This window comes from Campylobacter sp. CH246, from assembly GCF_004378835.1.
Classification (GTDB): Bacteria; Campylobacterota; Campylobacteria; order Campylobacterales; family Campylobacteraceae; genus Campylobacter_D; species Campylobacter_D jejuni.
This window is the reverse complement of the sequence record NZ_RYYA01000004.1, coordinates 114,429-157,739: the sequence shown is the minus strand read 5'-3', so window position 1 is coordinate 157,739 and position 43,311 is coordinate 114,429. Positions and strand designations below refer to the sequence as shown.

Sequence of the window (43,311 nt, the reverse complement as noted above, 5' to 3'; positions counted from 1 at the left end):
AAACTTTATAATTTAAAAGATTTTAAGTCCTTTTTTCAAAAAAAGGAAATGAAAGTATAACCAATTAAACTTAAAAGGGGATTAAACAAAGGATTAAATAGTATAAATATTTGTGTAAGTATTTATATAAGTATAATGGGGGCTATATTTTAGAGCACTCGTAATTTTTATTTTTTATACTAACAAATTGACTTTTAAGTGTTTTAAAATCTGGAATATAAGCATAACCGCTAAGCGTATCTATAACGATACAAAGAGCATGCTTTTTTGATAACAAACGTATAATGCAATCTGAATTATTCTTTGCTAAAGTTTTTTCATAGGCATAATTGGCATTTTTTAACGGAGAATACACTCTGCCCATTTCATCAAATACTAATCTAGTAAATCCTGAACAAGATCCTTTGAATTCAACCTTTTCTATTCCGAATCTTTTTGTAAGATTAAATCTTTGTGTAGTTTTTTCATCATCTTTACTAATAACTCCACTTTGACCTGAATTCATTAATTTGTTATGATTGATTACATCAACAGCAATTTCTCTATCTATATTGATTTCAGTTTTACCTAAATTAGCATTTCCATCGCCATTTTTATCCAAGAAAATAGTATATGTTTGATCATAACCTGTGGCAGCTGATTTTATAAAATAAATCTGCCATTTACTTTTAAACCACTCTCTTTTTGCAATAGTCAACTCATCAACTCTTATACCTTCTTGCATCATGGCTAAACTTTGGGTATATTGGATATCATTAAGAATTTGTATCGCACCTTCTAGTAGATTGTCTTTTTTTAAGTAAAGACTGCCTAAATTAAAAACTATACCTAAAATGAGAATTATAAACACAAATTCCAACAAACTGAAAGCTTTAATCATAGTTTAAAATCTGATATACTTTTTCATATTTTCCAAGTTTTACTTTAACAATTTTTTTGTCCATATCATGCTTATCGGCTTGTTTTAAAGCTTTTAAATAAAACTTATTGCTATTTTTTATTCCATAAAATCGCAATCTTTTTTGCAAACTTGGGGCTGTTGCAAGCTCTAAAACATCTTGTTTTTTTAATTCTAGTGCCAATTCTTTAGCAAAATGATAATTATTGGCAAAATGACGATTTGGATTGTTTATAAAATAATACAATAATTGATTAGCGACGATTAAAAAGTAACAAAATATCAAAAAAATTATAGAACATTCTATAAAGATTTTATACCTTAATCGAAAAACTGGTAATCTCACCCTATAACTTTGCATTAAAGTTTTTATAAGCAAAGGAGTGCAAATAACACAAAAAGGCAAAAAATCATCTAAAAAAAGTTTTTGTCTTAAAGAAAGCAACAAACAAAATACAAATGTTACGCTCATTAAAAACCATAATAAATTTTTATATTTTTGAAAAGTCAAACGATAAATAGTATAAAAAAAATACACAAAAACCAAAGGAGAAAAACATGCAGCAAAAATTCCTAAGGTATCTAAAAAATAACCTCTTGGACGACCACCTGTATCAAAACCATAAAAACTGATACTCGCTCCAAACAAAACAAGAGATAAGGTAAATAAAATAGCATTTCTTTTATAAATCCCAAAAAAGAAAAAAGTTAAAAATAAAATATTAAAAGATTTATCAACAAATAATACTATAATCAATAATATATAAAAAAGCCATTTTTTTTCATATTCGTAAGCACATAATATAGCAAGGGTTAAAAAAATCACCAAAGATGCGGCATTAACCAGTAAAGCACTTGCAACAGTACCCGGCAATAAAACAAATAACAATAAAGAAAAAAAAGCATCAATTTTAGTTTTAGTATATTTTAAAGCTAGCAAATACAAAAGCAAACAACTTAAAAAATGAAAAAATAAAAAAGGAAGCCTTAAACCAAAATCATTTTGCCCAAAAATAAAAGTTCCAAAATGAGATATATAATAAAGCAAACTATGAGAAAAAATAAGTGATTTACCCTGCTCACCAAAATAAATATCAGCTTCATCAGCACTAATACTCAGTGTTGAAATTCCATAAAGCAAAGCCAACAAATCAAGACTAAGTAAAATGATGATAAGTTTATAATTTTTGATTTTTTCCATAATGAAAATTTTACAAAATTAAACTTAAAATATCAATGCAAATCATATAAATATCAAATATCTTAAAAATTAACATCAAATTGATTTTAGTTTTTATAAGTATAATTTTAAACAAAAAAGGCAAAAATGCAAACTATTGATCAAATTTTTCAAACACAAATCGATATTAAAAAATCTATTTTCTTATCTTTTCTTTGCCCTTTTAAAGATTTTAAATTTTTAATAGAAACGCTAAAAAAAGAACATCCAAAAGCTGTTCATTTTGTCTATGCTTATCGTGTTTTAAATGATTTTAATCAAATTGTAGAAGATAAAAGCGATGATGGAGAGCCTAAAGGAACTTCTGGAATGCCAACTTTAAATGTTCTAAGGGGCTATGATCTTATCAATGCGGCTTTAATCACTGTAAGATATTTTGGTGGTATAAAACTTGGTACAGGGGGACTTGTAAGAGCCTATAGCGATGCGGCAAATGCCGTGATCAATAATTCTTCTTTACTTTCATTTGAATTGAAAAAAAATATAACCATTGCTATTGATTTAAAAAATTTAAATCGTTTTGAACATTTTTTAAAAACTTATTCTTTTAATTTCACAAAAGATTTTAAGGATTGCAAAGCTATATTACATATCAAATTAAATGAAAAAGAGGAGCAAGAATTTGAAATTTTTTGTAAAAATTTTGCACCTTTTGAAATAGAGAAATTATAAATTCTTGCAAGTAAATACAAAAGCTCCAAAATGGAGCTTTTGATTAAATTGCGTTCAATAAATCATTTAACAAAGTATTATTCTTACTTTGTTCATTTGCACCTTGTTGCGCAAGATCATTGTGAACGCTAGCACTTTGAGCTCTCATAGACAACTCGCCTTCATTTTGTCTAAAACGATAAGCGTAAACATTTGACATTTGAGCATAATTACTTAAATTTGAATTTGAGTTTTGCGCATTACTTTGAAAACTACTGCTAGAATTTAAAGCATCTCCGCTTGACTTCTCATCCGCCTTATTTAACATATCCATAAAATCAGAATCTCCAGATGAAGAATAATCTTCAACCTGTTTATCCACCTGTTTATACTGACCACTAATAGCATCGTATTCATACGAGCTAATCGTTCTATAATTTACCTGCATAGTTTTCTCCTTTCAAAATATGCAAAAACTATACAAGCAAAAAGCGTTCCTTTTTATGTAAAAATCAATGTTTTTTAATCATGGTGAGTAGGCAAATGCTCCACATCAAGCTCATTATTGGCTATAAATTCTTCCTTGGCTTTTTTACAGTTTTCATCACGCATTTTGCGGTATTCATTACGAATGGTGATTTCTTTATCGCTTAGAGGTCTATCTTCTAAAAAACTGATATGAAAATAAGTATCATCGCTCTTTGAATAAGTTTTATAAAAATCTATATAGTCAAAATAATCCTTGCCATTATCAAACTCTACGACTTCTTCTATATAAATCGTAGGCCCAAAACCCTTGTGATTTTGTGTATAATGCCCAAAACCTGCGCTGTATTGAATTCTAAATTTAGCCATCATTTTCTCCTAAAAATTCTTGATAAGTTCCACGAAAATCTGTAAGCTTACCATTTTCTAAATGCCAAATTCTATTAGCAAAAGCAGAAACTAACTCCCTATCGTGGCTGATACAAAGCACTACACCTTTGAAATTATACAAAGCTTCACCTAATGCAATAATACTTTCAAGATCTAAATGGTTATCAGGTTCGTCTAAAAGCAAGAAATTCGGACGCTCTAGCATTAAACGAGAAAGCATTAAACGATGTTTTTCACCCCCACTTAAACTTGCTGCCATTTTTTCTTGATCGCTGCCACTAAAAAGCATTCTACCTAAACACTTGCGGATTTCATCTAGATCTTTAAATTTTTCACTCATCAGCCATTCATAAAGTTTCAAATTTTCACAAATTAAATTACTTGTATCTTGAGGAAAATATCCAAGTTCTATAGTTGCCCCAAGATGTATAGATCCACTATCTGGACTTATAGCATGGGCGATGATTTTTGCTAAAGTACTTTTACCCACACCATTTGCTCCAATCAAAGCGATTTTATCATTTTTTTCTATTTTTAGCTCCAAATTTGAAAATAGTTGTTTATCATAAGCCTTGCCTATACCTTTAATTTCTAAAACTTCATTACCTATTTCACGATTGGTTCTAAATACTATACTAGGATCTCTACGGCTTGAAATTTTAATCTCTTCAAGCTCTAGTTTTTCAAGCGCCTTAGCACGGCTTGTGGCTTGTTTTGCTTTAGAAGCATTTGCACTAAAACGGCGAATGAAATTTTCTAATTCTTCTCTTTCTTTTAAGGTTTTATCGCGTTTAAGCTCAGCTTGTTTTGCCAAAAGCGTTGAAGCCATATACCAATCATCATAATTTCCCGCAAAATCACGAATTTGTTTAAAATCCACATCTAAAATTCTTGTGCAAATTTTATTTAAAAAATGCCTATCATGAGAGATGACAACCAAAGTTCCTTCATGTCTTAAAAGTTCATTTTCAAGCCAAGAAATCACCTCTAAATCAAGGTTATTTGTAGGCTCATCTAAAAAAAGTACATCGGCACCTAAAAACAAAACTTGAGCTAACAAAACTTTAAATTTATCCGCACTTTGTAAGGTGCTCATTAAAGCATCGAAATCTTTAATCTTTAAAGAACTTAAAATTTTTTCACAACGTGTTTCACAATCATAATTTGGATCTTCTTCAGCCGTTATTATCTCAAGCTCACCTAAACGCTCATTGATCTCATCAGTAAATTCCTCGCTCATATAAAGCTTTTCTTTTTCTTTTAAGGCCTCATATAAACGCTTATTTGCACACATCACTGCATCTTTGATGGTGTAGTTTTCAAAAGCAAATTGATCCTGTCCTAAAACTGCGATTTTCAAGCCTTCATCAAATACTATTTCACCACTACTTGACTCAATTTCTCCTGAAAGAATTTTTAAAAAAGTTGATTTTCCCGCACCATTAGCACCGATAAGTCCGTATCTTTGTCCTCGAACAAGTTTTAAATTAACATTTTCAAATAAAAGCTGATTTGCAAAACGCATAGTAAGATTTTTTACTTCAACCATGATTTTCCTTAAATTTTTTACTTATAAAAATTTTTAAGAAATTGTATCAAAAAAAGACTTGAAATTAATTGAGTATAAAATATTAGTAAGTCATGAAATTAATTCTATTGACTTACTTTAATAAAAATATTATTGGAAATCTCCATTGATATAAGTTATATCTGTAATTTTCACTTGATTTATGTTAGAAACCTTATAAACAACACTCCAAAGACCTTTTCTCTGTTCCCCTTTTAATGCAGCATTAATCGTAGCCATACAAGAATCAAAATTAAGATCAAAATTTGAAATGGAATTAATTTCGATCATATCAGTGTAATTTACCATTCCATCATGCTTGGCTATTTCCTTGAGGCCTTTTGCATAATCTTCATAATCAATCCCTTGGGCTTTAAGTCCGGATAATTCATAAAGATTTTTAAAAATTTCACTAGGAATTTTTTCTTTAAGATTTGAAACAACTGCCGTATTATCACATTTGTCTAATGAGTTGGCCTGAAGCAAGGCAAACCCCATTAAGAAAAATAAAATTACTTTTTTAAACATATCTAAACTCCTCTAATTTTTAGGTTTTGCTACTAAAATACCATCTTTATATTCTTCTTCTCTTACAATCTCCCCTTTTTTATATTCTCTAAAGACTCCATTTTTAAGTCCATTTTTATAATTTTCTTCGTCTTCTAAGGCGCCATTTTCATCATAACGCTTTTGTACTCCATCAAATTTACCTTTATTATCAAAATTATAATCACACATTAAAGTTCCATTTTCATAATATTCCTTGTAATTACCTTCAAATTCTGGCATACCATCTTCATTATAGCCAAGTAGTTTTCCCTTTGCTCTCATATTTCCATTCTCATAATAGCTTGCAAAATCACCATATCCGCGATTATCTTTAAAATGCACCTCCTCAAGTAATTGCCCATTTCTAGAATATTCCCTGCTAATTCCATCTTTTTTTCCATTTTTATAATTTTCTTCAGCTCTTAGCTGACCATTGTCATAAAAAGCTCTTTTTAACCCATGTATTCTTGAATCTTTATTATAGGGAATTTCTTCTTTTAAATTTCCATTTGGATATTTGTTTTGCTGAACTCTAGCCACATCGCTAGGTTGTCCAGGAAAATCACTTCCACAACCACTTAACAACATCGCAATTAAACTACAAATGCTTAAAAATTTTGTCATTTTTTCTCCTATTTCTCATTTTTTTCTTTAATAATAATAGTTTGCTTAAAACTTCCCGTAAAAGACCATATTAAACAAACAAGCCAAACAATAATAGTCCAACCAAAAAACAAATTTAGCAAAGAAATTATCAGCCAATTAGAATGCTTTCTGCTCAAACCAATAATAGCGGGCAACATGTATAATACAAACAATAATATTGTTACAAAAATAGACCCGCCACTTGCACCTTCCATGTAATTCTCCTTAAATAAAAATTTTATAAAAACTATTATTCCATATTATAACTTAATTAATATTGAAATATTAAATATATTTTATATAAAAGATTGAATATTTCAAGTGTTTTTAATAAAGAAATTTTAATGTAAAATTTTTCAAAGGCTAAATTTTTAAGGTAAAAAATGACAAAAAAGAGCAAGCGTGATATGGCATATGAACTAGACATTGATGTTAGCACTTTATATAATTGGAGAAAATATAAACCCAATTTATATCGTATTGTTATGCTTGGCTTTAAATTTGATGAACTTTTAGAAAACAGTAAAAAAACTCATGAAGAATTGCTTCATATAGAACAAACTATACAAGATGAGATTGCTAAATTTAAATAAAGTCCACTTTTAAGCTTTTTTCTATACAATTATCACTTTTATTAAAATCAAGGATTTGAAATGTTTTTATTAGATTTTTTAATATCATTGAGTTTTATTTTTGAAATTTCAGCACTTGTGCTATCCTTTTACTTTAAAAATTCAAGAATTTTCTTTTTAACTTTAGTGCTATTAGGAGCTAAGTTACCTTATTTTTATACAAGTTTTTTTCAAACTAATTTATTTGTGGCTTTGTTTTTACCTATGATTTTTACTCTATTTTGCCTTGGAAAACACCATGCTTTAATTTTAAGTAAAAAAAATATCACCTCAATTACAACCCTTATTTTTATAGGCGTTTTAAGCATCATTTTACCTAGAAATACTACTTTCAATAGCGCTGGTTTAGAATTCCATTTTATTACATTAAATTTTTTTAAGCCTGTGAGTGAATTAGGATTTTTATTTTTTTTAGTCGGCTTAATACTCATTTTTATCAAAACTTTTAAAACTAAAGAATATTATCTTCTTATCGCATTTTTTGCTGCATATTTTCAGTTTTTATTCCAAGAAGGAGCAGGAATAAGATATTTTGAATTTGCAAGTTTGGTTTTTTGTTTTTATCTTTTAAATCACGCTTATAGGTTAGCTTTTTTTGACACCTTAACAAAGCTACCCAATGAAAAAAGCCTTACACGCTTTACAAAAGGAAAAAACAACTATATCATTGCCTTGCTTCATTTTAATGAACTAAAAGATACCAAAGAAAGCTATACCAAACTCATTTTAAAACAAATTGCAAAAATTTTAAAACGCTTTAGAGCAAAAATTTTTATCGTAGAAAATGATTTTATTTTAATTTTTAATGATAAAAATCAAGCTTTAAATCATCTTGCTTTTTTAGAATCCACCTTGAAAAACACGGAATTTAATTTAGAAAATGAAAATTTTAAACCGGATTTTAAATTGATTTGGCAAGAAAGTGAAGAAAATTTGGATAAAAATTTACAAAGTCTAAGAGCAAGACTCTTAGACTAAAAAATTATTTTTCGTTCGCTTCAACTTCGATATTTAAATTAATATCATCACTTAAAGTAATAGTTGAAGTACTTGTTGCAAATTTAAAATCAGAGCGTTTAATTTTTCCATTTAAAGAAAATCCTATTTTTTCTTTTCCATCTTTGCCTTTAGCTACACCGCCGATTTCAGCATCTAAAACGATATCTTTAGAAACTCCAGCTATAGTTAAAGTTCCTGTCATTTTGCCTTTTTCATTATCGATTTTTTCATATTTTTTCATTGTAAAAGTCATATCAGGATATTTTTTTGCTTTGAAAAAATCATCTTGTTGTAAGTGATTATCTCTTGTTTGATTTTCTGTATTTACAGATGTGATTTTTATCGTTGCATCAAGCTTTTTAAATTCAGCACTCGCAGGATCAAAATCAATCACCGCAGAATAATCCTTGAAATTTCCTTTTACATTGCTAATTTGTAAATGTTTGATTTTAAAACCTACATCTGTATGTGCTTTATCTAAAGTATATTCTTTAGCAAACAAACCTGTGCTTAACAAAGACACCGCAACCAATGAACTCAATAAAACTTTTTTCATTTTTTTCCTTTTTTATAGTAATTTTCAATATAAAAATTTTATTAGATAAAACATAACAAATCATTAATAAAAATCAAAAAATTTTACTATTTAAAAATTTTACAAATTCTTCAAATTTAGGCAAATCAAGCTTTATTGCTTCTCTTTGCTGTTTTCCCCACATACACTCTGGAAAAAACGCATCTTCTTTAAATCTTGCCATAACATGAAAATGCACCCTTGGCACATAATTTGCAAAAGAGGCGATATTGATTTTTGCAGGTTTATAAAATTCTATCATAGCCTTTTCACAAAGTAAAATTTTTTCAAAAAGTTCCTTTTGCAACTCTAAAGGACAATCGCTAAATTCTTTATAAATTTCTTTAGTAAAAATTTTAAGCCAAGGCACTTGAGCCTCCTCTTTCTCTATATAAATCAAATCATTTTCATAAATCATTACATTCCTTTGAAATTGTATTTATGATTATTTTACAAAATTTATCAAATTTTTAAGTCAAAATGCGTTAAAATTCCTAAAATTTAAAAAACAAAAAGGAGGATAAGTGCAAATTAGTTCAAGTTATAACTCTTATGATTACTACTCTAGCAAACCTTCTTTTGATAAAACAAATCAATCTGATTCCAATCAAAAAGATGAAAAAAATCTTAGTGAAAATAAAGATGATAAAGAAAAAAATGGCGAACAAACCCAAATGGTTAATGGCGTAGAGCTAAGCCAAAAAGAAGTAGCTCAAGTTCGCGAACTCCAAAGTATCGATAGAAATGTAAAGGCTCATGAAGCTGCGCATCAAGCAGCGGGCGGCGGCTTAGCAGGTGCTGCAAGTTTTACTTATACAAGAGGCCCCGATAATCAAATGTATGCTACAGCGGGTGAAGTTCCTATCAGCATGCAAAAAGGAAACACACCAGAAGAAACTATAGCCAATGCAAGACAAATCGCAGCAGCAGCTATGGCTCCTGCTGATCCTAGCCCACAAGACTATAAAGTTGCAGCAAATGCTGCAAAAATGGAATTTGAAGCAAGAGCTGAAGCAATGAAGCTTAAAGCCGAAGAAGCCAAAGAAAAAGAAGAAGAAAATAAAGAAAAAGATGACAAAAATTCAGAAAATAGCTTAGAAAAAACAGATAAAGATTCAAAAAACAACGATAAAAATTCAAATTTTGATAAAGACTTTAAAAATTTTGTTGCTAGAACTTATCAACAAAACTCACAAAATAACGACATTAAATTCAATATCGCATCTTAAAATTCTTAATTTAAATAAAAAATTTACTCCAATCTTCCTTATAAATAAAGCTTTGTTTTAAAATTAAACAGATATATCTAAAAAATTTATCTTTTTTATTATCTGCTTTATCCACATTTGTAGTATTACTTTGCTTCTCTTCTTTTTTGGCTTCTAATTTTTTGTATATTCTTGCCATTCCATAAGCTTTAAAGTATCATATATTTGATGAACTTCCTTGGGTATACATTTATGGAAAACGATGACTTGAATTTGCATGTAAAATATTTAACATTTTTTATCCTTTTTATAATTCAATTTTTGCATTTTCAAGCCTTTATATCTATGCCTTGCTTATTCAGTATTTCTAAGATTTCTAAAACATCCATTCCATTTTCTTGTTGAACTTTTAAAAATTGTTGCCAAAAATTTGTTTTTACTTCATCTTTGTAAGTTTCGCTTTTACTTTCTGCTTGTATAGGTTTAAAAGTTTTTGTTTCTTGTTCTTTTTGGTTGTTATATTGTTCTTGTGCAGCTTGCATTTCTTGCTCAATATCTTTTCTGCTTTTCTCTGCAATTTCGCCAAATCTAGCTTCGTGTTTGGCTTGAAGATCTAACCATTTTTGTTTAAATTCTTCTACACTCATACTTGTGTGATAAATTTTTACATATTCTTTTTGTAAGTCTTCATCCAACCAATGCACCGAAGCTTTATTTTTTGCTTTAAAATCTTCAATTTCTTTAAAATCTTCTTGGCTTAATTCACCCTTTAAAATCTGATCTTGTATAGAGCCTTTAGCGATAGGAATTTCTTTTGTAAGTTCATCATAATAATCTTTATAAGATTTTAGAAGTTCATCTAAATTTGCAACATTTGACTTGTTTTTATCATTTGGAATTTGAGCGGTATTTTTATCGCCAAAATTCCAGTTATTTGTTGCGCTTATTCCAAAAATGCTTAAACTCGAATTTATAGTATTCATATTTTTTACCTTTTAATGTCATTTAAATTATGATATCAATTTTTTGTTTTTTCTGCAAGTATTTTATTAATTCTTTTTGCTCTTTTTGCATTATTTCAATTAAAGGTGTAAATTCTATATTTTCATTATTTGTATCGACAATACCCGCACCTTGAACTATACTATTTTTATCTAGCTTTAAATTATAGTTTCTATCATTCCAAGCTTTTTTGACTTCTTCACCACTCATAGAGTTATCAAAACCTTCAGTTTTTCCTTAACGCGTAGCCCATCCTTCTCTAGTATAAATATTCTCATTTATAATAGCTACTAAAAGCCCACCTTTAGTAATAGTGCCATCTTTGTTAGTGTATTTGCCCTGTATTAATATTTTCTTCACCGTCATTATTATTATTAAAAATATCTGTGGCAGAATTTCCTTTCATAAGATTTTCTGTAGTATTAAAAAACAATTTGTTTATTTTTGTATCAGTTGTATTTTCACCTCTAATTTTAGTAAGTGTCTGTAGAGGATTATTTCCAAAATATCTATTAAAAGAACTTAAAGTAATCATCTTGTATACCACCCTCCAAGAGCAGACTACATTTGCCTTTTTGTATAATTGTAGTTTGAATAAGAATTTATACCATTAATCATTTTTGCCTTCCTTGATATTATACTATATCGGCAGAAAATTAAAAATTTATAATCTTGAGAGTTTTCAAAAACTCTCAAGTTATTATCAAGCTAAGCTTTTTCCACTTTTATGATATTTTAAAATACCTTCAGCACAGCGATAAGCCAAAGCTCCCACAGTATCAGTTGGATTATATCCACTATTGTGTTGGAAATTTCCTGCTCCTACAACAAAAAGATTATCCGCATCCCAGTGTTGTAAATAAGTATTAACCACACTAGTTTCTCTATCTGCGCCCATTGTTGTTCCACCTGTGTTATGAGTAGATTGATAAGGCACAACGCTATAATCCTTAAGATAAGCACCTTTTTTGATTGATTTTACTCCTTGCATTCTTTTTGCTACCTCAGCTGTTTTATCTGTGATAAATTTATGCAAAGCTCTATCTTGATCGGTAAAATTATAAGTTAAGCGTAAAAGTGGCATACCAAAAGCATCTTTATAAGTTGGATCAAGACTTAAATAATTATTCTTATGAGGCAAAGAAGCACCTTGCCCTCCTACTGTAATAGCTCTTGTGAAATTATAATTTAATGCTTTTTTAAATTCGGCACCCCAAGTTGGAGCTCCTGCTGGAAGTGGGGCTGATTGTATAGGGCGAGTTCCAAGCTGAACGCTATAAATCATAGCTCCATGAAGGAATTTTTCCTTAGAATGATCAAAATTATCTCCGTTAAAATCATCACTCGTAGTTCCTAAAGCACCTGAACCCATAAAGGTATTAAATTGCTCATCAAAGAAAGCTGTTGTGCCCATGTTCATTTGATAACAATAATTTCTACCTAAAGTTCCTTTACCTGTTTTTGGATCGTATTGCTCACCTATGTTACTTACCATTAAAAGCTTAGCATTGTTAAACATATAACTTGTAAGTACAACTATATCAGCAGGCTGGATATACTCTTTCATCGTTCTAGTATCGACAAATTTTACCCCTGTTACTTTTCCGTCTTTTTTAAGAATTTGCGTTACATTGCTATAAGTGCGTATAGTGTATTTACCTGTGCTCATAGCCTTTGGAATTACTGTGTTTAAAGGACTTGCTTTTGCGCCATACTCACAACCAAAACGCTCACAATACGCACAGTATTGACAAGGAGCTAAATCTTGACCATCAGGGTTTGTATAGCCACCTTTAGAATTTGAAGCTGGCAAACGATAAGTGTGTAAATTTGAACTTTTTGCTGCACTTTCAAATCGTTTAAGCATTTTAGTATTTTCAAGAGGTTCTTGTGGATAAGGACTAGATCTAAAAGCCCCCATTTTTTCTGCTAAAGGATTTGGCTCACCTGATACCCCACAGGTTTTTTCAAATCTATCATAATAAGGCTCCATATCCTTATAAGTCACACCCCAATCTTGCAAGGTATAATCATTGCCTAATTTATTACCATATCTTTGTTTGCTTAGGGTTTGAATTTCAAAATCATAAGGCATAAACCTAAAAGTCCAACCATTCCAATGCACCCCTGCACCGCCAACATTATTACCCAATAAAAACGAACCCATTTTACGATAAGGTAAGGCTAAACCACTAGGATCATGGCGAAAAGTCACAGTGTCTTTTGAGCAATCTTGCATCAAACCATAATTAATCCCATATCTCCACTCATCATGGATATAATTAAAATTTTCAGTACTTTGCATATGTCCGCGTTCTAAACTAAGTACATTCAAACCTGCTTTAGTAAGCTCTGCAGCCACTATACCTCCAGTCCATCCTGCTCCAACTGTTACTACATCTACTTTTTTTAATACTTCAGCCATTTTAACTCTCCATATCTGCTAAACCCATAGGTTCAATGTTAAAAAATTCATCACTTGCAATTTTATCCACATAGCTCATTTGTGCGCCTGGATATTGCATCATTCTCCAACCATTTTTATTATCATTTCCGCCATAAATTGGATCAGCTAAAACTCCAGCTACTGTCATATCTCTTAAAAGTGTGAAAAAATAAGAAGATTTAAAACCTGTAGTTTGAATTTTTCCTTTTTCAAAATCGCTTAAAATTTTATCCTGATCTCCACCTTTAAGCAAAGAAAAAGATTTTTTATAACGCTTTTGAGCATTTTCTTCAAGAGCATGCACGCCTTCTAAAAAAATATCTTTGCGTTGCATAGGAGTTTGATAGCCTTGTTCGGCTTTGCCCTCCATGAAAGGCCCTTGCATATATTCTCTATCATTATAACCATAAGCACTAGCTAGCTGATTATCGATAAAATAAGGCACGCCTAAACCTATAGCTCCTTCTCCTTGCTCATCTTTAGGATAAATTCTTTCACAGGCTGCACTTAAGGTATCAAATTCAGTTTGAGTTTGAAAAAACATTCTACCTCTAATTTTATTTGATTTTCCTTGTGAAGCTTGATGCGAATGCGTAAGTTCTGCTGCCTTTAAAACAGCACCGCCACCTATAGTGCTAGCTGCTACTACAGAACCACCTAGAAGCCCTAGTTTAAAAAAGCTTCTGCGATCAATAATATTGTCTTGCATTACTTCTCCTTGATAATAATTTAAACAAGACTATATTAGTCCTATTAATATAAATTTAACTTTAAAAAGCGATAAATTTTGTGTTATTCTTAATTTTATTTAAGTATATCTTTGAAAGTAATGAAAATAGAACTTTTAATAAAGCTCTATATCTTTAGAATTAAGTTCTTTATAAGCTGCACAAGCTTCTTGATGTTTTTGATCACAAGCCATACCAAAATATCTTTTTGCCTTTGTTAGATCTTGTTTTTCTAGTTGATTATAGCGTCCTAGCAAATAACAAGCCTCACCAAAACCTAAAGTGCAAGATTTAGAATAAAAAGCAAGAGCAGATTTTACACTTGCTTTAACAAGCTCTCCTTTATCATATAAAGATCCTAACTGATAACAAGCTCTTGCATTTTTTAAATCACAAGATCTTTTATAAAAACTTGAGGCCATTTGTCCATCTTTTTCTTTTTCATAAAATAAAGCTATATTATTACAACTTAATGATTCTCCTAAAGTGCAAGCTTTATTAAAAGCCAAAAGAGCTTCATTTTCATAACCTTGATTTTGCAAAAGCAAAGCCATATTAGAACACGCATTTGCTAAACCCAATTTACAAGCTTTATCATAAAATTTATAAGCTTGATTTAAATCCTTACTCACACCCCTAGCACTTTCATGCATAAAAGCTAAAGAAAAACAAGCTTTAGAAATATCTTTTTCACAAAGACTTTTAAAAATTTCATAAGCTTTATCAAATTTATTTGCCTCGTAAAGTTTTAAACCCTCTTCTAGTTCACTTAATGCAAATAATGAATTAAAAAATAAAAATAAAGTTAAAAATATTCTCATTAATCTTCCTTTATACTTTCTCTAACATTTAAAATCTGTGCTCTTCTTTTTTGAAGCTCTGCTTTTTTAAGATCTAAAAATTTATTTTTTTCTTGGATTAAATTTTGACTTTGTTCTAAAAAATTTTTTGCAATTTTTGTCAAAATAGGCTTATTAATAAGCAAAGTTTCAAACTCATAAACATTTAATTCATTTAAAACTCTTTCATAAATTTCACTTTTTTTAGGATAAAAAAGTACAAATTCAGAACTATCAAGCTCATAAAGAACACGACTTTCATTGATTTTACGACTAAAAAATGCAAGGCTTAGTTTCGTAGCATTTTCATAATTTGTAAAAGCCTTAAGATTTAATTTTTCAAAAAATAAATCAAGCTCTAAAATACTTTTAAATAAAAGCTCCTTAAAATCTTTCAAAAAGTACTCATCACTTGCATTGCAAAAAGCTCTTAATTCACTAAAATTTTTATCACTTTGGAAAATGTGATCTTTTTGTATGTTTGAAAATTCTGCTTTAAAAAGCAAAATTTCTCTTTCAAGTATGTTTATAAAATCTTTTAATTTCATCTTGATTTCTTCAAAAGATTTATAAAGTTCATTTTTGATTTTTTTAAACTCTTTACTCATCACATCACTATTATAAAACATCGCCAAAAAAGCATCGTCGCTTGAAATATAAGGCGCTTTATAATCATATCTTGTGTATAAATCTTTCTTTAAAAATCCTTTGCTTTCTTTGTAAAAATAAGCATCTTTTTCCTTAACACTTGCAAAAATTTCACTAGAAATTCTTTCGCTAATGCTTTTAAGCTGTTCTAAAATCTGATGATTTAAAATTTCAATCTCTTTTAAAAAATTTTCATACGCTAAAAGTAAATGCTTTTCATAACTTTGAAATTGATTTAATAAACGATCAAAAATACCTACAAAAAGTTGGTTTTCATCTTCTAAAATTTCGCATAAATTTAAAATTTTTCTTTTAACAAATTTTTCTTTTAAAACTGTTGTATCTAGCTGAGTTAAAAAATCAAGCAAAGATTGAAAATTAGATTTTTCATAGCTTTGCTCATCTTTAGCTTCTTTGCAAGAAATAGCAATAAGCTCATTAAAATATTTTAAAAACACACTTTTTGCATAATTTAAAACATTATCTAGCTCTTCTGCGCTTAATTTATCTTTTTGATTTAATACACAAATGCTATTTTCTCCTAAAAGTTCTAAATTTGCTTTTATGGCATCTTCTTCACTTTTTTTACCTGCATTATCAATTAAACTTAACCAAATCGCCCCATGAATATTTTTAAGTTCATCAAGAGTTGTTAAAGTATCATTTTCATTTGCATTTAAACCTGGAGTATCTACAAGAGTGATTTTTTCAAGTAAAGGAATGGGTGCAAAAATATGCAAACTTTTTGCTTGTTTTACTTCATTTCTTTGATCCGTATAAAAGGCTAATTTTTCTATATTTGTGATAATATCACTTCCATCTTCAAATTCTACTCTTAAAAAATATTCTTTTGCATAGCGTAAAAAAGTAGGTTTAAAAGTAACAGGAACAACACCCGTAGGCAAACAATCACGCCCTAAGATCAAATTTAGCAAACTTGATTTACCACTTGAAAACTGCCCTATAATAGCGATATTAACATTCTTATCCAAAGAAAACACAAGCTCTTTTAATTCATTTTCTAAAGCATAACTTGCGTGCATAAAAGGCTCGTTAAGTTCCTTGCAAAGCTCTTGAATACGCCCTTTAAAACTATCATCAAAACTCACGCTATAGGTATTTTCATAGGCTTTTATAAAATCATTTAAAAGATTAATCTGCATTTAAAAGCCCCATTTCAAGTTGTTTTAATTTTTCAATTTTTTCTAAATTTTCTTCAAAAGAATTTAAAATATTAGCATCTTGATTTTTCAGACTCTGTAAAACTTTTTCAAGACTTTCTAATTTTGATTTTTGATTTTTTTCATAATGTTTTAATTTATCATTTAAAAACTCAAAAAATGCTCCATTGATATTTAAAGAGTTTAAAATTTCGCTCATTTTAAATTCTTTAAAAGTATCAAAAATAACCGTATCTAAATTCGTTTCAAGCTCATATAAATCTGATTTTAGATTGCTTAATTTTTCAATTTTCAATCTTAAAAGTGCAAATTTTTCGCTTTGAAAAATACTATCTATATTTTTTGAAATTCCATCTTTAAAACCTTCAAAACCATTATCAAAATCATCTTTTAAAAAATCATATTTTAAAGATAAATTTGTTTTAAGCTCCTCGATTTTTTTAATATTTTCAAATTTAATTTCTCTTAAAATATCATTAATCCCATCTTTTGTGGTAATATCAACTATATTTAAAATACGAGAAAGATTAAGCTTTTGTGCATTATTTTTCAAATATTTAAACTCATCTATCAAGCGTTCTTTTAATTTTTTAGCCAAAAGTAAAACAAGATTATCTATGCCACTATCTATATTTTTAAGTTTTGCAATGGAATTTGAAATTTCATCTTGTGCTTCTTTTAATAAGGTGTTTTGCTTTTGAAGTTCAAGTAAAAGCTTTTGATTTTCTTCACTTACACCTTGTTTATTCTCCTTAATAAGACGATTTTGCATTTCATATTCGCTTAGAATATTTTTAAGCTCTAAATGCAATTCTTTTTTGTAAGCTCTTAAGGCAATCTTACTTTTTTCTCCTGCATAAAGCTCGTTAAAAAGATAGTTTTCAAATTCTTGCATACCACTTTTTTGCAAGCTTTCCTTGGACGCTAAACCTTTATAAAAATCACTTGCCATTTTAGCGCTCACACATAAAAAATCAATCTTTTCCACTAAATTTTCATCTAAATCCACAAGTCTTGATTTTAAGCTTTCCTTGGTATAAACAATGACTTCTTCTAAATCCTTTTTGCTTAACAAATCCGCTTTAGTTAAAACAATTAAAAACTTACTCAGCCTTGAATTTAAAAGACAATGCACCAAAAAGTCTGCATCTTTTTGAGTCAAGCTTTGAGAAGCATTCATTAAATGAATTAAAAAATCACTTTCTCTAAGATACTCATTTGTAACAATTTCTCTTTGAACTACAACATCATCAAGCCCTGGAGTATCAACTATAGAAATATTATTTTTTAAAAATTCTAAATGACTTTTAATTTCTATTTTTTTAATTAAAGCTGAAATTTTATTTTTAGCAGAACTGAAATTTTTAAGCTCACAAAGTGCGATATTTTGTATCAAAGGTTTATCTTTAATAAAATCTTCTATATTTACACTCTTATCCAGCTTATCAATAAATTCTTTTAAATCTGCATTAAAGTGCAAACTTTCAAGTATATTTTGCCATTCTTTTTTATCCCAAAAATATATCTTTGCTTCTTCACTCTTACCATAGCTTAATACTGTTAAATTAGCTGTTTCAGGTATGTTTGAAACCCCTAAAAAATCTTCTTTTAAAAGAGCATTTAAAAGACTTGATTTTCCTGCATTCATCACGCCAGTGATGGCTATATTAAACTCTAAATTTTGAAATTTTTCCAAAGTTTTTTGAAGTCTTGATTTTAAATTTTCATCAAAACTTAGCTTTTGAAGCTCTAAATTAATGGTGTTTAATTCTTTAAAATCATTTTGAAATAAAGCTTTTTGATCTATACTTTGAACTTTTTCTTGTAAAATAAAATCAAATATTTCGGTATTTTTCGAAATTTTTTCTAAAATTTTTAGAGCCTTAAGTAAATCTTGCTTTGAAATAAAACCTGATTTAAAAAGATTTAAAATACAAATTTGAGCATTTTGCATACTAAAAATATCCACTCTTAAATCAATTTTTTTGCAAAGCTCTTGAAATTCTTTTAAGAGAAAATATCTTTCATAATTGTCTTTATTGACACTTAAAATAATCGCACACTCGGCTGTATCAAGTTTGCTTTTATCTTGAAATTTAGCATCAAAATTTAAAAATTGGAGTTCATTTTGCCAAATTTTTTGGAATAATTCTTTCACAATCTTCCCCTTAAAAAGGGGAAAGATTTATTTATTTCTTTGAGCGACAAGTTGTCTTCTCATATAAGCGATTTTACTTTGTAAAGGTAATTCTTTAGGGCAATTATCTTCACAAGCAAGCAATGACATACAACCAAAAACACCATCATCATCGCCTACTAATTCATAAAAATCTTCCACACTTCTATGGTCATGCGGATCTTGTAAATATCTAGCTGTTCTTAAAAGCCCTGTAGCAGCTATGAAATTTGGGCGCATAAGTTTAGTTGCACAAGAAGCTACACAAATTCCACACTCTATACAACGATCAAGTTCAAAAGTTTCATCCGCAACTTCTGGCTCAATGCGTTCTTCAAGTTTAGAAATATCAGTTTCTTTTTCATTATGCACCCAGCTTTCAACACGCTTACACATGTCTTCAAACCACTCGCCTGTATTCACGCTTAAATCTTTAATATGCCTAAATGCAGGCATAGGCATAAGCTCTATCACTCCATCAGGATAATCTTTAGTCAAAGTTTTACAAGCAAGTTTTGGCACTCCATTAATCATCATTGCACAAGATCCGCAAATCCCTGCACGACAAACAAAGTCAAAACTCAGATCTGCATCCATTTTTTCACGGATCAAAGTCAAACATACAAAAACCGTCATAAAAGGAGTTTCTTCAAGCTCATAAGTCACAAAATGTGGTTTAGAAATTTTGCTTAAAGGATTGTATTTAAATGCCTTTATTGTCAATTTTCTACTCATAATCAACTCCTATTCTTTGGTTTGGTGCTTTATATTTAGCTTGCAATTCATAAGGCATTAAGGCGTTTTGAATTTCATAACGACCTTTGCCTTCAGCTTCCATTTTTTCACGGATAGCATCCACTTCAGCTTGGCGTTTTTCACTTAAAGGATTTTCTATAATATTTCCTTTAGCACCGTATCCACGGAATGCTGGTGGAATTTCCATTTTCATAATATCAAGCTCTTCGTATTCTATGCGTGGTAAGGTTTCGCCTTCTACCCAAAAAGTATTGGTTCTTTTCATCCAATTTAAATCATCTCTTTTTGGATAATCTTCCCTATAATGCGCCCCACGACTTTCTGTTCTTAAAAGCGCTCCATAAGCTACGCAAAGTGCTATTTTTAACATTCTTGGCACTCTATACGCTTCTTCAAGCTCTGGATTTGCACAATCAAGTTCTTTACAATGTACTTTAACGTCTTGAGAATCTTTATAAAGTTTTTCAAGTTCATCTACTGCTTCTTTCAAACCTTCACCTGTTCTAAAGATGGCCACCTTATCCCACATGATTTCTTTCATTCTGTTTTTGATTTCAAAAACATTATGTTTACCTTCTTTATCTACTAAAGATTTTAAATATTGATACTCTTTAGTTAAGAAGTCTTTTACTACATTTGTGTCAATTACTTCACCATTATTTTTACAATAATCTGCAAAATAATCTCCCACTATCATACCTGCTACAACAGTTTCAGCACATGAATTTCCACCTAAACGATTAAATCCGTGCATATCCCAGCAAGCTGCTTCTCCACAAGCAAAAAGTCCGTTTAACCATTGACTTTCACCCGTTGGTTTAGTTCTAATTCCACCCATAGAATAATGCTGCATTGGAAGAACTGGCGCCCAACCTTTTGGACCCTCATCTGCTGGATCAATACCATTAAAAGTTTTACAAATATCTTGTACATCGCGGAGATTTTTTTCCACATGAGCTCTTCCAAGTATAGAAATATCAAGCCATAAATGATCCCCATAAGGGCTTTTTACACCTTTGCCTTTACGAATATGTTCCATCATTCTACGACTTACCACATCACGGCTTGCAAGTTCTTTTTTCTCTGGTTCATAATCAGGCATAAAACGATATCCATCCACATCGCGTAAAATTCCACCATCACCACGACAGCCCTCAGTAAGCAAAATACCGCTTGGCACAATAGGAGTTGGATGAAATTGCACTGCTTCCATATTTGAAAGTCTGCAAAGCCCTGTTTCAAGAGCGATGGCTGCACCTGTTCCTTCACAAATTACCGCATTTGTAGTTTGTTTATAAATTCTACCATAGCCCCCTGTTGCTATCATGGTTCCTCTTGCAATATAAGCAATGAGTTGTCCATTAGTTAAATCTCTAGCGATCACACCTAAGCATTTTTTACCATCATGGATAATTCTTACTGCTTCCATTCTATCAATAATTTTTACTTGATGTTTAATAGCTTCATTTGCTACACCATAAAGCATACAATGCCCTGTTGCATCTGCGATATAGCAAGTTCTCCATTTTTTAGTTCCACCAAAATCTCTAGCATTAATAAGCCCGTGCGCTTCTTCTTTTTCTTCAATCACAGTTTTTTGTGCATTGATTACAACAGTTCTTGGACCTTTAGTAACTCTAGTCCAAGGCACACCCCAAGCCGCAAGCTCACGCACTGCTTTTGGCGCAGTTTGAGCAAACATTCTTGCTACTTCTTGATCACAGCCCCAATCACTTCCTTTTACTGTATCTGCAAAGTGAAGATCTTCATTATCACCCTCACCTTTTGCCCCATTTGCTAAACTTGCCTGCATACCTCCTTGCACCGCTGCAGAGTGAGAACGCTTCACTGGACAAATACTTAAAAGTGTTACACTTTGGCCACTCTTTGCTACTTCAATAGCCGCTCTAAGACCTGCCAATCCTCCGCCTATTACCAAAGCATCACTATATTGTATATTCATAATTTGCTCCATTGTAGTTTTTTATCATCGCAGTAGTTTGGGTTTGATTTTGGTAATTTTCATAACCTATTTTTATAAATGCTACAAGACTTAACACACCTAACACTAGGAAGAAAATACTGATTATCCATTTAGCAGTTTTAAGCTTTTTACGACTTTCTTTTACATTTTTTCCTTCAAACCAACCCCATTTAACACAAAGTCTATAAAGCCCTATACTTCCATGAAGTTCAACACAGACTAAAAGAACAGCATAAAAAAGCCACATAAAATGACTTACAACCCTATCTCCTGACATATCGCCGCTGATTTTATCTGCATTGGTTACAATAAAAATAAGATGAGCAGAACCTAAGAAAAACATAATAAAACCTGTAAAAGCTTGAACCCACCATAACGAAGTATCGCTGTGATTCATTTTTTTGCTGTGTGTTCTTAGTATTTGATATTGACGGTAATTAATAGGAAATTTTCTCATTGCAAGTAAAGCATGAACGAAAAAAACCACTAAAACACAGGCGGCTAAAAATGAAGTAAGATAACTCATAACAGGATTATCGTAAACAAATTTTAATTCTAAAAAATGTACCACAGAATTAAAAAAATCCTCACTGACTAAAATTGTAGAAACAAAAAGCATATGCACCCACATAAAAAGACCTAAAAAAAGCCCTGAGGCACTTTGGATAAAGTCTAATTTCGCAGGCATTTTACTTTTTTTGCCCTCAATGCTCTTACCCAAATAACCTTCGATAAGCTCACGCATCTTTACTCCTTTGTAAAAAGAAATTAAAAAAATCCATTTCATTATATTACAAAAGTCTTTAAGATAGATTAAATATTTACTTTTTTAAACTTTATACAAATATAAACTAACAAAGCTGTTATAAACATTATAAAACTTAAAATTTGCCCCATACTCATACCCCATAAAACAAAACCTATGCCAAAATCAGGCTCGCGATAAAATTCACATATAAATCTTGCTAATGAATAAGCACCAGCATAAACAAGAATCAATTCCCCTTGAAAACTTTGCTTAAATCTTGCTAAATAAACTATAATAAAAACAACAATACCTTCTAAAAATGCTTCATAAAGTTGCGATGGATGGCGCAATATTCCATCAACATAAATTCCCCAAGGCACATTTGTAATGCGACCAAAAAGTTCTTGATTTAAAAAATTTCCTATACGACCAAAAACATAAGCTAATGGAACACTTAAAGCAACCAAATCAAGAAAAATCCAAGGATTTGTTTTGTATTTTTTACAAAACAATAAAGTGGCTATCAAAAATCCTATAATTGCTCCATGATAACTCATACCTCGAATACCTACAAATTCGCCATTAATATAAGGATTAAAAATTTGCCAAGGATGAGTAATATAATACATAGTATTTGCATCATAAATCAAAATATATCCAAGTCTTGCACCTAAAATAACCCCTATTTCAACCCATATAAAATAACTATCTAAATGTTTTTCATTAATGTCTAGTTGAAATTTTTTTACAAAAAATTTAGCCAAAAGCAAAGCCAAAAGCAAAGCTATAACATACATAATGCCATACCAATGCACCTTTAAACCAAAGATGCTAAAAGCTATAACATTAAAATTTGAATAAATATGCTGCCAAAATTCCATATATCTTTCCTAATTTTCTTTTATAAAAATATAACAAAAAAACTTTAACTTGCTATAATTAACACAAACACATTAAATAAAGGTAAAAAATGAAAAAATATATTTTACTTGCTAGCAGTATGTTAATTTTAGCAGCTTGTGGAGGCACAAGTAGTAATTTTGTCAATGTTTCTATGCCAAATTTTAAACCCCAAGTTCCAACAAAGGTTGAACCTATTGATTCTGGAGTAAGCATTGCTCTTGAGCCTATTAATATAGAGCAAAATAATAATTATTCTGATTATTTTGAAAATTCAGTGCTTAAAATTCGCATAGAAAAAGAAATTGATCTTTTAAAACAAAATTTAGAAGAACAGATCAAAACCATCGTTCAACTAAAAGGCTATAAAATAGTTACTGCTAATCCAGACTACACTCTTAAAAGTTCAATCAGTATTTATACAGAAGAAAAAAATGCACAAAAAACAAGCAATTTTATGAGTGGAGATTATATAAAATCTAATTTAGGTATAAATTTTAAAGGTAAAATAGATTTTATAGATGCACACAATCCACAAAATTCAACCAATCTTTCAAGTAGTACTAAACTAGATTCTTTAGTTGCGCTTAACTATCCTATTAAAAATGATGATGGGGTTAATATGTTTAAAACTACTATCTCCACCGTACCAACTCAACTCAATAAAGGTTTAGAGCAACCTGCTTTTGAAATTGATAAAAGTTTTTTAGCTTTTTATAAAAATACATTAAATACACTTTATAACAATCTTCCAAAAGCAACAGACATAGGCAAAACTATACCTAATACAAACAGTGGTTTTAATAGTTTTGATGGCGATGCTACCTTTGAAGAAAGCTTACCTCAAACAAATTCTAATCAAAATAATACAATTGAAAATACACCTACACAAAATATTCCTACAAATCCATCTTCAATAAATCAAAATAATAAAAGCAAAAATCAAGATGGGATAGAAATATTTGAATGATAAAACTTGTGAGAAAATTAAACTTTCTCACACAAAAAATAAGTTTTTCTTATACAAAAAAATAACTATCATTCTACTTTAAAATCAATGCCTGTTGCATTGCATTTTTTATCATCTCTCTTTTATCTCGTATTTCAAAAAAAAGTTCAAAAGCAAAAACTCCTTGCCATAAAAGCATATCAAGTCCATCTTTAATTTTTAAATGATACTCTTTACACAATCCATAAAAAGGTGTTTCTCTACCATAAATTACTTCAAAAGCAAATTTAGCTTTAGGTAAAATTCTATCCAAAAGCTTTCTATCACAAGGTAGATTTTCATCTTTTAACCCAGCAGAAGTTGAATTTACAACCAAATCAAAATCAAAATCTTGCAAGTCTTTATAAAGATAAGCTCGATAAGCTAAAAAATCTTTAAATCTTTCTTTACTACGATTAGCTATATACACTTCTACGCCTTTTTGTTTTAATGCATAAGCAAGCGCCAAAGCTGTACCTCCAGCACCCAAAATCAAAGCTTTTTTTATATTATCAAAATCCTTAATAGCTTCTAAAAAACCTAAAGCATCAGTATTATAAGCGTAAATTTTATCTTCTTTTAAGCATAAAGTATTTGCAGAGCCAATATTTCTAGCAAAATCATCCTTCACATCAGCAATATCTAAAGCTTTTTCCTTAAAAGGCAAAGTAATATTAGCTCCACTAAGTCCTAATTTAAAAAAATCTTCTCTTAAACAGTTAGCATTTCTTAAATGATAGCGTGTATAAATGCTATCAAGCCCTAAGGCTTTAATAGCATTATTATGCATTCTAGGCGATTTAGAGTGAGAAATAGGATCGCCTATAACTGCTAAAAATTTCATTTTAAAGTAAAAGAAAAAGCATCTTTTGCAATATCCTTACGGATTTTAGCAAGTTCTGCTGCAATATCTGCCTTTTCAAATGGTCCTATTAAAACCTTGGTAATTTCTTTACCTCCAACTGTAGTTTTATAAAGTTTATAATCATAACCTTTTTGCTTTACAGAAGCAAGTTCTTTTGATTTTTGATCCAAATTACTTACTGAGAAAATTTGCACATAAATACCCGATGCTAAACCACTTGGATGTACAGGTTTAGCATCAACATTTTTAAATAAATCATTTGCATTTTGTTCTTTTTTAGGGGTTTGTTTTGCACTTTCTTTTTCTTTTTTTACAGCTATTTGTTTTTTTGCTTCTTCTTTAGGTTTTGCAGTTTGTTTTACTTCTTGTTTAGGAGCACTTGCTTGTGGAGTGGTATTTTCTGAAGTAGTTGCTGTTGGTTCTGCTGGAACTTCTTGATCAGGCATAGCAAAATTTGTGCTATCATTGTTATTTAAACTAGAGGTTGTTGTATTTTGAGTTGTATTTTGTTCATCTTGAAATTGTTTTCTTAATGCCTCAAATTGATCTTCTGCTGAAGTATTATCTGTAATTGGCATACTTTCAAAAGAAGTATCATTGTTATTGTCTTGAGTTGCTATAGGTTCACTTGGCAATACACTTTGATTTTGCGTATTTTCATCACCACTACCATTAATAAGCTTCATAACTATCATGATAGCTAAAAACAAAATAACTAAAGCAATAACTCGTAAAAGAATTTTTTTTACTTTTTCACTTTTATTACTTTTTTCTAAAATAATATCATCAAATTCATTTTTTTGATTTTCCATAATTTGTCCTTTCTTACATATGCTTAGACCAAGAACTTCCTCGTTCTTTTTGATAAACCTCATAAGGCAATATTAAAATATTAAATTCCCTAGGTACATCCATACTAGGAAACACCTTCCATTCTACTGGCATTTTACTCGCAAACATCATTGAAAGTTTAGACGCTAAAGAATAACCTTCGTTTAACGCCGTATGTCCTTTATGAATATAAAGATGTAAATGTCCTGGAGTTTTAGTTTTATAAGCTGTGAAATTTATAAAACCTTCTTCTCTTAAAATAAGTTGTGCACGGTGATAAAATCTTTCAGCATTAAAACCATTATAATCAAAGACAATATTTTCTACCTTATTATCTTTTGTTATTAAATCATGAGCGACAACAATTTTTTTAGCAGCGTGTTCTCTCATGACATTTAAATTTAAAGGTGCATCAACTCTTTCAAATTTATCAAAAAATAAGCGACCTCTATGTGTAATTTTATTTACAATTTTATCGCGTCTTATATAATAATGGTCGCCAATTATTTTAATTAGCGACATATCCATTGGTGAAATCAAAACATAGCCCTTTCATAAATAATAAAATTACTTGCAAGTTTTTTTAATTCTTGTTTAATATTCTCTTGTAATTTTTCATTATTAATATCATCTAAAATATCTGCAATATAATTTGACACAATTTCCATTTCTTTTTCTTTAAAACCTCTGGCAGTAAGCGCTGGAGTTCCAAGTCTTAATCCACTTGTGATAAAAGGACTTCTAATCTCTCCTGGAACAGTATTTTTATTTGCAGTAATTCCTGCATTTCCAAGAGCTAAATCTGCATCTTTTCCACTAAATTCACGATCTAAAAAACTCATTAAAACAAGGTGATTATCCGTTCCATCGCTAACAAGTTTAAATTTTCTATCCATTAAAACATTAGCTAAAACTTGAGCATTGGTTCTTACTTGTTTTGCATAAACTTTCCACTCATCACTAAGATTAAATTTAAATCCTACTGCTTTTGCAGCAATTACATGCATCAAAGGACCACCTTGAATACCTGGAAAAATGGCAGAATTAATTTTTTTAGCAAGCTCTTCATCATTTGTCATAATAATACCACCTCTTGGACCACGCAAAGTTTTATGCGTAGTTGAGCTTACTACATGAGCGTGTGGAAAAGGACTTGGATGTTCGCCTGCTACAACAAGACCTGCAATATGTGCTATATCAGCAAAAAGATAGGCGCCTACTTCATCAGCGATTTCTCTAAATTTAGCAAAATCAATCACTCTTGCATAAGCACTAGCTCCACAAACTATTAATTTTGGCTTTTCTTTTTTAGCAATTTCTCTTACTTTTTCATAATCAATTCTTCCATCAAGTTCTACGCCGTAAAAACAACTTTCGTACATTTTACCTGAAGAACTTACTTTTGCACCATGAGTTAAATGTCCACCATGACTTAAATCCATTCCTAAAATTTTATCACCTGGATTGATCAAAGCCGCATAAACACCTTGATTAGCTTGAGAACCTGAATTAGGCTGAACATTAGCAAATTTACAATTAAAAAGTTTTTTACATCTTTGAATGGCTAGAGTTTCAATCTCATCAACAAATTCACAACCACCATAATATCTTTTACCCGGATAACCTTCTGCGTATTTGTTTGTCAAGATACTTCCCATAACTTCCATTACTTCAGGTAAAGTGAAATTTTCACTCGCTATCATTTCAAGACCTTCACATTGACGCTCTAACTCTTTGTTTGTTAAATCAAAAATTTCTTTATCAAACATTTCTAAACTCATTCTTTCTCCTTTAGTTCTGATTTTAATGGACGCATTGCAGGAAACAATATCACATCACGAATGGATTTTTTATTTGTCAAAAGCATAACAAGTCTATCTATACCTATGCCCTGCCCTGCCGTTGGAGGCATTCCATAACCCAAAGCATTTACAAAATCTTCATCCATTTCACAAGCCTCTTCATCGCCTGCATTTTTAGCTTCAATTTGTTTTAAAAATCTCTCATATTGATCAAGAGGATCATTAAGCTCATTAAAACCATTTGCCAATTCTCTTCCGCAAATAAACAACTCAAATCTCTCAGCAATCTGAGAATCCTCATCGCTACGTCTTGATAAAGGACTTATGGAAATAGGAAAATCAATCACAAAAGTAGGATTGATCAATTTTTCTTCCACATAATTGTCAAAAAGTTCAGCTTGCAAATGTCCAAGTTCAAGCTTTTCATTCGCTTCAAAACCATCTGCTTTTAATTTAGTAAGAATTTTTTCCTTATCTTCGATTAAATCCCTATCTAAACCACCATACTTACAAAGTGCATCTTTATAGGTTATTCTTTCAAAAGGTTTAGAAAAATTTATCATTTTTCCATCAAATTCTATTGTTTTTCCTAAATTAAGTTTATCCAAAAGTAAAGCAAAAAGTTCTTCGGTTAAATCCATTAAATCTTTATAATTATGATAGGCCCAATAAAATTCTATAGTTGTAAATTCGGGATTATGAGTTAAATCCATACCTTCGTTTCTAAAACAACGATTGATTTCAAAAACCGCCTCAAAACCACCTACTATAAGTCTTTTAAGATAAAGTTCTGGAGCAATTCTTAAAAATCTTTCTACGCCTAAAGAATTATGAAAAGTTACAAAAGGCTTAGCGTTTGCTCCACCTGCAATCGGATGCATCATAGGAGTTTCTACTTCTAAAAAACCTTTATTTTCAAAAAAATGACGGATTAAACTCACCACTTTAGAACGCACTAAAAAATCTTTTCTAACTTCGACATTCATTATCATATCAACATAACGTTTACGATATCTTTGCTCAATATCTGTTAATCCATGATATTTTTCAGGTAAAGGAACAATAGCTTTTGTAGCGAGTTTTACTTCGCTTGCATGCAAACTAAATTCACCTGTTTTAGTTACAAAAGGAAAACCTTTAACCAAAACAATATCACCCACCTCTAAATTCTTTTTTAAAATCGTATAAAGCTCTTCGCCTACGCTATCTTTACTAAAATAAATTTGTAAATTTGTATCCTCATCTTCAATGTTTGCAAAAATTGATTTCCCAGCTATACGCAAAAGTTTCAAACGTCCTGCAACAACAGCATTGACACTTTCATCTCTTTTTTCAACTTGCTCTAAAATATAAGAAAATTTATCCTTAAAAGTCTTTAAAGACATTTCCTTTTCTAAAAAATGAGGATAAGGATTAATCCCTAAATTTTTTAACTCTTTAGCTTTTTCTATTCTTTGTTGCTCTAAAATATTATCAAACATTTATATTTTTACCTTTGCTTTTTGATTATTACAATCACCACAAACACCATAAAGCTGCATCAAATGCCCTGTAAGTTTAAAACCATGTTCTTTTGCAATCAAGGCTTGCTGTCTTTCTATAATAGGATTTTCAAACTCTATAATTTTTCCGCAATTTTTACATATCATATGATCATGGTGAGGTTTATTAGCAAGCTCATATTTTTTACCTGCTGAACCAAAAGAAATGGAAGTTACCATTTCTGCTTCTTCAAGTAAATTTAAAGTACGATAAACAGTTGCAATTCCTACATTTAAATCGGGTTCAGCTTGTTTGATTTCCATATATAAACTTTCGGGTGTGTAATGAGTATCACTGTGATAAAGAGTTTTTAAAAGTACTTCTCTTTGCTTGGTATATTTAAGTCCGCCTTGTCTTAATATTTTTTTAAATCTCTCAAGTAAAACATCATATTCCACATTTTCTATCAGCATATCACTCCCCTTTTTGAGTATTGTTTAAATCACTTACAATATCTTGCAACTTTTCACTAGCATGATCTAGACTATTTTCTGTTAAAGGTTGATTCATAATAAAAGATCCCGTTTCTTTAAGTAAATTTAAAGTATAGCTATTTTTAGCAAAATTATCTAATTTATCATTTAAAAAATCAATTCTTGCTACACAAAAAACCAAAATTGCAAAAATTAAAAAGATTTTTGCTCCACCAAATATAAAGCCACCAATACGATCTAAAAAACCTAGGCCACTTAATTTAATCAACCTAGAAAGAAAATTACCCACCAATAAACAAACTATCCAAAAAATAATTAATATGGCTAAAAATCCAGCAAATCCAGCTAAGCTTTGATTTTCTATCTTATAAAAAGTACTTTGTATAAATTCAGCTGCTTGAGTTGCATATTTTGAAGCAATAAAAACACCACCAATAATACCCAAAAGTCCAAAAATTTCTTTTATCAAACCATTGATAATACCCTTAAGCCCTAAAAGCAAGGTAAATCCTAAAATAAAAGCATCAAACCAATAAAAATTCATTTCAATCACTCTCTGATTTTTTGTTTTAAATTTATTCTACAAATAAGCACTAAATGCTAAGTTAATCATTCTATGATTTTAGGAACAACAAAAAAATGTTCTTGTTTTTTTGGAGCACAATCTAAAACCTCATCAATAACATTGCTATTTCTTATCTCATCAATCCTCAAAGGAGCTCCACCTTTTATAGTACTCACAGTAATCTCTTGGGAATCTAAATCAAGTTCGTTTAATTTTTCAACAAAATTCACAATTTCACTTAACTGTGCAATGGTTTCATTTCTGTTTTTTGTTATTTGTAAAGCACTTAATTTTTCAAGCTTGCTTAATAATTTCTCATCTATTTGCATTTCTTAAACCTTAATAAAAAAGTTAAAATTTTGAAAATTATATCATAAAAAGCTTTAAATTGTTTAGGATATTTTGCAATTTATATGATACAATATCATAATTTTTCTATACAAAAATAAAAATATTTTTTCAAGGATAAATTTTGGGACTAAAAGATAATTTAAAAGCTGTTAAAAATGAACTTAACACGGAAGAACAATTTATAGAAAATTTTATCAAAGGAGAGAGGTTTATACGCAAGTATAAATTTTATATATCTGCTGTTGTGATAATTTTAGTTGCTTGGTTTGCTGGAAATTTTATAATCTCAAAAATAAACGATTATAAAACAAAAGAAGCAAATGAAATTTATGCCAATCTAATACAAGATCCTAGCAATAAAAATCTTTTAGAACAACTTAAAAATAAAAATACCAATCTTTACGCTATCTTTTTACTAAAAGAAAATATTAATGATTTTAATAATACAGCTCTCCAAAATGAACTAAAACAAATTTATAGTAATACTCAAACAAACACTTTACTTAAAAATATTATCGCATTATCTTTAGGGGATAAATCGATATTTTTAAAAAATTATGATAAATTATTAGAAGCTTACAAACTTTTAGAGCAAAATAAAATCGAAGAAGCCAATGTTTTGCTTTCTCAAATAAAAGAAAATTCGAGCTTAAGTCAAATAGCTAAAAATCTTAAACATTATCAAGGTATTACACAATGAAAAAAATATTTTTAACACTATTTTGTTTAATATTCCTATGTGCTTGTGGCACTAAAAGACAATATTTTGAACCAGAACAAACCAATGGAGATTTAAGCCATAATGGTAATTTAAAAAGCAAAATCGTTGACTGGAATCTAGTTTCTGCAAAACTTAGCAATAATACCGCTATATTAAAAAATAATATTTCTATAGATAAGTTTAAACTTCCTAAAAATTATATACTTATAGCTTATCAAGATGGAGAATATTTTACCGCAGATGACAATGGGAATTTAAAAATTTTTGATAATTCTTATAATGAAATTTATAATTTTCAATTTGATGCTAGTGTTGTAGGAGTAGCTTCTAATGGAGATGATTTAGCCCTTGTACTTGCAAATAATACTATAGTTCTTGCAAATCGTTCTTTGGGTATTAAATTCAGTCAAACCCTAACCTCAGCTCCAGCCCAAGACAGTCGTACCGCTAATCCCATATTTTTAGACAATATCATCGTTTATCCAACACTAGATGGCAAAATTTTAATTCTTTCAAGAAACAATCTTCAAATCATTAAAGACGTGGTTATTTCAGCAGAAAATTTTTTCAACAATGTAATCCATCTAAGTGTAATTGGAGATAAGCTTATAGCAGCAACAGCCAAAAAAATTATTGTTGTAAGTCCTGCTAGAACTCTTTATCTTGACGCTGACATAAAAGATGTTGCACTTAGCGATGATGGTATTTTTATACTAGAAAAAGATGGCGCTATTATTAAAACTGATTATAACTTAAGAAAAATTGCAGAAAAAAAATTTGAATTTGCTATTTTTGTAAAAAGTAATATATACAATAATTATTTATATATTTTTGAAAAAACAGGCTATCTTATCAAAATGAATCTAAATTTAAATGATGCGCAAGTATTTAAACTTTCAGAAGCTATTGATAAAATTTCTTTCATGGGGAATGGTAAATTTTACTACGGAGATAAAATTTTAGATTTACTATGATAAAAATTTTAGAACAAATAATAAAGTCTTTAAAATTAAATTTAAAGCCCTATGACTTAAGTATGTTGACTAGAAAAAAAAGTTATATTTGCGCTAAAGATCAAAATAACATTCTTTTTATGTATACAGGAAAAACAAAATTTTTAATGAAAGATGCCTTATTTTTAGAAAATCTAGCACAGCAAATTAACATAAATAACAAATATTTTTTTAGTATGGCTTCTCTTTGCTCTAAAGCAAAAAATCATCTAGAAATGAAAGGATTTAATATCTATGTTGCTCTGTGATATTGGGAATTCAAATGCTAATTTCCTAGATGATAACAAATATTTTACTCTTAGTATAGATCAGTTTTTAGAATTTAAAAATGAACAAAAAATTTTTTATATCAATGTCAATGAACATCTCAAAGAACATTTAAAAAATCAAAAAAAATTTATCAATCTTGAACCTTATTTTTTATTTGATACAATTTATCAAGGATTAGGAATCGATCGCATAGCAGCTTGTTATACTATTGAAGATGGAGTTGTTGTAGATGCAGGTAGTGCTATTACAATTGATATTATTTCTAATTCTATACATCTTGGTGGTTTTATCTTGCCAGGTATTGCAAATTATAAAAAAATTTATAGCCATATTTCACCACGATTAAAAAGTGAATTTAACACTCAAGTTAGTCTTGATGCATTCCCACAAAAAACCATGGATGCTTTAAGTTATGGTGTTTTTAAAGGAATTTACCTACTGATAAAAGATGCCGCTCAAAATAAAAAGCTTTATTTCACTGGTGGAGATGGGCAATTTTTAGCAAATTATTTCGATCACGCAATTTATGATAAACTTTTAATCTTTCGAGGAATGAAAAAGATTATAAAAGAAAATCCCAATTTACTTTATTAAAAATGTTACAAAAATTCTCATTGATATCAAACCTTAATGAAATTTAACTTTTTGTAAAACAAATTCAATTAAACTTCTATTTAGAAAAAAGTTTATTAAAATAAAAAAAGGAAAAACAATGAGCCAACAAGAATTTGATGTGCTTGTCATCGGAGCTGGAATTTCAGGAGCAGCATTATTTTACGAGCTTGCAAGATATACAAATATTAAAAATATTGCTTTGATAGAAAAATATAATACAGCTGCAACATTAAATTCTAAGGGAACGAGTAATTCTCAAACCATTCATTGTGGAGATATTGAAACCAATTATACTTTAGAAAAAGCGCGAAAAGTAAAAAGAACAGCTGATATGATAGTTAAATATGGACTCATGCAAAATGCGCAAAATAATTTCATGTTTTCTCATCAAAAAATGGCTCTAGCTGTTGGAGATATAGAATGTGATTATATGAAAAAACGCTATGAAGAATTTAAAGAACTTTATCCTTATATAAAATTTTTCGATAAAGCAAAAATCAAACAAATTGAACCCAAGGTTGTTTTAGGAGAAGATTGCAATCAAGATAGACCTGAAAATATCTGCGCCATGGGTGTTGAAAGCGGCGAGGTTTTTACAACTGTAGATTTTGGGAAAATGAGTATAAATCTAATAGAACAAGCCCAAAAACAAAATAAAAATACTTTCGTTGCCTTTAATCAAGAAATTATTCACATAGAAAAAAAGGATGATATTTTTATATTAAAAACCTCAAATCATCAAGAATACCATGCCAAAAGCGTAGTTGTCAATGCTGGAGCGCACTCTTTATATTTGGCGCATAAAATGAACTTAGGTATGGATAAGTCTTGTTGGCCTGTTGCAGGAAGTTTTTATTTAACCAAACAAAAACTTTTAAATGGCAAGGTTTATATGGTGCAAAATCCTAAACTTCCATTTGCAGCTCTTCATGGAGATCCTGATTTGCTTGCTAATATGAACACTCGCTTTGGACCTACTGCACTTGTTATTCCAAAACTAGAACGTTATCATGGTCTAAAATCAGTTCCAGAATTTTTTGAAGCACTAAAACTTGATAAAACTGTTTTAAAAGTAACTTTTAATATGTTTAAAGATGCAACAATTAGAAATTACATCTTTTATAATTATCTTTTTGAACTACCTTTTATTGATAAAAGCTTATTTGTTAAAGATGCCAAAAAAATAGTCCCAAGTCTTAAAGCAAGCGATATTTATTATGCAAAAGGTTTTGGAGGCGTAAGACCACAAGTTATTGATAAAACTAAAGAAGAATTAATGCTAGGTGAAGCAAGTATCACAGAAACCCCTGGTATTATTTTCAATATGACTCCAAGTCCTGGGGCAACGAGTTGTTTAGGAAATGCCGAAAGAGATGCAAAGCTTGTATGTAATTACCTAGGAATGGAATTTAACGAAGATAAATTTTCTTCAGAATTATTGTAATCATTTTGTTTCTATTTTTAGCTACAATAATTTCAAAAGGAGTTTACCATGCTTAAAAAAACAAAAATTGTAGCCACAGTAGGTCCAGCAAGTGAAAAGGAAGAAATTCTACGCCAAATGATTATCAATGGTGTAAATGTTTTCCGTTTAAACTTTTCTCATGGAACACATGAGTATCATAAAAAAAACTTAGATACCATAAGAAAAGTAGCTAAAGAATTGCATACTCGTATTGGAATTTTACAAGACATTAGTGGTCCTAAAATTCGTACAGGTGAACTTAAAGAACCATTTGAATTAAAAAAGGGCGATAGACTTGATTTTTATCGTGAAACAATTTTAGGGGAGAAGATTGCTCAAAATCATTATAAAATCAGTATTAATCAAAATTCTATTTTAGATATGTTAAAAATTGATGAATATATTTATCTATATGATGGATCAATTCGTGCTAAAGTAGTAAGCATAGATGATCAAAAAATTGAAACCATTATAGAAAATGATGGTTTTTTAAACTCAAATAAAGGTATTAATTTTCCGAATACTAAAATCAATATTGATGTTATTACACAAAAAGATAAAAATGATTTACTTTGGGGTATAAAAAATGAAGTAGATTTTTTAGCAATATCTTTCGTACAAAATGCGCACGATATTGATGAAGTTCGTGAAATTTTAGCACAAAATAACGCAAAAATATCTATTTTTGCAAAAATTGAAAAATTTGATGCAGTAGAAAATATTGATGAGATTATTAAATCTAGCGATGGTATAATGGTTGCAAGAGGAGACTTAGGTATTGAGGTACCTTATTATAAAGTTCCTAATATCCAAAAAGAAATTATACAAAAGGCAAACAATGCCTCTAAGCCTGTTATTACTGCGACTCAGATGCTTTTTTCATTAGCCAAAAGCAAAACCGCCACAAGAGCTGAAATTTCAGATGTTGCAAATGCTGTTTTAGATGGAACAGATGCAGTAATGCTAAGTGAAGAAAGTGCCGTTGGTATAGATCCTGCAAACGCTGTTGATATAATGTGCCAAACTATAATAGAAACAGAAAAACGCTATCCATATAACAAATTTAATGATTTTAATGATTTAGACAATACAGATAAAATCATGCGTTCTTCAGCTCATCTTGCAACAGATCTTAACGCTGATGCTATTTTTTCTTTAACAAGTAGCGGAAAATCTGCTATTAAGATTGCAAGATATCGTCCAAATATAGAAATCATAGCAGTAGGGCATTCTGAAAAAACCTTAAACTCTTTAAGTATAGTTTGGGGAGTTAATCCTGCAATCTTGGTTAACAAAAGTAATGAACTTACAGAATTATTAAAAGACTCTGTAAGATCAAGTGTTGAAAAAGGTTTTATGGATGAAGATAAATGCTATCTTCTAACTGCAGGCTTTCCAACAGGAGTAGAAGGTACTAGCAATCTTATCCGCATTCTCAATAAAGAGCAAATTGCTTATTATCTACAATAAAACATTAAATTCCTTTGAAAATAAGGAATTTAATGTCCTTATAAATTTTTTAAGTCAAAAGTCGATATAAATTAAAGCCTCACACAAAGGAGCAAATATGCAAGTGAATACTTTTTCAAATATCGCTAGCATGGCACAAACACAAGTTAGCAATAAGAAGGCAGATGATGCTAAGGAAAACACGAAAGACAAAAATGTTCAAAGTGCTAATTCTAGCAAGGATGTAGATAAAAATACCCTTGAAAAATTAAATGCACTTGGTGGAAAGGGCATTACACAAATTTACCTAGTTCAGTTTCAACAGCAAACAATGAATACTGTAATAGGTTCGAGCAATGCCCAAACTGGACTAGATAGTCTTTTAAATGGTGCCAATTTAGATACTGCGAAATCTATACTTAAAAATATTGATTTTGCATCCTTAGGCTACAGTGGCAAAAATCCACTTGATATGAATACAGATGAACTTCAACAACTTGTAAGTGAAGATGGTTTTTTTGGAGTGGAAAATACAGCCAGTCGCATCGCGGATTTTGTTATTAAAGGCGGTGGCGATGATGTTGAAAAATTGAAAAAAGGTCTTGAAGGTATGAAAAAAGGATTTGAGCAAGCAGAAAAAATGTGGGGTGGAGAACTTCCTCAAATCAGTCAAGATACAATAGATGCAGCACTTAAAAAAGTTAGCGATCGCATCGATGAGCTAGGCGGAAAAACTCTAGATCTTCAAGCTTAATTAAAAATGCTTAGAAATTTCTAAGCATTTTTAATTGTTATTAATATCAAAAGTAAAAAATTCACTCTTAAAATTATTAGGTAAAGTTTTATACTGAGATATTGCAGCTTCATAGTTCTTTACTTCTTGATACAACATACCAAGAGCTGCTTTACTTTCTTTGTTGTTTTTATCTGTAAGTTTAGAAAGCTGTAAAAGTGCTATAGCTGAATTTGGATTATTTGCACCTACGGCTGCTACGGCTGCTAAAAATAAAGTTTTAGTATCTTTAGCTCCATAATCATCAATCAAAGAATTATAAAGCGCATAAGCCTCTTCGTATTGCTGTGCAAAAATATCCAAATAAGCTAATGTTTGTAAAATACCCTCATCTTTTGTTCCAGAAACATTAATCAACTCTTTAAATTTCTGTCTTTCTAAATTTAAAAGCCCTGCAATATGCATTAAATTAACATAAAACTCCCTAGCTATATTTGGCCCACCAAAAACACTACGATAATCAAGTTTTAAATTTTTAAAATGAATTTGAGCATTTTGAGCATATTCTTTAATATTTAAATTTGAATTTAAAGAATTAAAATACAAAATATTTGCCAAAATATCTTCAGGCAACTCTGAGCGCAATTTAGCAATTTTCACATCTACTTGATTATTAAGGTTATTATTTTTAGCAACAATAGCTTCAAAAATCAAACTCAAAGGCGTATCTTTTTTTGATTCATCCAAATAAGGAAGCATGGAAATATAATTATTATTAACCAAAAATAACATACTTTTTTGCATATTAGCTTTAAAATTAGAATCGGCAGCTATATTATCAAGAATTTCATTGTAAAGTTTAGTTGTATCAATATCAATTAATTTTGCGCAAAACATAGCAAAAGCACCTGCTAAGTAATTTTTAGGATTAAGATGATATGAACTTGAAAAATGCTTATAAGCAAGTTCATAATTTTGCATTTGGGCATAGGTTAAAGCCAAATTATAATGCAAAATACTGTGTTCTGGATAATCCTTGATAAGTTTTTGAAATTCTTGGTTAGCAAGGCGTAACTTCTGATTTAATGCATAGTTAATAATATTGGCAATTTTTACATTGGTAGATGAAAGAGCTTTACTTGTATTAAGATAAACTCCCGCATCAGCACTATCATCTACGAAATCTGTAACATTAGCTTTTTTAATATATAAAGCGGCCTGCTTACTATCAAACACTTGATAAGGCGCAAAATAAAAAAGCAAATCAAATTGATCTTTTTGTTTTTTTAATAAATCTTTTGAAAAAGAATTTTGGGCAACTGCTATATTAAAAAGATCCTTATTTAAACGAACTTGAATTTTATAAGTATCTAAAATCTTATATCTATCTTTATCGTTATCATAAGAATTTTGCAAGCGCGCTAACATATCTTGATAATTTCCTGTTTTAATATCAACCAATGTTAAAGCCGCCAAACTCTGATTAAAATCTCTTTCAATTTTCATCGCTGTACTTAAAGCGACTTTAGCTTTAGCATATTCTCCTATTCTAGCGTATAAAAGACCTAAAGATAAACTAGATTCAAAATTGCCTTGAGAATTTAATTGCTGTATAGCCTTGGAATCAAAGTCCATTTTTGCATAAATTTTAGCAGACAAATACTTTGCAACATCAGAATACGGCTCCACATCTGTTCTTTGCAACATTTGTAAGGCCTCAGGGTAATATCCTTTGTAATAATTAATCAAGCTTAAATAATAATCATATAATTTTGATTTTCCTTCTTTTGGAAGATACACTTGAGCTAAATCAATATAATATCTAAATTTTTCCTTATCATTAAGCTTTAAAGCACAAACAGCAGCATTGATAGCAGCTACACTTTGATTTTCTCCATTGGCTATAGCTTTCTTGAAGCTTTCAAAAGCTTCTTGGAATTTATTCTCATTCATTTGAGAAACGCCTAAATTATAATTAGATAAAGATTCATTATATACGGCAACTTGCTCATAAACTTTTAAAGCCTGTTCAACCTCACCCTTTAAATATAAAGCATTTGCTTTTTGGATCATACCATCAATTCTTTGCATATCATTGTATTTATATGATTCATCAGGCATAATAACAGGTTGTTCTAAAGGCTTAGAAGCTATAATATCTGGTTTAATTTTTCCTTCACTAAAAGTTAAATAAAAAAGTGTAAAAACTAAAATACAAATAATCCCCAAAGATAAACCCACAAGAGACATAAACTTACGATCTTTATACCAAGGCGTAGGCTCTTGACTTTCAACTTCTTCAAAAGTTGATACATCTTCAGGCGCACTTTCTCTTGTAAATTTAAAACCACTTTCACTATTTTCTTGAGGTAATTCTTCTGGCAATGATGCAAATTCTTCATCTTCTGGAGCTTGCCCCTCTTGCCCTTTAAATCCCTCTAAACTCTCATCAAGTCTTGGTTGATTTAAGCCATCTTCGGGTTTTTCTAGTATTATATCTTCTTGTTCAGCCATCTATACTCTTTAAAAATATTTTTTCAAAACATCAGGAATATGAATTTTTCCTTCTTTATCTTGATAATTTTCCATAATCGCTACCAAGGTTCTTCCTACTGCCAAAGATGAGCCATTAAGAGTGTGGACGAGTTCATTTTTTCCTTGTTCGTTTTTATAGCGAATTTTAGCGCGTCTTGCTTGAAAATCACGACAATTTGAAACCGAGCTGATCTCACGATATTTATTTTGTCCTGGAAGCCACACTTCAAGATCTACAGTTTTTGCTGCACTAAAACCCAAATCTCCAGTGCAAAGCATCAAATGTCTATGCGCTAAACCTAAAGAACTCAGCAAATCACTTGCACACTCAAGCATTTCATTAAACACACTATCACTTTGCTCAGGTTTAGTGATACTTACAAGCTCTACTTTTTCAAACTGGTGTTGTCTTATAATACCCCTTGTATCACGCCCTGCACTGCCTGCTTCTTTTCTAAAACAAGCACTATAACAAGTCATTTTTATAGGTAAAGTTTCACTCGCTAAAATTTCTCCGCTGTAAAGATTGGTTACTGGAATTTCAGAAGTTGAGATCAAATATAAATCCTCATCATCTACCTTATACATATCTTCTTTAAATTTTGGCAACTGACCCGTCCCAAACATAGTAGCACCATTTACCAAAAAAGGTACATTAACAAATTCAAATCCACGACTTCTATTAAAATCTATCATATAATTTACCAAAGCACGGCTTAATAAAGCTCCTTCATTTTTAAGCACACAAAAACGACTTTGTGAAATTTTTACCCCACGCATAAAATCAAGCCAATTTAAACTCTCGCCTAATTCAAAATGTTCTTTTGGAGTAAAATCAAAGCTAGGTGGATTTAAAACTTTTTTAAGCTCCACATTTTCATTTTCATCTTCACCCACAGGCACACATTCATCAGGGATATTTGGGATGGCATGAGCGATTTCCTCAAGCTCATTTTCTAAAGCATTTACTTTAGCGCTTTGCTCATTAATTTTGCTTTTATTTTCGCTTAATTTTGCTTTTAAACTTTCTTTATCTTCGGCTGTAGCAAGCTCTTTGCTGAATTTATTTTGAAAAGCTTGAAATTCTTCCAAGGCTATTTTTTCTTTTTTTAAACTTGCAAAAAGTTCAGCAAGTTTTTTTAAGATATTTTCATCAACTTTTTTATTTTTTAACTTTTTAGCCACTTCATCAAAATTATTTTGCAAATTTTTTAAATCTAGCATTTTCTACTCCTTAAAGTCCGATTTTTTCATAAATTTTTTGCATTTTTTCTTGGGCGATTTTTCTTGCTTTTGTCGCACCAAAATCCAAAATTTCTTTCAAATGCGAAGGCTTTTCTAAAAGCTCATTATATTTTTCTCTTGCTTCTTTAAAATAAGCATTTACGAGCTCGTTTAAATACATTTTAAAATGTCCATAACCCTCACCACCTTTTTCATAGCGTATTTGTAATTCTTTTTGCCCTGATTCATCTAAAAAAAGCTTTGCGATTTTAAAAATATTGCAGTTTTCATGATCTTTTGGATCTTCTAAAGCGGTACTATCTGTAACTATGGAAGAAATTTGTTTTTTTAAGATTTTTTCACTGCTAAAAATATCTATAGTATTTTGATAAGATTTACTCATTTTTGCCCCATCAGTGCCTACAACTACAGCTACTTCTTCATTAACTTTAGCCTCTGGAAGGGTAAAAATTTCACCCCATTCATTATTAACTTTTAAAGCAATATCGCGTGCGATTTCAACATGCTGGATTTGATCTTTTCCTACAGGGACAATTTGTGTATCAAAAAGTAAAATATCAGCTGCCATTAAAACAGGATAAGAAAAAAGCCCATGTGAAGCACTAAGCCCCTTAGCAACTTTATCCTTGTAACTATGCGCACGCTCTAATAAACCCATAGGAGTAAATTGCGATAAAATCCAATAAAGCTCCATAACTTCCTTAACATCACTTTGCAACCAAAAAACGCTCTTTTGCGGATCTATACCAAGGCTTAAAAAAGCCGCAGCAGCTTTTAAGGAATTTTGTTTAAGTTTTTCTCCATCTTGAGAAGAAGTCATGGCATGATAATTAGCAATAAACATAAACATTTGGCTTTTTTCTTGTGCATCTACCATTTGCTTAATCGCACCAAAATAATTACCTATATGCAAATCGCCACTTGGCTGAAGGCCTGTTAATACTCTCATTTTATCACCTTTTTAATCTCGCTTAAAAGTTTGTCTATATTTTTATTTTCTATATTTAAAACAAAATTTGCCTTTTGTTCATACTTGCTTAAACGCTCATTATATAATTTTTTTGCTTTAATTTCATCATAAAACAAAGGTCTTTTAGAAATTTCATTTTCATCTAAACGCTTTTTTAAATATTCAAAATCTGCTTTTAAATAAATACAAAAACCTACTTTTTCTAAATTTGAAACATTAACAAACCCTCCACCCGTAGCAATACAAGCTTTCTCACAAGAACTAAAAAAATCAGACATTTTTTGCTCTTGTTCTCTAAAAAAATTCTCCCCTTTTTGTTCAAAAATTTCACTAACTTTTTGATTAAATTTTTGTTCTATTAAAAAATCACTATCTAAAAAAACAAGATCTAAATCCTTAGCTAAAGCTCTTGCCAAAGTGCTTTTTCCAGAACCCATAAATCCTATAAAAACGATATTTTTAACTTTCATCATTTTCTTTACTGCCCTTTTTACGCGAAGCAATCACTAAAGGCACACCTTCGAAATTAAATTCTTTTCTGATTTGATTTTGCAAATAACGCTTATAGCTAAAATGCAAGGCCTTAGGACGATTCATAATAAGTGCAATTTTTGGCGGTGCTAAATCATATTGTACTGCATAATAAATTTTAACCAACTTCCCATAATCATGCGGCAAAGGATGTGCTCTTGTGGCATTTTCTATCAAAGTATTAAGCTTAGAAGTTTGGATTTTTTGAGTGAAATTTTCAAAAATTTGCAAAATTTTATCGAGTAAAACATGCACCCTTTTTCCACTTAAAGCTGATACACTAATCACAGGTGTGTAAGCTAGAAATTTAAAACGATCAAGACGCAATTCTTTTACAGTCTTATCAAAATCCATCTCACTTTTATCCCATTTATTTAAAACAATAATCACACCTAAATAATGCTTAGCCACAAGCCCAGCAATGCGTTCATCAAGCTCATTAAAGCCCTCATGTGCATCTAAAACCAAAAGTGCTATTTGAGAATGAGATAAAATTTTTTCCGTGCGATTTAGGGCAAAACGTTCTAATCCTTGAATTTTACCCCTTTTTCTAATGCCTGCAGTATCAACAAATTCTATCACTTTATCTTTATGAATTATACTTTCATTAACAGGATCTATAGTAGTTCCTGCGATAGAACTTACAACACTGCGTTCTTGCTTAACCAAAGCGTTTAAAAGACTTGATTTTCCAACATTTACACGCCCTACAATACCCACTCTTATATGATTTTGATCGACTTCTTTAAATTGAAATTCTTTTCCTTCTTCATAATACTCTAAAAAATCTTCTAAATTTTCTTCTTCATCAGGGATTAAAAACTCTTCATGTAAAAATTTTTCAAGCCATTCATAAAGTTCATCTAAGCCTACATTATGGGTTACTGAAAGATTAAAGATTTCCTTTACGCCAAAATTTGCAAACTCCCAAGCCCTTTCTTCATCTTTTTTATTATCTACTTTATTAATCACTAAGGCTATAGGTTTTCCAAGTTTTTTTAAAGAATAAAAAAACTGTCTATCCTCATCATCAGGCGCTAATTTTCCATCAACTAGATAAAGTATGATATCACTTTCTTTGGCTACTTTTAAAGTGTTTTTTTTCACATTTTTAAAAAGTTCATCACTTTCATCAAGCC

General features: G+C 30.0%; 47 protein-coding genes and 2 pseudogenes (1 of these 49 cut by a window edge). 12 read left to right on the top strand and 37 right to left on the bottom strand.

Annotated features, from left to right (window positions below; translation table 11 throughout):
* Positions 1–142: 142 nt before the first annotated feature.
* Together ELQ06_RS04790 and ELQ06_RS04785 are read right to left on the bottom strand one after the other, a co-directional pair.
* Entirely contained in the window at positions 143–880 is a 738-nt protein-coding gene (locus ELQ06_RS04790) for a hypothetical protein (RefSeq protein ID WP_002899638.1), read from the bottom strand.
* A complete protein-coding gene (locus tag ELQ06_RS04785; RefSeq protein ID WP_002866017.1) occupies positions 873–2,099 on the bottom strand; it encodes a membrane protein in 1,227 nt (408 codons plus the stop codon). Before ELQ06_RS04785 ends, ELQ06_RS04790 begins: the two co-directional genes overlap by 8 nt.
* Before the next feature lie 126 nt (positions 2,100–2,225).
* On the opposite strand from ELQ06_RS04785, the gene ELQ06_RS04780 reads away from it, so the two are divergent.
* Positions 2,226–2,810 (top strand): YigZ family protein, encoded by a 585-nt coding sequence (locus ELQ06_RS04780; protein ID WP_002881678.1) that lies wholly within the window; start codon positions 2,226–2,228, stop codon positions 2,808–2,810.
* 43 nt (positions 2,811–2,853) lie between these two features.
* Here the strand turns inward: ELQ06_RS04780 and ELQ06_RS04775 are convergent, their stop codons facing one another.
* The 6 genes from ELQ06_RS04775 to ELQ06_RS04750 form a co-directional block, all read right to left on the bottom strand.
* Positions 2,854–3,237: a hypothetical protein gene (locus ELQ06_RS04775; RefSeq protein WP_002928760.1), complete on the bottom strand. Its 384-nt coding sequence runs from the start codon at positions 3,235–3,237 to the stop codon at positions 2,854–2,856.
* Between the two features lie 74 nt (positions 3,238–3,311).
* Positions 3,312–3,647, bottom strand: a complete 336-nt coding sequence (locus ELQ06_RS04770) for a hypothetical protein (RefSeq protein WP_002859498.1) — start codon at positions 3,645–3,647, stop codon at positions 3,312–3,314.
* Positions 3,637–5,214 carry an ABC-F family ATP-binding cassette domain-containing protein gene (locus ELQ06_RS04765; RefSeq protein ID WP_002928758.1) on the bottom strand — a complete coding sequence of 526 codons (1,578 nt, stop codon included), beginning with the start codon at positions 5,212–5,214 and terminating at the stop codon, positions 3,637–3,639. The genes ELQ06_RS04770 and ELQ06_RS04765 overlap by 11 nt, the downstream gene beginning before the upstream one ends.
* A 129-nt stretch (positions 5,215–5,343) precedes the next feature.
* Positions 5,344–5,760 carry a hypothetical protein gene (locus ELQ06_RS04760; protein WP_002824822.1) on the bottom strand — a complete coding sequence of 139 codons (417 nt, stop codon included), beginning with the start codon at positions 5,758–5,760 and terminating at the stop codon, positions 5,344–5,346.
* 12 nt (positions 5,761–5,772) lie between these two features.
* Positions 5,773–6,405, bottom strand: coding sequence for a toxin-antitoxin system YwqK family antitoxin (locus tag ELQ06_RS04755; protein ID WP_002865799.1), 633 nt, complete (start codon positions 6,403–6,405; stop codon positions 5,773–5,775).
* 8 nt (positions 6,406–6,413) lie between these two features.
* Positions 6,414–6,641, bottom strand: coding sequence for a superinfection immunity protein (locus ELQ06_RS04750; protein ID WP_002855619.1), 228 nt, complete (start codon positions 6,639–6,641; stop codon positions 6,414–6,416).
* A 168-nt stretch (positions 6,642–6,809) separates the two neighbouring features.
* Between ELQ06_RS04750 and ELQ06_RS04745 the strand changes: the two genes are divergently transcribed.
* The gene (locus tag ELQ06_RS04745; protein ID WP_002778401.1) at positions 6,810–7,019 is read left to right on the top strand and encodes a transcriptional regulator; all 210 of its coding nucleotides are present in this window, start codon (positions 6,810–6,812) and stop codon (positions 7,017–7,019) included.
* 60 nt (positions 7,020–7,079) lie between these two features.
* A complete protein-coding gene (locus ELQ06_RS04740) occupies positions 7,080–8,036 on the top strand; it encodes a membrane protein (RefSeq protein WP_002899648.1) in 957 nt (318 codons plus the stop codon).
* Positions 8,037–8,040: 4 nt separating this feature from the next.
* Here the strand turns inward: ELQ06_RS04740 and ELQ06_RS04735 are convergent, their stop codons facing one another.
* Both ELQ06_RS04735 and ELQ06_RS04730 read right to left on the bottom strand, forming a co-directional pair.
* A complete protein-coding gene (locus ELQ06_RS04735) occupies positions 8,041–8,613 on the bottom strand; it encodes a YceI family protein (protein ID WP_002899651.1) in 573 nt (190 codons plus the stop codon).
* Between the two features lie 73 nt (positions 8,614–8,686).
* On the bottom strand, positions 8,687–9,049 hold the full coding sequence (locus ELQ06_RS04730) for an HIT family protein (protein WP_002899653.1): 363 nt from the start codon (positions 9,047–9,049) through the stop codon (positions 8,687–8,689).
* 106 nt (positions 9,050–9,155) lie between these two features.
* Here ELQ06_RS04730 and ELQ06_RS04725 point away from each other — a divergent pair, with 106 nt between their 5' ends.
* A complete protein-coding gene (locus ELQ06_RS04725; RefSeq protein WP_002899655.1) occupies positions 9,156–9,860 on the top strand; it encodes a putative metalloprotease CJM1_0395 family protein in 705 nt (234 codons plus the stop codon).
* A gap of 82 nt (positions 9,861–9,942) precedes the next feature.
* On the opposite strand, the pseudogene ELQ06_RS09080 reads toward ELQ06_RS04725, so the two are convergent.
* From ELQ06_RS09080 to lgt, 14 genes and pseudogenes are all read right to left on the bottom strand, one after another.
* A pseudogene (locus ELQ06_RS09080) lies at positions 9,943–10,134 on the bottom strand (hypothetical protein); the annotation flags it as partial.
* A 34-nt stretch (positions 10,135–10,168) separates the two neighbouring features.
* On the bottom strand, positions 10,169–10,822 hold the full coding sequence (locus ELQ06_RS04715; protein WP_052793921.1) for a hypothetical protein: 654 nt from the start codon (positions 10,820–10,822) through the stop codon (positions 10,169–10,171).
* 22 nt (positions 10,823–10,844) lie between these two features.
* Positions 10,845–11,051, bottom strand: coding sequence for a hypothetical protein (locus ELQ06_RS04710; RefSeq protein ID WP_134237478.1), 207 nt, complete (start codon positions 11,049–11,051; stop codon positions 10,845–10,847).
* A gap of 27 nt (positions 11,052–11,078) precedes the next feature.
* Entirely contained in the window at positions 11,079–11,207 is a 129-nt protein-coding gene (locus tag ELQ06_RS09035) for a hypothetical protein (protein ID WP_261006507.1), read from the bottom strand.
* Between the two features lie 91 nt (positions 11,208–11,298).
* Positions 11,299–11,376: pseudogene (locus tag ELQ06_RS08930) on the bottom strand (hypothetical protein); the annotation flags it as partial.
* A gap of 168 nt (positions 11,377–11,544) precedes the next feature.
* Positions 11,545–13,266, bottom strand: a complete 1,722-nt coding sequence (locus tag ELQ06_RS04700) for a GMC family oxidoreductase (protein ID WP_002851097.1) — start codon at positions 13,264–13,266, stop codon at positions 11,545–11,547.
* Position 13,267: 1 nt separating this feature from the next.
* Positions 13,268–13,996, bottom strand: coding sequence for a gluconate 2-dehydrogenase subunit 3 family protein (locus ELQ06_RS04695; RefSeq protein WP_002857555.1), 729 nt, complete (start codon positions 13,994–13,996; stop codon positions 13,268–13,270).
* Between the two features lie 135 nt (positions 13,997–14,131).
* Positions 14,132–14,836 (bottom strand): tetratricopeptide repeat protein, encoded by a 705-nt coding sequence (locus ELQ06_RS04690; RefSeq protein ID WP_002858736.1) that lies wholly within the window; start codon positions 14,834–14,836, stop codon positions 14,132–14,134.
* Complete coding sequence (locus ELQ06_RS04685) at positions 14,836–16,665, bottom strand: dynamin family protein (protein WP_002858743.1); 1,830 nt, start codon at positions 16,663–16,665, stop codon at positions 14,836–14,838. The genes ELQ06_RS04690 and ELQ06_RS04685 overlap by 1 nt, the downstream gene beginning before the upstream one ends.
* Positions 16,655–18,841 (bottom strand): dynamin family protein, encoded by a 2,187-nt coding sequence (locus ELQ06_RS04680; protein WP_002899280.1) that lies wholly within the window; start codon positions 18,839–18,841, stop codon positions 16,655–16,657. Before ELQ06_RS04680 ends, ELQ06_RS04685 begins: the two co-directional genes overlap by 11 nt.
* A gap of 27 nt (positions 18,842–18,868) precedes the next feature.
* Positions 18,869–19,594: a fumarate reductase iron-sulfur subunit gene (locus ELQ06_RS04675; protein ID WP_002854302.1), complete on the bottom strand. Its 726-nt coding sequence runs from the start codon at positions 19,592–19,594 to the stop codon at positions 18,869–18,871.
* Positions 19,587–21,578 (bottom strand): fumarate reductase flavoprotein subunit, encoded by a 1,992-nt coding sequence (locus tag ELQ06_RS04670; RefSeq protein ID WP_002854193.1) that lies wholly within the window; start codon positions 21,576–21,578, stop codon positions 19,587–19,589. Before ELQ06_RS04670 ends, ELQ06_RS04675 begins: the two co-directional genes overlap by 8 nt.
* The gene (locus ELQ06_RS04665) at positions 21,562–22,344 is read right to left on the bottom strand and encodes a fumarate reductase cytochrome b subunit (RefSeq protein ID WP_002883473.1); all 783 of its coding nucleotides are present in this window, start codon (positions 22,342–22,344) and stop codon (positions 21,562–21,564) included. Before ELQ06_RS04665 ends, ELQ06_RS04670 begins: the two co-directional genes overlap by 17 nt.
* 68 nt (positions 22,345–22,412) lie before the next feature.
* Positions 22,413–23,228, bottom strand: coding sequence for a prolipoprotein diacylglyceryl transferase (gene lgt, locus ELQ06_RS04660; RefSeq protein ID WP_009882152.1), 816 nt, complete (start codon positions 23,226–23,228; stop codon positions 22,413–22,415).
* A gap of 89 nt (positions 23,229–23,317) precedes the next feature.
* Between lgt and ELQ06_RS04655 the strand changes: the two genes are divergently transcribed.
* A complete protein-coding gene (locus tag ELQ06_RS04655; RefSeq protein ID WP_052797831.1) occupies positions 23,318–24,217 on the top strand; it encodes a membrane lipoprotein lipid attachment site-containing protein in 900 nt (299 codons plus the stop codon).
* A 73-nt stretch (positions 24,218–24,290) separates the two neighbouring features.
* Here ELQ06_RS04655 and ELQ06_RS04650 read toward each other — a convergent pair whose 3' ends face one another.
* From ELQ06_RS04650 to gatC, 8 genes are all read right to left on the bottom strand, one after another.
* Positions 24,291–25,079: a shikimate dehydrogenase gene (locus ELQ06_RS04650; RefSeq protein WP_052797832.1), complete on the bottom strand. Its 789-nt coding sequence runs from the start codon at positions 25,077–25,079 to the stop codon at positions 24,291–24,293.
* A complete protein-coding gene (locus tag ELQ06_RS04645) occupies positions 25,076–25,912 on the bottom strand; it encodes an SPOR domain-containing protein (RefSeq protein ID WP_002869928.1) in 837 nt (278 codons plus the stop codon). Before ELQ06_RS04645 ends, ELQ06_RS04650 begins: the two co-directional genes overlap by 4 nt.
* A 13-nt stretch (positions 25,913–25,925) precedes the next feature.
* On the bottom strand, positions 25,926–26,471 hold the full coding sequence (locus tag ELQ06_RS04640) for a DUF1882 domain-containing protein (protein WP_002859481.1): 546 nt from the start codon (positions 26,469–26,471) through the stop codon (positions 25,926–25,928).
* Positions 26,468–27,712, bottom strand: a complete 1,245-nt coding sequence (locus ELQ06_RS04635; protein WP_052793924.1) for a serine hydroxymethyltransferase — start codon at positions 27,710–27,712, stop codon at positions 26,468–26,470. Before ELQ06_RS04635 ends, ELQ06_RS04640 begins: the two co-directional genes overlap by 4 nt.
* Positions 27,709–29,214 (bottom strand): lysine--tRNA ligase, encoded by a 1,506-nt coding sequence (gene lysS, locus ELQ06_RS04630; protein ID WP_002858694.1) that lies wholly within the window; start codon positions 29,212–29,214, stop codon positions 27,709–27,711. The genes ELQ06_RS04635 and lysS overlap by 4 nt, the downstream gene beginning before the upstream one ends.
* On the bottom strand, positions 29,215–29,688 hold the full coding sequence (locus ELQ06_RS04625; RefSeq protein WP_002854230.1) for a Fur family transcriptional regulator: 474 nt from the start codon (positions 29,686–29,688) through the stop codon (positions 29,215–29,217). It lies immediately after the preceding gene.
* A gap of 1 nt (position 29,689) precedes the next feature.
* Positions 29,690–30,253, bottom strand: a complete 564-nt coding sequence (locus ELQ06_RS04620; RefSeq protein ID WP_002869932.1) for a CvpA family protein — start codon at positions 30,251–30,253, stop codon at positions 29,690–29,692.
* Positions 30,254–30,318: 65 nt separating this feature from the next.
* Positions 30,319–30,603, bottom strand: coding sequence for an Asp-tRNA(Asn)/Glu-tRNA(Gln) amidotransferase subunit GatC (gatC, locus tag ELQ06_RS04615; protein WP_002858734.1), 285 nt, complete (start codon positions 30,601–30,603; stop codon positions 30,319–30,321).
* A gap of 143 nt (positions 30,604–30,746) precedes the next feature.
* On the opposite strand from gatC, the gene ELQ06_RS04610 reads away from it, so the two are divergent.
* From ELQ06_RS04610 to ELQ06_RS04580, 7 genes are all read left to right on the top strand, one after another.
* The gene (locus tag ELQ06_RS04610; protein ID WP_052793925.1) at positions 30,747–31,325 is read left to right on the top strand and encodes a hypothetical protein; all 579 of its coding nucleotides are present in this window, start codon (positions 30,747–30,749) and stop codon (positions 31,323–31,325) included.
* Positions 31,322–32,320: a hypothetical protein gene (locus ELQ06_RS04605; RefSeq protein ID WP_052793926.1), complete on the top strand. Its 999-nt coding sequence runs from the start codon at positions 31,322–31,324 to the stop codon at positions 32,318–32,320. Before ELQ06_RS04610 ends, ELQ06_RS04605 begins: the two co-directional genes overlap by 4 nt.
* The gene (locus ELQ06_RS04600; protein ID WP_052793927.1) at positions 32,317–32,607 is read left to right on the top strand and encodes a hypothetical protein; all 291 of its coding nucleotides are present in this window, start codon (positions 32,317–32,319) and stop codon (positions 32,605–32,607) included. Before ELQ06_RS04605 ends, ELQ06_RS04600 begins: the two co-directional genes overlap by 4 nt.
* Positions 32,594–33,223, top strand: coding sequence for a type III pantothenate kinase (locus ELQ06_RS04595; RefSeq protein WP_002860273.1), 630 nt, complete (start codon positions 32,594–32,596; stop codon positions 33,221–33,223). Before ELQ06_RS04600 ends, ELQ06_RS04595 begins: the two co-directional genes overlap by 14 nt.
* A gap of 118 nt (positions 33,224–33,341) precedes the next feature.
* Positions 33,342–34,688 carry an FAD-dependent oxidoreductase gene (locus ELQ06_RS04590; protein ID WP_002895442.1) on the top strand — a complete coding sequence of 449 codons (1,347 nt, stop codon included), beginning with the start codon at positions 33,342–33,344 and terminating at the stop codon, positions 34,686–34,688.
* 48 nt (positions 34,689–34,736) lie between these two features.
* A complete protein-coding gene (gene pyk, locus ELQ06_RS04585) occupies positions 34,737–36,179 on the top strand; it encodes a pyruvate kinase (protein ID WP_052793928.1) in 1,443 nt (480 codons plus the stop codon).
* Between the two features lie 97 nt (positions 36,180–36,276).
* Positions 36,277–36,912, top strand: coding sequence for a hypothetical protein (locus ELQ06_RS04580; RefSeq protein ID WP_044261019.1), 636 nt, complete (start codon positions 36,277–36,279; stop codon positions 36,910–36,912).
* Between the two features lie 30 nt (positions 36,913–36,942).
* Here the strand turns inward: ELQ06_RS04580 and pflB are convergent, their stop codons facing one another.
* The 5 genes in view from pflB to der are tightly spaced (at most 10 nt apart) and all read right to left on the bottom strand, a layout consistent with a single transcriptional unit that may run on beyond the window.
* Positions 36,943–39,405, bottom strand: a complete 2,463-nt coding sequence (gene pflB / locus ELQ06_RS04575) for a motility protein PflB (RefSeq protein WP_052797833.1) — start codon at positions 39,403–39,405, stop codon at positions 36,943–36,945.
* 9 nt (positions 39,406–39,414) lie between these two features.
* The gene (serS, locus tag ELQ06_RS04570) at positions 39,415–40,650 is read right to left on the bottom strand and encodes a serine--tRNA ligase (protein ID WP_002858681.1); all 1,236 of its coding nucleotides are present in this window, start codon (positions 40,648–40,650) and stop codon (positions 39,415–39,417) included.
* A gap of 10 nt (positions 40,651–40,660) precedes the next feature.
* Positions 40,661–41,620 carry a tryptophan--tRNA ligase gene (trpS, locus tag ELQ06_RS04565; protein ID WP_052782157.1) on the bottom strand — a complete coding sequence of 320 codons (960 nt, stop codon included), beginning with the start codon at positions 41,618–41,620 and terminating at the stop codon, positions 40,661–40,663.
* Positions 41,617–42,114, bottom strand: a complete 498-nt coding sequence (locus tag ELQ06_RS04560; protein ID WP_079460074.1) for a shikimate kinase — start codon at positions 42,112–42,114, stop codon at positions 41,617–41,619. Before ELQ06_RS04560 ends, trpS begins: the two co-directional genes overlap by 4 nt.
* Positions 42,101–43,311, bottom strand: the 3' portion of a protein-coding gene (gene der / locus ELQ06_RS04555) for a ribosome biogenesis GTPase Der (RefSeq protein ID WP_052782155.1). Its footprint extends 172 nt past the window's final position; the window shows 1,211 of its 1,383 coding nt (coding positions 173–1,383); its start codon lies beyond the right edge, outside the window — the gene reads right to left on this strand; its stop codon occupies positions 42,101–42,103. Before der ends, ELQ06_RS04560 begins: the two co-directional genes overlap by 14 nt.

Bases quoted from the DNA above. Each gene is read 5' to 3' on its own strand.
- ELQ06_RS04790 (WP_002899638.1), bottom strand. From the start codon at position 880: ATGATTAAAGCTTTCAGTTTGTTGGAATTTGTGTTTATAATTCTCATT.
- ELQ06_RS04785 (WP_002866017.1), bottom strand. From the start codon at position 2,099: ATGGAAAAAATCAAAAATTATAAACTTATCATCATTTTACTTAGTCTT.
- ELQ06_RS04780 (WP_002881678.1), top strand. From the start codon at position 2,226: ATGCAAACTATTGATCAAATTTTTCAAACACAAATCGATATTAAAAAA.
- ELQ06_RS04775 (WP_002928760.1), bottom strand. From the start codon at position 3,237: ATGCAGGTAAATTATAGAACGATTAGCTCGTATGAATACGATGCTATT.
- ELQ06_RS04770 (WP_002859498.1), bottom strand. From the start codon at position 3,647: ATGATGGCTAAATTTAGAATTCAATACAGCGCAGGTTTTGGGCATTAT.
- ELQ06_RS04765 (WP_002928758.1), bottom strand. From the start codon at position 5,214: ATGGTTGAAGTAAAAAATCTTACTATGCGTTTTGCAAATCAGCTTTTA.
- ELQ06_RS04760 (WP_002824822.1), bottom strand. From the start codon at position 5,760: ATGTTTAAAAAAGTAATTTTATTTTTCTTAATGGGGTTTGCCTTGCTT.
- ELQ06_RS04755 (WP_002865799.1), bottom strand. From the start codon at position 6,405: ATGACAAAATTTTTAAGCATTTGTAGTTTAATTGCGATGTTGTTAAGT.
- ELQ06_RS04750 (WP_002855619.1), bottom strand. From the start codon at position 6,641: ATGGAAGGTGCAAGTGGCGGGTCTATTTTTGTAACAATATTATTGTTT.
- ELQ06_RS04745 (WP_002778401.1), top strand. From the start codon at position 6,810: ATGACAAAAAAGAGCAAGCGTGATATGGCATATGAACTAGACATTGAT.
- ELQ06_RS04740 (WP_002899648.1), top strand. From the start codon at position 7,080: ATGTTTTTATTAGATTTTTTAATATCATTGAGTTTTATTTTTGAAATT.
- ELQ06_RS04735 (WP_002899651.1), bottom strand. From the start codon at position 8,613: ATGAAAAAAGTTTTATTGAGTTCATTGGTTGCGGTGTCTTTGTTAAGC.
- ELQ06_RS04730 (WP_002899653.1), bottom strand. From the start codon at position 9,049: ATGATTTATGAAAATGATTTGATTTATATAGAGAAAGAGGAGGCTCAA.
- ELQ06_RS04715 (WP_052793921.1), bottom strand. From the start codon at position 10,822: ATGAATACTATAAATTCGAGTTTAAGCATTTTTGGAATAAGCGCAACA.
- ELQ06_RS04710 (WP_134237478.1), bottom strand. From the start codon at position 11,051: ATGAGTGGTGAAGAAGTCAAAAAAGCTTGGAATGATAGAAACTATAAT.
- ELQ06_RS09035 (WP_261006507.1), bottom strand. From the start codon at position 11,207: ATGACGGTGAAGAAAATATTAATACAGGGCAAATACACTAACAAAGAT.
- ELQ06_RS04700 (WP_002851097.1), bottom strand. From the start codon at position 13,266: ATGGCTGAAGTATTAAAAAAAGTAGATGTAGTAACAGTTGGAGCAGGA.
- ELQ06_RS04695 (WP_002857555.1), bottom strand. From the start codon at position 13,996: ATGCAAGACAATATTATTGATCGCAGAAGCTTTTTTAAACTAGGGCTT.
- ELQ06_RS04690 (WP_002858736.1), bottom strand. From the start codon at position 14,836: ATGAGAATATTTTTAACTTTATTTTTATTTTTTAATTCATTATTTGCA.
- ELQ06_RS04685 (WP_002858743.1), bottom strand. From the start codon at position 16,665: ATGCAGATTAATCTTTTAAATGATTTTATAAAAGCCTATGAAAATACC.
- ELQ06_RS04675 (WP_002854302.1), bottom strand. From the start codon at position 19,594: ATGAGTAGAAAATTGACAATAAAGGCATTTAAATACAATCCTTTAAGC.
- ELQ06_RS04670 (WP_002854193.1), bottom strand. From the start codon at position 21,578: ATGAATATACAATATAGTGATGCTTTGGTAATAGGCGGAGGATTGGCA.
- ELQ06_RS04665 (WP_002883473.1), bottom strand. From the start codon at position 22,344: ATGCGTGAGCTTATCGAAGGTTATTTGGGTAAGAGCATTGAGGGCAAA.
- lgt (WP_009882152.1), bottom strand. From the start codon at position 23,228: ATGGAATTTTGGCAGCATATTTATTCAAATTTTAATGTTATAGCTTTT.
- ELQ06_RS04655 (WP_052797831.1), top strand. From the start codon at position 23,318: ATGAAAAAATATATTTTACTTGCTAGCAGTATGTTAATTTTAGCAGCT.
- ELQ06_RS04650 (WP_052797832.1), bottom strand. From the start codon at position 25,079: ATGAAATTTTTAGCAGTTATAGGCGATCCTATTTCTCACTCTAAATCG.
- ELQ06_RS04645 (WP_002869928.1), bottom strand. From the start codon at position 25,912: ATGGAAAATCAAAAAAATGAATTTGATGATATTATTTTAGAAAAAAGT.
- ELQ06_RS04635 (WP_052793924.1), bottom strand. From the start codon at position 27,712: ATGAGTTTAGAAATGTTTGATAAAGAAATTTTTGATTTAACAAACAAA.
- lysS (WP_002858694.1), bottom strand. From the start codon at position 29,214: ATGTTTGATAATATTTTAGAGCAACAAAGAATAGAAAAAGCTAAAGAG.
- ELQ06_RS04625 (WP_002854230.1), bottom strand. From the start codon at position 29,688: ATGCTGATAGAAAATGTGGAATATGATGTTTTACTTGAGAGATTTAAA.
- ELQ06_RS04620 (WP_002869932.1), bottom strand. From the start codon at position 30,253: ATGAATTTTTATTGGTTTGATGCTTTTATTTTAGGATTTACCTTGCTT.
- gatC (WP_002858734.1), bottom strand. From the start codon at position 30,603: ATGCAAATAGATGAGAAATTATTAAGCAAGCTTGAAAAATTAAGTGCT.
- ELQ06_RS04605 (WP_052793926.1), top strand. From the start codon at position 31,322: ATGAAAAAAATATTTTTAACACTATTTTGTTTAATATTCCTATGTGCT.
- ELQ06_RS04600 (WP_052793927.1), top strand. From the start codon at position 32,317: ATGATAAAAATTTTAGAACAAATAATAAAGTCTTTAAAATTAAATTTA.
- ELQ06_RS04595 (WP_002860273.1), top strand. From the start codon at position 32,594: ATGTTGCTCTGTGATATTGGGAATTCAAATGCTAATTTCCTAGATGAT.
- ELQ06_RS04590 (WP_002895442.1), top strand. From the start codon at position 33,342: ATGAGCCAACAAGAATTTGATGTGCTTGTCATCGGAGCTGGAATTTCA.
- pyk (WP_052793928.1), top strand. From the start codon at position 34,737: ATGCTTAAAAAAACAAAAATTGTAGCCACAGTAGGTCCAGCAAGTGAA.
- ELQ06_RS04580 (WP_044261019.1), top strand. From the start codon at position 36,277: ATGCAAGTGAATACTTTTTCAAATATCGCTAGCATGGCACAAACACAA.
- pflB (WP_052797833.1), bottom strand. From the start codon at position 39,405: ATGGCTGAACAAGAAGATATAATACTAGAAAAACCCGAAGATGGCTTA.
- serS (WP_002858681.1), bottom strand. From the start codon at position 40,650: ATGCTAGATTTAAAAAATTTGCAAAATAATTTTGATGAAGTGGCTAAA.
- trpS (WP_052782157.1), bottom strand. From the start codon at position 41,620: ATGAGAGTATTAACAGGCCTTCAGCCAAGTGGCGATTTGCATATAGGT.
- ELQ06_RS04560 (WP_079460074.1), bottom strand. From the start codon at position 42,114: ATGATGAAAGTTAAAAATATCGTTTTTATAGGATTTATGGGTTCTGGA.